This is a genomic window from Streptomyces sp. EDA2-14, assembly GCF_054963755.1.
In genome coordinates this window covers 399,699-457,369 of the sequence record NZ_JBUEGE010000001.1, presented here as the reverse complement: position 1 = coordinate 457,369, position 57,671 = coordinate 399,699, and the positions used below count along the sequence as shown (strand labels likewise).

At 71.5% G+C, this 57,671-nt stretch carries 49 protein-coding genes (2 of these 49 cut by a window edge); 29 read left to right on the top strand and 20 right to left on the bottom strand.

Annotation, left to right across the window (positions count from 1 at the left end):
- Positions 1-52, top strand: partial view of a GNAT family N-acetyltransferase gene (locus ACY34M_RS01985; protein WP_462717269.1) — the final stretch only. The gene continues 1,181 nt to the left of window position 1, outside the view; only the last 52 of its 1,233 coding nucleotides appear in the window; its start codon lies off the left edge, out of view; it ends in the stop codon at positions 50-52.
- Here ACY34M_RS01985 and ACY34M_RS01980 read toward each other — a convergent pair whose 3' ends face one another.
- Entirely contained in the window at positions 53-874 is an 822-nt protein-coding gene (locus ACY34M_RS01980) for an Fpg/Nei family DNA glycosylase (RefSeq protein WP_462717268.1), read from the bottom strand.
- A 190-nt stretch (positions 875-1,064) separates the two neighbouring features.
- Complete coding sequence (locus tag ACY34M_RS01975; protein ID WP_399230799.1) at positions 1,065-1,553, bottom strand: ribose-5-phosphate isomerase; 489 nt, start codon at positions 1,551-1,553, stop codon at positions 1,065-1,067.
- Positions 1,554-1,714: 161 nt separating this feature from the next.
- On the opposite strand from ACY34M_RS01975, the gene ACY34M_RS01970 reads away from it, so the two are divergent.
- A complete protein-coding gene (locus tag ACY34M_RS01970) occupies positions 1,715-3,133 on the top strand; it encodes an amino acid permease (RefSeq protein ID WP_462717267.1) in 1,419 nt (472 codons plus the stop codon).
- A gap of 54 nt (positions 3,134-3,187) precedes the next feature.
- On the opposite strand, the gene ACY34M_RS01965 is transcribed toward ACY34M_RS01970, so the two are convergent.
- Positions 3,188-4,678 (bottom strand): serine/threonine-protein kinase, encoded by a 1,491-nt coding sequence (locus ACY34M_RS01965; protein ID WP_462717266.1) that lies wholly within the window; start codon positions 4,676-4,678, stop codon positions 3,188-3,190.
- 229 nt (positions 4,679-4,907) lie between these two features.
- Here ACY34M_RS01965 and ACY34M_RS01960 point away from each other — a divergent pair, with 229 nt between their 5' ends.
- Positions 4,908-5,675, top strand: a complete 768-nt coding sequence (locus ACY34M_RS01960; RefSeq protein WP_462717265.1) for an LPXTG cell wall anchor domain-containing protein — start codon at positions 4,908-4,910, stop codon at positions 5,673-5,675.
- A 4-nt stretch (positions 5,676-5,679) separates the two neighbouring features.
- Here the strand turns inward: ACY34M_RS01960 and ACY34M_RS01955 are convergent, their stop codons facing one another.
- The gene (locus ACY34M_RS01955; protein ID WP_462717264.1) at positions 5,680-6,261 is read right to left on the bottom strand and encodes a biotin transporter BioY; all 582 of its coding nucleotides are present in this window, start codon (positions 6,259-6,261) and stop codon (positions 5,680-5,682) included.
- A 281-nt stretch (positions 6,262-6,542) separates the two neighbouring features.
- Between ACY34M_RS01955 and ACY34M_RS01950 the strand changes: the two genes are divergently transcribed.
- The 4 genes from ACY34M_RS01950 to ACY34M_RS01935 all read left to right on the top strand — a co-directional run bounded on the left by ACY34M_RS01950 (position 6,543) and on the right by ACY34M_RS01935 (position 10,626).
- Positions 6,543-7,898, top strand: a complete 1,356-nt coding sequence (locus ACY34M_RS01950) for an amino acid permease (RefSeq protein WP_462717263.1) — start codon at positions 6,543-6,545, stop codon at positions 7,896-7,898.
- Between the two features lie 167 nt (positions 7,899-8,065).
- On the top strand, positions 8,066-9,484 hold the full coding sequence (locus ACY34M_RS01945; protein ID WP_462717262.1) for an amino acid permease: 1,419 nt from the start codon (positions 8,066-8,068) through the stop codon (positions 9,482-9,484).
- A gap of 138 nt (positions 9,485-9,622) precedes the next feature.
- Positions 9,623-10,264, top strand: coding sequence for a superoxide dismutase (locus tag ACY34M_RS01940; RefSeq protein ID WP_462717261.1), 642 nt, complete (start codon positions 9,623-9,625; stop codon positions 10,262-10,264).
- Positions 10,265-10,407: 143 nt separating this feature from the next.
- Positions 10,408-10,626 carry a hypothetical protein gene (locus ACY34M_RS01935; RefSeq protein WP_462717260.1) on the top strand — a complete coding sequence of 73 codons (219 nt, stop codon included), beginning with the start codon at positions 10,408-10,410 and terminating at the stop codon, positions 10,624-10,626.
- On the opposite strand, the gene ACY34M_RS01930 is transcribed toward ACY34M_RS01935, so the two are convergent.
- Complete coding sequence (locus tag ACY34M_RS01930; protein WP_462717259.1) at positions 10,623-11,255, bottom strand: mycothiol-dependent nitroreductase Rv2466c family protein; 633 nt, start codon at positions 11,253-11,255, stop codon at positions 10,623-10,625. The genes ACY34M_RS01935 and ACY34M_RS01930 overlap by 4 nt on opposite strands.
- A gap of 138 nt (positions 11,256-11,393) precedes the next feature.
- Here ACY34M_RS01930 and pepN (ACY34M_RS01925) point away from each other — a divergent pair, with 138 nt between their 5' ends.
- Both pepN (ACY34M_RS01925) and ACY34M_RS01920 read left to right on the top strand, forming a co-directional pair.
- Positions 11,394-13,979, top strand: a complete 2,586-nt coding sequence (gene pepN, locus ACY34M_RS01925; protein WP_462717258.1) for an aminopeptidase N — start codon at positions 11,394-11,396, stop codon at positions 13,977-13,979.
- A gap of 367 nt (positions 13,980-14,346) precedes the next feature.
- Entirely contained in the window at positions 14,347-15,417 is a 1,071-nt protein-coding gene (locus ACY34M_RS01920) for a hypothetical protein (protein WP_462717257.1), read from the top strand.
- Between the two features lie 18 nt (positions 15,418-15,435).
- Here the strand turns inward: ACY34M_RS01920 and ACY34M_RS01915 are convergent, their stop codons facing one another.
- Both ACY34M_RS01915 and ACY34M_RS01910 read right to left on the bottom strand, forming a co-directional pair.
- The gene (locus ACY34M_RS01915) at positions 15,436-17,202 is read right to left on the bottom strand and encodes a TIGR03767 family metallophosphoesterase (protein WP_462717256.1); all 1,767 of its coding nucleotides are present in this window, start codon (positions 17,200-17,202) and stop codon (positions 15,436-15,438) included.
- A 287-nt stretch (positions 17,203-17,489) separates the two neighbouring features.
- Positions 17,490-17,939, bottom strand: coding sequence for an NUDIX hydrolase (locus ACY34M_RS01910; RefSeq protein ID WP_462717255.1), 450 nt, complete (start codon positions 17,937-17,939; stop codon positions 17,490-17,492).
- A gap of 214 nt (positions 17,940-18,153) precedes the next feature.
- Between ACY34M_RS01910 and ACY34M_RS01905 the strand changes: the two genes are divergently transcribed.
- Complete coding sequence (locus ACY34M_RS01905) at positions 18,154-21,471, top strand: S8 family serine peptidase (RefSeq protein WP_462717254.1); 3,318 nt, start codon at positions 18,154-18,156, stop codon at positions 21,469-21,471.
- Between the two features lie 206 nt (positions 21,472-21,677).
- Here the strand turns inward: ACY34M_RS01905 and ACY34M_RS01900 are convergent, their stop codons facing one another.
- Together ACY34M_RS01900 and ACY34M_RS01895 are read right to left on the bottom strand one after the other, a co-directional pair.
- On the bottom strand, positions 21,678-22,349 hold the full coding sequence (locus ACY34M_RS01900) for a hypothetical protein (protein ID WP_462717253.1): 672 nt from the start codon (positions 22,347-22,349) through the stop codon (positions 21,678-21,680).
- Between the two features lies 1 nt (position 22,350).
- On the bottom strand, positions 22,351-22,866 hold the full coding sequence (locus tag ACY34M_RS01895; protein ID WP_462717252.1) for a sigma-70 family RNA polymerase sigma factor: 516 nt from the start codon (positions 22,864-22,866) through the stop codon (positions 22,351-22,353).
- A 197-nt stretch (positions 22,867-23,063) separates the two neighbouring features.
- Between ACY34M_RS01895 and ACY34M_RS01890 the strand changes: the two genes are divergently transcribed.
- Positions 23,064-24,083 (top strand): aspartate-semialdehyde dehydrogenase, encoded by a 1,020-nt coding sequence (locus ACY34M_RS01890; protein ID WP_462717251.1) that lies wholly within the window; start codon positions 23,064-23,066, stop codon positions 24,081-24,083.
- A 64-nt stretch (positions 24,084-24,147) separates the two neighbouring features.
- Here the strand turns inward: ACY34M_RS01890 and ACY34M_RS01885 are convergent, their stop codons facing one another.
- On the bottom strand, positions 24,148-24,660 hold the full coding sequence (locus ACY34M_RS01885) for a DUF1203 domain-containing protein (protein WP_462717250.1): 513 nt from the start codon (positions 24,658-24,660) through the stop codon (positions 24,148-24,150).
- A 124-nt stretch (positions 24,661-24,784) separates the two neighbouring features.
- Between ACY34M_RS01885 and pepN (ACY34M_RS01880) the strand changes: the two genes are divergently transcribed.
- Both pepN (ACY34M_RS01880) and ACY34M_RS01875 read left to right on the top strand, forming a co-directional pair.
- Positions 24,785-27,373 carry an aminopeptidase N gene (gene pepN / locus ACY34M_RS01880; protein ID WP_462717249.1) on the top strand — a complete coding sequence of 863 codons (2,589 nt, stop codon included), beginning with the start codon at positions 24,785-24,787 and terminating at the stop codon, positions 27,371-27,373.
- 75 nt (positions 27,374-27,448) lie between these two features.
- Complete coding sequence (locus ACY34M_RS01875) at positions 27,449-27,649, top strand: DUF6332 family protein (protein ID WP_462717248.1); 201 nt, start codon at positions 27,449-27,451, stop codon at positions 27,647-27,649.
- A gap of 22 nt (positions 27,650-27,671) precedes the next feature.
- Here the strand turns inward: ACY34M_RS01875 and alc are convergent, their stop codons facing one another.
- On the bottom strand, positions 27,672-28,802 hold the full coding sequence (gene alc, locus ACY34M_RS01870; RefSeq protein ID WP_462717247.1) for an allantoicase: 1,131 nt from the start codon (positions 28,800-28,802) through the stop codon (positions 27,672-27,674).
- Between the two features lie 103 nt (positions 28,803-28,905).
- A complete protein-coding gene (locus tag ACY34M_RS01865; protein ID WP_462717246.1) occupies positions 28,906-29,820 on the bottom strand; it encodes a LysR family transcriptional regulator in 915 nt (304 codons plus the stop codon).
- Positions 29,821-29,864: 44 nt separating this feature from the next.
- Between ACY34M_RS01865 and ACY34M_RS01860 the strand changes: the two genes are divergently transcribed.
- Positions 29,865-30,344 (top strand): GNAT family N-acetyltransferase, encoded by a 480-nt coding sequence (locus ACY34M_RS01860; protein WP_462717245.1) that lies wholly within the window; start codon positions 29,865-29,867, stop codon positions 30,342-30,344.
- 12 nt (positions 30,345-30,356) lie between these two features.
- Here the strand turns inward: ACY34M_RS01860 and ACY34M_RS01855 are convergent, their stop codons facing one another.
- The 7 genes from ACY34M_RS01855 to ACY34M_RS01825 form a co-directional block, all read right to left on the bottom strand.
- Positions 30,357-31,319: a bile acid:sodium symporter gene (locus ACY34M_RS01855; RefSeq protein WP_462717710.1), complete on the bottom strand. Its 963-nt coding sequence runs from the start codon at positions 31,317-31,319 to the stop codon at positions 30,357-30,359.
- Between the two features lie 31 nt (positions 31,320-31,350).
- Complete coding sequence (locus ACY34M_RS01850; RefSeq protein WP_462717244.1) at positions 31,351-32,331, bottom strand: alpha/beta fold hydrolase; 981 nt, start codon at positions 32,329-32,331, stop codon at positions 31,351-31,353.
- A gap of 48 nt (positions 32,332-32,379) precedes the next feature.
- Positions 32,380-33,366 (bottom strand): DMT family transporter, encoded by a 987-nt coding sequence (locus tag ACY34M_RS01845; protein ID WP_462717243.1) that lies wholly within the window; start codon positions 33,364-33,366, stop codon positions 32,380-32,382.
- A 55-nt stretch (positions 33,367-33,421) separates the two neighbouring features.
- Positions 33,422-34,891: an FAD-dependent monooxygenase gene (locus ACY34M_RS01840; RefSeq protein ID WP_462717242.1), complete on the bottom strand. Its 1,470-nt coding sequence runs from the start codon at positions 34,889-34,891 to the stop codon at positions 33,422-33,424.
- Between the two features lie 128 nt (positions 34,892-35,019).
- Positions 35,020-35,259: a hypothetical protein gene (locus ACY34M_RS01835; protein ID WP_462717241.1), complete on the bottom strand. Its 240-nt coding sequence runs from the start codon at positions 35,257-35,259 to the stop codon at positions 35,020-35,022.
- A 20-nt stretch (positions 35,260-35,279) separates the two neighbouring features.
- Entirely contained in the window at positions 35,280-37,322 is a 2,043-nt protein-coding gene (malQ, locus tag ACY34M_RS01830) for a 4-alpha-glucanotransferase (protein ID WP_462717240.1), read from the bottom strand.
- Between the two features lie 4 nt (positions 37,323-37,326).
- Positions 37,327-37,566 (bottom strand): hypothetical protein, encoded by a 240-nt coding sequence (locus tag ACY34M_RS01825; protein WP_462717239.1) that lies wholly within the window; start codon positions 37,564-37,566, stop codon positions 37,327-37,329.
- 298 nt (positions 37,567-37,864) lie between these two features.
- Between ACY34M_RS01825 and ACY34M_RS01820 the strand changes: the two genes are divergently transcribed.
- The 4 genes from ACY34M_RS01820 (at position 37,865) to ACY34M_RS01805 (ending at position 43,522) form a co-directional block, all read left to right on the top strand.
- Complete coding sequence (locus ACY34M_RS01820) at positions 37,865-40,843, top strand: beta-N-acetylglucosaminidase domain-containing protein (protein ID WP_462717709.1); 2,979 nt, start codon at positions 37,865-37,867, stop codon at positions 40,841-40,843.
- A gap of 98 nt (positions 40,844-40,941) precedes the next feature.
- On the top strand, positions 40,942-41,484 hold the full coding sequence (locus ACY34M_RS01815) for a PadR family transcriptional regulator (protein WP_462717238.1): 543 nt from the start codon (positions 40,942-40,944) through the stop codon (positions 41,482-41,484).
- Entirely contained in the window at positions 41,481-42,173 is a 693-nt protein-coding gene (locus ACY34M_RS01810; protein WP_462717237.1) for an ABC transporter ATP-binding protein, read from the top strand. Before ACY34M_RS01815 ends, ACY34M_RS01810 begins: the two co-directional genes overlap by 4 nt.
- On the top strand, positions 42,170-43,522 hold the full coding sequence (locus ACY34M_RS01805) for an FtsX-like permease family protein (protein ID WP_462717236.1): 1,353 nt from the start codon (positions 42,170-42,172) through the stop codon (positions 43,520-43,522). Before ACY34M_RS01810 ends, ACY34M_RS01805 begins: the two co-directional genes overlap by 4 nt.
- A gap of 67 nt (positions 43,523-43,589) precedes the next feature.
- On the opposite strand, the gene ACY34M_RS01800 is transcribed toward ACY34M_RS01805, so the two are convergent.
- On the bottom strand, positions 43,590-44,666 hold the full coding sequence (locus ACY34M_RS01800) for a mechanosensitive ion channel family protein (protein ID WP_462717235.1): 1,077 nt from the start codon (positions 44,664-44,666) through the stop codon (positions 43,590-43,592).
- Positions 44,667-44,982: 316 nt separating this feature from the next.
- Between ACY34M_RS01800 and ACY34M_RS01795 the strand changes: the two genes are divergently transcribed.
- The 11 genes from ACY34M_RS01795 to ACY34M_RS01745 form a co-directional block, all read left to right on the top strand.
- Positions 44,983-45,519, top strand: a complete 537-nt coding sequence (locus ACY34M_RS01795) for an HNH endonuclease (protein WP_462717234.1) — start codon at positions 44,983-44,985, stop codon at positions 45,517-45,519.
- A 197-nt stretch (positions 45,520-45,716) separates the two neighbouring features.
- Positions 45,717-46,886, top strand: coding sequence for an ROK family transcriptional regulator (locus ACY34M_RS01790; protein WP_462717233.1), 1,170 nt, complete (start codon positions 45,717-45,719; stop codon positions 46,884-46,886).
- A 51-nt stretch (positions 46,887-46,937) separates the two neighbouring features.
- Positions 46,938-48,275: an ABC transporter substrate-binding protein gene (locus ACY34M_RS01785; protein ID WP_462717232.1), complete on the top strand. Its 1,338-nt coding sequence runs from the start codon at positions 46,938-46,940 to the stop codon at positions 48,273-48,275.
- Between the two features lie 10 nt (positions 48,276-48,285).
- A complete protein-coding gene (locus ACY34M_RS01780) occupies positions 48,286-49,221 on the top strand; it encodes a carbohydrate ABC transporter permease (protein WP_462717231.1) in 936 nt (311 codons plus the stop codon).
- 14 nt (positions 49,222-49,235) lie between these two features.
- The gene (locus ACY34M_RS01775; RefSeq protein ID WP_462717708.1) at positions 49,236-50,147 is read left to right on the top strand and encodes a carbohydrate ABC transporter permease; all 912 of its coding nucleotides are present in this window, start codon (positions 49,236-49,238) and stop codon (positions 50,145-50,147) included.
- Positions 50,148-50,156: 9 nt separating this feature from the next.
- Complete coding sequence (locus ACY34M_RS01770) at positions 50,157-51,422, top strand: 6-phospho-beta-glucosidase (protein WP_462717230.1); 1,266 nt, start codon at positions 50,157-50,159, stop codon at positions 51,420-51,422.
- A complete protein-coding gene (locus ACY34M_RS01765) occupies positions 51,419-52,423 on the top strand; it encodes an N-acetylglucosamine kinase (protein ID WP_462717707.1) in 1,005 nt (334 codons plus the stop codon). The genes ACY34M_RS01770 and ACY34M_RS01765 overlap by 4 nt, the downstream gene beginning before the upstream one ends.
- A 191-nt stretch (positions 52,424-52,614) precedes the next feature.
- On the top strand, positions 52,615-54,063 hold the full coding sequence (locus ACY34M_RS01760) for a hypothetical protein (RefSeq protein WP_462717229.1): 1,449 nt from the start codon (positions 52,615-52,617) through the stop codon (positions 54,061-54,063).
- 14 nt (positions 54,064-54,077) lie between these two features.
- Positions 54,078-55,133: a glutamate ABC transporter substrate-binding protein gene (locus ACY34M_RS01755; protein ID WP_462717228.1), complete on the top strand. Its 1,056-nt coding sequence runs from the start codon at positions 54,078-54,080 to the stop codon at positions 55,131-55,133.
- A 42-nt stretch (positions 55,134-55,175) separates the two neighbouring features.
- Positions 55,176-56,492, top strand: a complete 1,317-nt coding sequence (locus tag ACY34M_RS01750) for a coiled-coil domain-containing protein (RefSeq protein ID WP_462717227.1) — start codon at positions 55,176-55,178, stop codon at positions 56,490-56,492.
- 239 nt (positions 56,493-56,731) lie between these two features.
- Positions 56,732-57,671, top strand: the 5' end (the start) of a protein-coding gene (locus ACY34M_RS01745; protein ID WP_462717706.1) for a serine/threonine-protein kinase. Its footprint extends 1,553 nt past the window's final position; the window shows 940 of its 2,493 coding nt (coding positions 1-940); it begins with the start codon at positions 56,732-56,734; its stop codon lies off the right edge, out of view.

Genomic DNA, 57,671 nt, shown 5'->3' with positions numbered 1-57,671 from the left:
GTCCGTGGCGTTCGGTTCGCCGGTCGCGCCGTGGCTGCCGCACGGGTTCTAGTTACGCGTATGTGCCGGTGGGCTGGCAGGTCGGGCACCAGAAGAGGTTGCGGGCCGCCAGCTCCGCCGTGCGGATCTCGGTGCCGCACAGGTGGCACGGCTGGGGCGCGCGCCGGTAGACGTAGACCTCGCCGCCGTGGTCGTCGACGCGCGGCGCGCGGTTCATCGCCTCGGGGGTGTGCTCGGGGCGGACGGTGTTGATGCGGTTGACGCGGACGCCGTCGTGCATGAGCGCCACCAGGTCGTCCCAGACGGCGGTGAGTTGGTCCGCGGTGAGGTGCTTTCCGGGGGTGTACGGGTCGATGCCGTGCCGGAAGAGGACCTCGGCGCGGTAGACGTTGCCGACGCCCGCGATCACCTTCTGGTCCATGAGGAGCGCGGCGATGGTGGTGCGGCTGCGGGAGATCCGCTCGTACGCCCTGGTGGGGTCCTCGCCCTCGCGCAGCGGGTCCGGGCCGAGGCGGTCGTGTATCGCCTGCTTCTCGGCGTCCGTGATCAGGGCGCAGGTGGTGGGGCCGCGGAGGTCCGCATAGTGGGTGTCGTTCGCCAGGCGGAGGCGGACGGTGTCCGTGGGCGGCGGGGCGGGGGTGGGGCCGAAGGTGTACTTGCCGAAGAGGCCGAGGTGGATGTGGACCCAGTGCTCCGCGCCGAACAGGAGGAAGAGGTGCTTGCCGTGGGCCTCGGTCCCGGTGAGTTCCTGGCCGGTGAGGAGGGCCGCGGCGTCGGAGAACTTGCCCTGGGGGCTGGTGACGGTGGCCGTGCGGCCGGCGAACTTCTCGGCGTGGTCCCGGGCGAGCCGGTGAATGGTGTGGCCCTCGGGCACGCCGGGTCCTTTCGGTAACCGTGGTTGACGTCTCGGGGCCCTGCCCCGGACCCCGCGCCTCAATCGCCGGCGGGGCTCGAAAGATCGGGGCTCCGCCCCGGACCCCGCTGCTCAATCGCCGCAGGGGCTTTAAAGGCCTGTCCTCAATCGCCGGCGGGGCTTGAATGGCCAAGCCCCGCCCGGGAGAGGTTCAGTCCTGCTGGGGGTGGTGCGCCGGGATGGCCGGGAGGACGCCGGACGTCTCGTACGCCGACAGCATGTCGATGCGGCGCTGGTGGCGCTCCTCATTGGAGTACGGCGTCGCCAGGAAGATCTCGACGAACTTCGTCGCCTCCTCCTCCGTGTGCATCCGCCCACCGATGGAGATCACGTTCGCGTTGTTGTGCTCGCGACCGAGCGCAGCGGTCTGCTCGCTCCAGGCGAGGGCCGCACGCACGCCCTTGACCTTGTTCGCGGCGATCTGCTCGCCGTTGCCGGAGCCGCCGATCACGATGCCGAGGGCGTCCGGGTCCGCCGCCGTCCGCTCCGCGGCGCGGAGACAGAACGGCGGGTAGTCGTCCTGGGCGTCGTAGATGTGGGGCCCGCAGTCGACGGGCTCGTGGCCGTGGGCCTTGAGCCATTCGACGAGGTGGTTCTTGAGTTCGTAGCCGGCATGATCCGAGCCGAGGTACACGCGCATGGGTCCGAGTGTGGCACGTCGCGCGCCGGGTAGCCGCTTCCGGGTGCCCGCCTGCCGCCCGTCGTGACCTTGACAACGATCCGGACTCAAAGCTTCCGATCGGGTCCCTCGGTGCGTTGAATGCGAACGCACGTTTACCGCAAACGTAAGGACCCGTGCACATGACCACGCAGTCGCCCCCCACCTCCGGGGCCGCATCCGAGACGCCGCCCACCGGCGACGGCGAACTCAAGGCAGGGCTGAAGAACCGGCACCTGTCGATGATCGCCATCGGTGGCGTGATCGGAGCCGGACTGTTCGTCGGCTCCGGCTCCGGCATCGCCGCCGCCGGACCCGCCATCCTCATCTCGTACGCCCTCGTCGGTGCGATGGTCGTCCTCGTGATGCGGATGCTGGGCGAGATGGCCGCCGCGCGGCCGTCCTCCGGCTCCTTCTCCGCCTACGCCGACCAGGCCCTGGGCCGCTGGGCCGGGTTCTCCATCGGCTGGCTCTACTGGTTCTTCTGGGTCGTGGTGCTCGCCGTCGAGGCCACGGCGGGAGCCAAGATCCTCAACGGCTGGATACCCGGCGTACCGCAGTGGGGCTGGGCCCTGATCGTCATGGTCGTGCTCACGGCCGTGAACCTGGCGGCCGTCGGCTCCTACGGCGAGTTCGAGTTCTGGTTCGCCGGGATCAAGGTCGTCGCGATCGCCGCGTTCGTGATCGTCGGTCTGCTCGCCGTGTTCGGCCTGCTGCCGGGCTCGGACAACCCGGGCAGCGGGCTCGGGCATCTGACCGACTCCGGCGGCTTCTTCCCCGAGGGGCCCGGCGCCATCCTCACCGGTGTGCTGATGGTCGTCTTCTCCTTCATGGGGTCCGAGATCGTCACGCTCGCCGCCGGTGAGTCCGAGGACCCGCAGAAGGCCGTCACCAAGGCCACGAACTCCGTGATCTGGCGCATCGGCATCTTCTACCTCGGCTCGATCTTCGTCGTCCTGACGCTGCTGCCGTGGAACGACCCGTCGATCACCAAGGACGGTTCGTACGTCGCCGCGCTGAACTCCATCGGCATCCCGCACGCCGGGCAGGTCATGGACGTCATCGTGCTGACCGCCGTGCTCTCCTGCCTGAACTCGGGCCTCTACACCGCCTCCCGCATGGCCTTCTCGCTCGGGCAGCGGGGCGACGCCCCGAAGGCCTTCGCGAAGACCACCTCGCGCGGTGTGCCGCGGGCCGCGATCCTCGGCTCCGTCGTCTTCGGGTTCCTCGCCGTCTGGTTCAACTACCAGTGGCCGGACACCGTCTTCAACTTCCTGCTGAACTCCTCCGGAGCCGTCGCGCTGTTCGTGTGGCTCGTCATCTGCTTCACGCAGCTGAAGATGCGCGGCATGATCCTGCGGGATCAGCCGGAGAAGCTCGTCGTGAAGATGTGGCTGTTCCCGTACCTGACGTGGGCCACGATCGCGGCGATCTCGTTCGTGCTCGTGTACATGCTGACGGATGACGCGGGGCGTGAGCAGGTCCTTCTGTCGCTGCTCGTCGCGGCGTTCGTGGTCGGGTTCTCGCTTGTTCGTGAGCGGTTGGCTCAGCGCAAGGCGTGAGTGTTTCGCGGGTCCGGGGTCGGCGTCACGGGGCGCTGCCCCGGACCCCACGCCTCAATCGCCGGCGGGGCTCGATGTTGCTGGCGTGAACGTCTGCTTCACCTTCTCGTACATCGCGCGCGCCCGGCCCTCCACCTCCGGCCGGTACCACGTCCCCACCTGGTACGACCTGTTTCCCCGTTCGAAGCCGAGGAGTTCGGCGTGCCAGCGGGCGCCCTTGAGGGTGAAGAGGTACTCCCAGACCACGGCGGGGCGGCCGCGGAACGTGGTACGGGTCAGGCGGAGCTTTCGGTAGTCCTGGCCCTGGTGGGCGGCGCGTTCGGACTTCTGCCATGTCGCCAGGAGGTCGTCCTTCGCGAGGGCCGACTGGGCGACGAGCTCCTGCGTGCCGTCCGGTGCCGTGTAGTGCACCTCGGACGCCGTCTTCACCACCCGCTCCCAGCCCTTCGGCGGCACCCACGCGAACCCCGCCTCCCGCCGCGCCCCGGCCGGAAGGCTCTCGGTCGGCGGCCGTGACGTGCCCTCGACGGTGGGCGGCCGTGACGTCGTGGGGGTCGCGCCGCCCGCGCGCGGGTCGCCGTTCGGCAGCGTGAGGGCGAGGGCCACCGCGAGGCCCGCGGCCAGTACTCCCCCGGCCGCGACGAGCGTGGTCCTGCGGCGGTGGCGGCCCGCAGTCGCGGCCCGCGGTGCCGCGGGTTCCGGCTTCGGTTCCGCGTGCTCCGGCTTCGGTTCCGGGCGGCGCAGGCCGATGTCGAGGGTGCGGGTCGCGGGCGGGGGCGCCTGCGGGGTCTTCGGCGTCTCGGCGGGCGCCAGCGCCAGGGCCACCGCGTCGACGTCGGGGCGGTCCTGCGGCTCCTTCGCGAGCAGGCCGGTCAGGAGCGGGCTCAGCGGACCCGCCTCCGGGGGCAGTCGCGGCTCCTCGTAGAGGACGGCGTGCAGGGTCGCGAGCGTCGTCTCGCGGGCGAACGGCGAGCTGCCGCCGAGCGCCGCGCACAGCGTCGCCCCGAGGGACCAGAGGTCGGACGGCGGCCCCTGCGGGCGGCCCGCGACCCGCTCGGGCGCCATGTAGTCGGGCGAGCCGACCAGCATGCCGACCATGGTGAGCGCCTTGGCGTCCTGGATCGCGGCGATGCCGAAGTCGGTGAGCATCACGCGGCGCCGCCCCACGCGCTCGATCAGTACGTTGCCGGGCTTGATGTCCCGGTGCAGGACGCCGCCCGCGTGCACCTGGCGCAGCGCCCCCGCGAGGCTCAGGCCGATCCGCGCGACCTCGTCCGGGGACAGCGGTCCGTCCTCGACGAGGATCTGGTCCAGGGACCGGCCGTCGACCAGCTCCATGACGATCCACAGCCGTTCGCCCTCGTCGACGACGTCGTAGACGCGCACCACGCCCGGGTGGTCGATGCGGGCGGTGGCGCGGGCCTCGCGCAGCGTGCGCTCGCGGCGGGTGCGGGCGTCCTCGGGGTCGAGCCCATCGATGCGCATTTCCTTGACGGCGACCCGGCGGTCGAGCATTTCGTCCACCGCGCGCCACACGCGTCCCATTCCCCCCTGGCCTATGGATTCGTCCAGGCGGTAGCGGGAAGCCACCACCAGCCCCTGAACGCCTCCGCTCGCGTTTCCAGGCAATCGACTGCACCCCCGAAACACAGAGAAGCACAAAGTCGGCACTTCGCGCCGCCCCAGCATAGTGCGGAGGAATCTTGTGGTACCTCTTCAAGTGCCGTGAATTCGACGGTGGTTGGGGGATCGTGAAACACCAAGGGGGACGAACATGGGGTCACGACGTCGGGTCAAAATTGCCGGGTCGCTGTGCGCGGCCGCGGTGACGGCGGGCATGGTGCTGCCGGGCGCCGCGGCGGCGGACGACACACCTGGTCCGGGCAGCGGTGAGGGCGGCAAGGCGGTGGACGAGGCGCCCGCCGGGGTGAAGCTCACCACGGCGCTGCCGAAGCAGATCTCGGCCGACAACAGGACCGGGGAGACGCAGAATCTGCTCGCGACCGTCGGCAATGAGGGGAGCAAGGGAAGCGGCCGGATCCATCTGGCCGTGGTGGGATTCGACGGGCTCGTGGTGAAGGATGTGCCGGGCTGCACCGCGATACCGGAAAGCAAATTGCCGAAAGGATCCAACAGCGGTTTCTCCTGCCCCATAAACAACCTGAAGGCAGGGAAAACACAGTCGTACAAGGTCGCCGCGACCTTCGATCTCGAAAAGACCGGAAAGATCTGTCTGCCGGTGCAGAGCGGGGACGCGAAGAAGACGTACTGGCAGCAGGGGCCGGTGCCGTTCGGCACGACGAGCCCCTCGCCGAACGCGCCCGTCACGCCGCTGCTGCTCGGCACGGAGAACAAGCCGGCCGCCCCTGCCGGCGACAAAGGCGACAAGGGCGGCGGGGACAGGACGGGCGGCGAGGAGAACCTGCCGTCGACCGGTGTCGGTGACGACGTGCTGCCGCTCGGCGCGGCGGGCGCGGCGCTGCTCGCGGCCGGCGGGGCGGGCCTGTGGTGGACCCGCCGGACCGGACCGGGCGCGCGCTAGGCGGCTACTTGCCGGCGAGCTTCCAGGCGGTGGGCAGCGCGCCCATCGCCAGGGCCGCCTTGAGGACGTCACCGAGCAGGAACGGGGTGAGTCCCGCGGCGATCGCGGCCGTGAGGCTCATCCCGGCCGACAGGGCGAGGTACGGCACGCCCACCGCGTAGATGATGGCCTCGCCGAGCAGGAACGTTCCCGCGGTGCGCAGCATCGAGCGGTCGCCGCCGCGCCGGGCGAGCGCGCCGACCGCGGCCGACGCCAGCAGCAGGCCGACGACGTAGCCGAACGAGGCCATCGCCATGCCCGAGCCGCCCTCCGCGAACCACGGCACCCCGGCCATGCCCGCGAGCGCGTACACGGCGAGCGCGAGGAAGCCGCGGCGGGCGCCGAGCGCGGTGCCGACGAGCAGCGCGGCGAAGGTCTGTCCGGTGACCGGGACCGGCGAACCCGGCACCGGGATCGCGATCTGCGCGGCGATGCCGGTGAGGGCGGCGCCACCGAGGACCAGGGCGATGTCCTTGGTGCGGGAGGCAGGGAGAAGGTCGGCCAGGACCTTGCCCGGACGGGCGGTCGTGACAGCGGCGGTGCTCATGGGGACTCCGCGTTCAGTGAGAGGACCTTGCGGTCGGGGCAGGGTGGGACTTTGTGACGCTATCCCGGGGGTGTTGCGGCGATCACGGTCGCCGGTCGACAAAGGGCCCTGTGCGGTGTTGGTGGGCTCCGAACAAACAACGGCACCTACACCTCGTACAAGGTGATGCTCGTCACGGGGCGAGTCCGTTTTGCACGTCGGGGTGCTCGAACGGGAGACTGTAGGTTCCCGCCAAACCGCGCACCCGCGCGCACCGCACATCCGAGATCGGCTGAAGCCCCATGCAAGACGAACCACTCTCCGCCGGGCTGAAGCAGCGCCACCTCACGATGCTCGGCCTCGGCGGGGTCATCGGCGCCGGACTGTTCGTCGGTTCGGGCGCCGGCATCGCGGTCGCGGGTCCCGGCATCGTCGTCTCGTACCTGATCGCGGGCGCGCTCGCGATGCTGGTGATGCGGATGCTCGGCGAGATGTCCGCCGCGATGCCCGCGTCCGGTTCCTTCTCGGTGCACGCGGAGCGCGCGCTCGGCAAGTGGGCGGGGTTCAGCGTCGGCTGGCTCTACTGGTTCATGCTCGTCGTGGTGCTCGCCGTCGAGGCGACGGGCGCGGCGCAGATCGCGAACGGGTGGGTGCCGGGCGTCCCGCAGTGGGCGTGGGTGCTGCTCTTCATGGTGGTCTTCACGGTCGCCAACCTGACGGCGGTGAAGAACTTCGGCGAGTTCGAGTTCTGGTTCGCGGCCCTCAAGGTCTTCGCGATCGTCGCGTTCCTGGTGCTCGGCGCCCTCGCGATCTTCGGCCTGCTGCCGGACACGGATCCGGTCGGCCTCACCCATCTGACCGGGGACGGCGGCTTCCTGCCGCACGGCTGGTCGGGCGTCATCTCGGGCGTGCTCGCGGTCGTCTTCGCGTTCGGCGGCCTGGAGGTCGTCACGATCGCGGCCGCCGAGTCCGAGGACCCGGCCCGCTCGGTGGCGCGCGCGGTGCGCAGCGCGGTGTACCGGATCCTGTTCTTCTACGTCGGGTCGATGCTGGTCATCGTGACCGTGCTGCCCTGGACGGCGCAGAAGGCGGGGATCAGCCCGTACGTCACCGTCCTCGACTCGATCGGCGTCCCGTCGGCGGCGCAGATCATGAACATCGTGGTGTTCGTGGCGCTGCTCTCGGCGCTGAACGCCAACCTCTACGGCTCCTCCCGCATGATCTTCTCGCTGGCCGAGCGGGCCGAGGCGCCGAAGTCGCTGCTGAAGGTGAGCGGCGGCGGGGTGCCGCGCCGCGCGGTCCTGGCGTCGGTGGCCTTCGGCTTCATCTCGGTGCTGCTCAACCTGGAGTGGCCGGACACGATCTTCCTCTACATGCTCAACTCGGTCGGCGCGGTGCTGCTGTTCGTGTGGGCGCTGATCGCCGTGTCCCAGCTGCGACTGCGGCGGCGCATCGAGCAGGAGGCCCCGGAGCGGCTCGTGTTGAAGATGTGGGCGTTCCCCTGGCTGACCTGGGCGGCGATCGCCGCGATGGCCGTGGTCTTCGGCCTGATGCTGACCGATTCGACGGCGCGGCCGCAGCTGCTGTGGTCGAGCGGGGCGACGCTGCTGGTCCTCGCGGTCGCGGGCGTACGGGAGTTGCGCGCGCGGCGTGCCTGAACGGTGGCCACGCGTTCACCGAACGTCGACATGATCGTCGCGGCGTGTGAGCGTGGTGTCCGTATACCGGAAACCTATTCCCTGTGAGCGGGCCGTGCGCCGAGACTGTGGCAGTTTTACGCACCGTTTACGCCAGGACCGTCACCGCTACTGAACAGGGCACACCCATGTCTGGGAACTCAGCGCAGTCCACAGCAGAGAGTGCGGACGCGCGGCCGGAGGGACAGGAGCCGGCCGAGCCGTCGCTGTCGCACGGCCTCAAGCAGCGCCATCTTTCCATGATCGCGCTCGGCGGCGTGATCGGCGCGGGGCTCTTCGTGGGCTCCGGCACGGCGATCGCCGCCGCGGGCCCGTCGATCATCCTCGCCTACGCGATATCCGGCGCGCTCGTCATGCTCGTGATGCGCATGCTGGGCGAGATGGCGGCCGCGTACCCGGCATCGGGCTCGTTCTCGGTGCACGCCGAGCGGGGCATCGGGCCGTGGGCCGGGTTCACCGCCGGCTGGTCGTTCTGGTTCCTGCTCTGCGTGGCCGTCGGCCTGGAGGGCATCGGCGCCGCCGGGATCGTGCACGGCTGGGTGCCCGGCGTTCCGGAGTGGGCCTGGGTGGCCCTCTTCATGCTGCTGTTCACGGTCACGAACCTGTCGGCCGTGAAGAACTTCGGTGAGTTCGAGTTCTGGTTCGCCGCCCTCAAGGTCGCCGCGATCGTGCTCTTCCTCGTCATCGGCGTCCTGGCGATCCTCGGTGTGCTGCCCGACGTCGACGCCCCCGGCATGTCCAACCTCACCGGCCACGGCGGCTTCATGCCGAACGGCACGGAGGGGCTGATCGTCGGCCTGCTCGCATCGGTCTTCGCGTACGGCGGTCTGGAGACGGTGACGATCGCCGCCGCCGAGTCCGAGCACCCGATCCAGGGCGTCGCGAAGGCGGTCCGCACGGCGATGTGGCGCATCGCCCTCTTCTACGTCGGCTCGATGGCGGTCGTCGTGGTCCTCCTGCCCTGGACGGCGAAGGAGATCCCGACCAAGGGCCCGTACGTCGCCACGCTCGACCACCTGGGCGTCCCCGCGGCCGGTCAGATCATGAACGTGGTCATCCTCGTGGCGCTGCTCTCCGCCATGAACGCCAACATCTACGGCGCCTCCCGCATGGCCAGCTCGCTGGTCGCCCGCGGCATGGGCCCGAAGGTCATCGGCAAGGTCACGAGCGGTGTGCCGCGCGTCGCCGTCCTGATGTCGGCGGTATTCGGCTTCGTCTGCGTGCTGCTCAGCTACTGGCGCCCGGACGACGTCTTCGCCTGGCTGCTCAACACCATCGGCGCGATCATCCTCGTCGTCTGGTTCTTCATCGCCGTCTCCCAGCTGGTGCTGCGCCGCAAGCTGGAGCGCGAGGCGCCGGAGAAGCTGGTCGTGAAGATGTGGGCGTACCCCTACCTGACGATCCTGGCGCTCGTCGGCATGGTCGCCGTCTTCGTCCTGATGGCCCGCGAGCACGACACGCGGATCCAGCTGTACTTCTCGGGCGGCCTCGCGGTCATTCTCGCGGCCGTCGGCTACGCGCGGCAGAAGCTGGCCGAGAAGAAGTAGCCGCACCCGGTTCAACGTTCAACGCGAAGGGCCCCCGGACCACTTGGTCCGGGGGCCCTTTCGTTGTGCCCGACACTCCTGCTGTTAGCCTGCACTTGCAAGAGAGTTGCAATAAGCAGTCGGAGGGCACGGAGAGACATGGCCACGTACACGCTTCCTGAGCTTCCGTACGACTACGCGGCGCTTGAGCCGGTCATCAACCCGCAGATCATCGAGCTGCACCACGACAAGCACCACGCGGCGTACGTGAAGGGCGCGAACGACACCCTGGAGCAGCTGGCCGAGGCCCGCGACAAGGAACAGTGGGGCTCCATCAACGGCCTGGAGAAGAACCTGGCCTTCCACCTCTCCGGCCACATCCTGCACAGCATCTACTGGCACAACATGACCGGCGACGGTGGCGGCGAGCCGCTGGCGGCGGACGGTGTGGGCGAGCTGGCGGACGCGCTCACGGAGTCCTTCGGATCCTTCGCCGGCTTCAAGGCCCAGCTGACGAAGGCCGCGGCGACCACGCAGGGCTCCGGCTGGGGCGTCCTCGCGTACGAGCCGGTGAGCGGGCGGCTCATCGTCGAGCAGATCTACGACCACCAGGGCAACGTCGGCCAGGGCTCGACCCCGATCCTCGTCTTCGACGCCTGGGAGCACGCGTTCTACCTGCAGTACAAGAACCAGAAGGTCGACTTCATCGAGGCGATGTGGCGGGTCGTCAACTGGCAGGACGTGGCCAAGCGGTACGCGGCCGCGAAGGAGCGGGCCAACAACCTGCTGCTGGTGCCGTAGCCGGCACCGCAGCGTGATGCGTCCCGCCTCGTGATCGTCTTCTCACCCTTCACGTGCGGCGGGCGGTGGAAAGGACAGGCCCCCGCGAGGATGTGACTCGCGGGGGTCTGTTGGTATGCCGGGTTCCGGGGGAAATTGGCTGCATGATGAAAGCAGAGCACCACGACTGGGACTGCCGCACCTGCCACGGGATGCGAGGCTTCCGTCAGCTCAAGCCCCACGAAGAGGCGTACCTGGCCTCGGAGGGCCACAGCCCGGGCGACATCAACAAGACCTGGCGCTGCGCCACCCCCGGGTGCCTGACGCTGCGGCGCCACTTGTCACCGTGGCACGGCAGGCTCCCCGACGACATCGACGACTAGTCGAAGATCGGGCCCACCGTACGGGTGCGCTTGAGTTCGTAGAAGCCCGGGACCGAGGCGACGAGCAGCGTGCCGTCCCAGAGCTTGGCCGCCTCCTCGCCCTTGGGGGCCGGGGTGACGACCGGGCCGAAGAAGGCGATCTGCTCGCCGTTGGCGCCCGGCACCGCGATGACCGGCGTGCCGACGTCCTGGCCGACCTTGTCGATGCCCTCCTTGTGGGAGGCGCGCAGCTCGGGCTCGTACTTCGTGCCGTCCCAGTGGTCCAGCAGGGACGCCGGCAGGCCGACCTCCTCAAGGGCGCCCGCGACGGCCTCCTTCGTGGGGCCCTCGCCGCGGTTGTGGATGCGGGTGCCGAGCGCCGTGTACAGGTCGCCGAGGACCTCCGCGCCGTGCTCCTCCTGAGCGGCGATGACGACGCGCACCGGGCCCCAGGCCTGGGTGCGCATCATCTCCTGGTACTCCTCGGGCAGCTCGTCGAGGCGCGGCTCGTTGAGGACCGCGAGGCTCATCAGGTGCCAGCGGACCTTGATGTCGCGGACCTTCTCCACCTCCAGGACCCAACGCGAAGTCATCCAGGCCCAGGGGCACAGGGGGTCGAACCAGAAGTCGACGGGGGTCTTCTCGGACATGGTTCTCCTCAAGGTTCACCGGGTTGTCTCGGCTGCGGCAACACGGTCCGTGCCCGGTCCATTCCCCGATGTCCGGTGTCGGAGCCGCGTGCGAGGATCGTAGGCGGCTGAACAGTTACGTCACGAAGGAGTGCCGCCGTGCCCGGTGAGAATCTGTCCCGCGACGAGGCCCGCGAGCGGGCGGGTCTGCTGTCCGTCGACGGGTACGAGGTGTCTCTCGACCTGCGCTCCGCGGTCGGCGACTTCGCCGGCGAGGGGCCGCGCACCTTCCGGTCCGTGACCACGATCCGGTTCCGGTCGAACGAGGCGGGGGCGAGCACGTTCGTCGACCTGATCGCGCCGACCGTGACCGCCGTGTCGCTGAACGGCGAGGACCTCGACCCGGCGGCCGTCTTCGACGGCAACCGCATCCAGCTGGAGAGCCTGGCGGAGGACAACGAACTGGTGGTCGACGCCCAGTGCGCCTACTCGCGCACCGGCGAGGGCATGCACCGCTTCGTCGACCCCGAGGACGGCGAGGTCTACCTCTACACGCAGTACGAGCCCGCCGACGCGCGCCGCGTCTTCGCCAACTTCGAGCAGCCCGACCTCAAGGCCCCCTACCGGTTCAGCGTGCAGGCGCCCGAGGGCTGGACGGCGTGGTCCAACGGCGCGGGCGAACTGGTCGACGGGGTCTGGCAGTTCGCCGAGACCAAGCCGATCTCGACGTACATCACCGCCGTGGTCGCCGGGCCGTACCACTACGTGACCGACACCTACGAGCGGTCCTTCGACGACGGGTCGAAGCTCGTCGTCCCGCTCGGCGCGATGTGCCGCAAGGGGCTCGCCCCGTACTTCGACGCCGACGACGTCTTCACGGTCACCAAGCAGGGCCTGGACTTCTTCCACGACCACTTCGACTACCCGTACCCCTTCGGGAAGTACGACCAGGCCTTCGTGCCCGAGTACAACCTCGGCGCCATGGAGAACCCGGGGATGGTGACCTTCCGCGAGGAGTTCATCTTCCGCGGCAAGGTCACGCAGGCGTCCTACGAGCGGCGTGCGAACGTGATCCTCCACGAGATGGCCCACATGTGGTTCGGCGACCTCGTCACCATGCGCTGGTGGGACGACCTGTGGCTGAAGGAGTCCTTCGCGGACTTCATGGGCGCGTTCTCGATGGTGGAGGCGACGCGGTTCACGGACGGCTGGATCACCTTCGCCAACAACCGCAAGTCGTGGGCGTACCGGGCGGACCAGCTGCCGAGCACGCACCCGATCACGGCCGACATCCGGGACCTGGAGGACGCGAAGCTCAACTTCGACGGCATCACGTACGCCAAGGGCGCCTCCGTCCTGAAGCAGCTCGTCGCGTACGTCGGCCGGGACGCGTTCCTGGAAGGCGCGCGCCGGTACTTCAAGCGGCACGCGTACGGGAACACCGAGCTGGGCGATCTGCTGTCGGCGCTGGAGGAGACGAGCGGGCGCGACCTCGCGGCCTGGTCCCGGTCCTGGCTGCAGACCGCGGGCGTCAACTCGCTGACGCCGCAGGTCACTTTGAACGCCGAGGGGCGGATCACCGAGCTCGCGGTGGTGCAGGAGGCGGCCGATTCGCACCCCGAACTGCGGCCGCACCGGGTGGCCGTGGGCCTGTACCGGCGCACGGCCGGCGGGTCGGTCGAGCGGTACGCGCGCGCCGAGCTGGACGTCGACGGTCCGCGGACCGTGGTGGACGAGCTGGCCGGGGCCGAGGCTCCCGAGCTCGTGCTGGTCAACGACGACGACCTCACGTACTGCAAGATCCGCTTCGACGAGTGCTCGCTCGTGATGCTCCGGGAGCGGCTCGGGGACGTCTCCGACCCGCTGGCGCGGGCGCTGTGCTGGACGGCGCTGTGGAACGCGACGCGGGACGCGCTGATGCCGGCGCGGGACTTCATCGATCTCGTGCTGCGGTTCGCGGGGCGCGAGTCCGACATCGGCGTGCTCCAGATGCTGCACGCGTGGGCGCGTTCCGCGCTCGTGCACTACGCGGCGCCCGAGTGGCGCGAGGAGGGCGGGCGGCTGCTCGCCGAGGGGGCGCTCAAGGAGCTGCGGATCGCGGAGCCGGGCAGCCAGCACCAGCTGACGTGGGCGCGGTTCTTCGGCTCGGTCGCGTCCAGCGACGCCGATCTGCAGTTCCTGCGAAAGCTGTTGGAGGTCGACGGCGGCGCGAAGATCGACGGTCTTGAGGTCGACCAGGAGCTGCGGTGGGCGTTCCTGGAGACGCTCGCGACGTACGGGGTCGCCGACGAGCGGGTGCTCGCCGACGAGCTGACGCGGGACGACACGGCGTCCGGCAAGCGGCACCAGGTGCGGTGTCTCGCGGCGCGGCCGTCGGAGGCCGTGAAGGCGCAGGCCTGGGCGCAGGTCGTGGAGTCGGACGCGCTCAGCAACGCGCTGGTGGAGGCCACGATTTCGGGGTTCCAGCAGCCGTCGCAGCGGGCGCTCACCGCGGGGTACGCGGAGAAGTACTTCGGCGTGATCGAGCGGGTGTGGGGCGAGCGGTCGATTCAGATCGGGATGGATGTGGTGCGGGGGCTGTTCCCGTCGTTGCAGGACTCCGAGGAGACGTTGGCCGCCACGGATGCGTGGCTCTCCGGGCACGAGCAGGCTGCGCCTGCGTTGCGGCGGCTCGTGCTTGAGGCGCGGGACGATCTGGCGAGGGCGCTGCGTGGGCAGGCCTGCGATGCGGCTGCGGCCGTCTGACCGGTCCGGGCTCGGGCCCCGGTTGCTGTTGCGCGGCACCGGGGCTTCGGGGCTCTGCCCCGGACCCCGCTGCTCAATCGCCGCAGGGGCTTGATTTGGGGCTCTGCCCCAGGTCCCGGTGCTCAAGCGCCGCAGGGGCTTGATTTGGGGCTCTGCCCCAGGTCCCGCTGCTCAAGCGCCGCAGGGGCTTGATTTGGGGCCGTATCCCGCAGTGTTACCGAACGCGGGTAATCGGGGCCGTAACCCCTGGTATCGCCTGGGGTTTTCGGCATGTGGGGGGTTGGGCTTTAGTGCGACGATGTCCTGGGTTGTCTACGGGGGTGTAACAGCGGTTAGCGGGGGTTCCGCGAGCGGGAATGGCGGGGTCATGAACCACAACACCCCCGCTCCGCTGTCCCCCCGCCCGCTGCGCCACCTGCTCGGGAACCAGCCGCGCCTGATGACCGCCGCGCAACTGAAGGCGCACGGCGTGGGCGCCGCCGCCGTCCAGGAGCAGTGCCGGCCCGGCGGACCCTGGCAGCGGTTGCTGCCCGGTGTGTACCTGCTGCACCCGGGCCCGCCCACCGGCGAGGAGCGGCTGCAGGCCGTCCTGCTGTACGCCGGCCGGGCCCCCGAGCGGCGCGGTCGCCCGGACGGCGTGCCCCCGCAGCACACCCCGAACGCCCCCGGCCCCACGTCGTACGGCGACGCCATGGTCACCGGGCTCGCCGGTCTCGCGCTGCACGGTTTCTCCTCCGCTCCCCCGGTGGCCTCGCTCGACCACATCGACGTGCTCGTCCCGCGCACCCGGCGGCTGCGCTCCCCCGCCTTCGCGCGGCTGATCCGGGCGGCCGGGCTGCCGAGTCCCGTACAGCTGACGGGCGTTCCGGTCGCGCCGGTGCCGCGCGCCCTCGCCGACGCGGTGGCCCAGCTGTCGGACGCGGGCGCCGTGCGGCGGCTGCTCACCGAGGCGGTGCGCGGCGGGCACTGCGAACCGGCGGCCGTCGTACGGGAGTTGTCGCAGGCGCGGCTCCTCACCCGGCCGCACGTCGTCGACGCCGTCGACTCGCTGCTCGCCGAGGGGCGGACCATCGCGGAGGACCGGCTGTACGCGATGGTGCGCGAGCACGGGCTGCCCGACCCGGTGTGGAACGTGGATCTGCGGCTGCCCGGCGGCCCGTACCTCGGCGGCGTCGACGCGTTCTGGCCTGACCACTCCGTCGCCGTGGACCTGGACACGCGTGCGCCGCGCCATGGCCTTCAACAGGACGACTCCGCGCTCTGGAGCGAGTACGCGCGTAAGCGCGAGCACCTGGAGCGGCTCGGGATCACGGTCGTGCACATCACGCCGAAGAAGCTGCGCGAGTCGCTGGAGCAGCAGGCCGCCGTCGTACGGACCGCGTTGATGGCGGCCGGGGACCGGGATCCGGCGGCGTACGTCGTGGTCCTGCCGCGGTGACGCCCGGCGGTGCCGGGGTCAGTTCTTGCGCAGGACGAGTTCGGTGTTGCGGTCGCCCGGTGCGCCGGAGAGCGTGGCGCGCGAGCCGGGCGCGTTGAAGGAGAGTTCGCGGTAGAGGGCGGCGAGGCCGGTCTGCGTGAGGTCCGTGAAGTCGGTGCGGTGCGGGGCCGAGGACTCGATGAGCGTGGTGAACACGGACAGGGTGCCGTCGCGGTTGTCGGCGATCTCGATGATGCGGGCGAGCTGCGGGAAGTCGACGTGGGAGGCCGTGGAGATCTCCCAGAAGCCGGTGGCGCCGTCCGCGCCGGAGTGCGGCGTGATGTCGTTCTTGTGGCTGTGGCCGTTCACCCAGGCGAGGACGGGCCGGTGCGCCGCGAGCAGGGCGGCCAGCTCCTCACCGCCGTGCCGCTGCTCGCCGGGGTGGTTCGGGTCCTCGCGGAGGTTGCGCATCGACTTCGAGGTGTGGTGGGAGAAGACGATCACGTGGTCGCCGCGCCGCTCCGCACCCTTCAGTTCATCCTTCAGCCAGTCCAGTTGGGACGTCCCGATCGAGCCCTCGTAGTGGCCCGCCGGGTCGGTGGTGTCGAGGCTGATGCCGAGGACGTCGTCGGAGATCCGGAACGCGTAGTGCTGCGTCGCGGACGCCAGGTTGGCCTGCGTGTAGCCGTGGCCGATCGGTCCCGGGCCCATGTGGGCCGGGTCGAGGTGGGCCGCGAGGTACTCGGTCGGGGTGAACGGGGCGCGGGACTCGTCGGGCGTCACCCGGCGCATCTTGCGCTTGTGCGAGACGAGGAGTTCCTTGAACGCCCTGCCCTTCGGGTCGCCGCCCTGCTGCACGTTGTCCCAGATCGCCTTGCCGGTGGCCGCGTCGAGGTCCATCAGCTTGCGGCCGCCCACCGCGAACTCGGCGAAGTACGGGTCGGCGGGGGCGTAGCAGCCGCCGGGGAGCGAGTCGTGGTTGCCGACCGTGGAGTACCAGGGGAGGTTCAGGCCGGGGCTGCGCAGTTCGGAGATCGCGGCGTCCAGGAAGCCGGGGATGCGGGGGAAGCCGTGGTCCCGCTTGTCGGCGTCCCGGAACCCGTCGTCCGGCTGCCAGTAGAGGGGCAGTCCGCTGTTCTGGACGCCCTCGTAGTGGCGGGGATCGCCGGTGTTGGGGCGGATGCGGCCGCCGCTCATCGCCTTGAGGAACCAGTCGAGTTCGGAGCGGGCGTTGTTGTCGGTGTTGTCGCCCGTCGTCATCACGAAGTGCAGCGGCGAGGCGGTGACGGGTGCGCCGCGCAGGGCGTTCACCCGCTCCACGAGGGCGACGGCCCCGGCCACGCTCAGCGCCTCCTGCGGGCGCCAGGCGCTCGCCGTCTGCGACCTCAGGTACTCGTAGCGCAGGGGGTGCTGTACGTCGACCAGGTGGAGGTCGGTGAATTGGACGAACGCGGCGAGCGGGGTGCGTTTGGCCTCGCGCCCGCCTCCGGCGTCGCCGAGTTCGGTGCGGACGACGCGGGTCCAGGCGGGTCCGTCGCCGAGGCGCCGGTAGCCGGAGCCCGCGGCGCCGGTGGCGACCGCGGCGAGGGTGGTGCCGCGGGTGTAGGGGGCGAGGGGTGCGGCCGGGGCCTTGCGGGACATCGCCCGGACCGGGGCGGCGGCCGGGTGGGCGGCGGCGCGGGTCTCGCCCGCGGGGCCGAGGGCGTATCCGATGCCGGCCGAGAGGGTCACCGCGCCGGTCGCGGTCAGGAGTGCGCGGCGGTCGATCGTTGCGGCGGCTGTGGTGACAGAGCGTGTGCGCGACATGGCGCGGTCTCCCCGAGTACGAACGCGTCGACAGTTCCGTACTGGATCGTTGGCAGCGGGGGTGACCTGTGCGTGAACGGCGACGCAACGCGCAACGCCGATCACGGTACGTGGATCTAGGCCCACTGGGCGGCCCCCGCACCGTCACGCGAGCATGGGCCCCCCGCGCCCACCCGGTCACTCCGAGTTCACCTTCCGTGGGAACCGGGGGCCGTTAAATCAAGCCCCTGCGGCGCTTGAGCAGCGGGGTCCGGGGCGGAGCCCCGTGGCGCAGGGGCGGTCGGGCGTTATGAGGACACGTGGCCCGCCCGGGGGCGGTCGTGCCACAGGTGCATGCCTACGTCGACCAGTTCGACGCGCGGGAGGTCGGGGACCGCCGCGAGGTCGTGCCACGCCGCCATGTCGGTCGACCCGTTCTCCTCGTGCCGCAGCGCCCCACCGGTGATCTCCCCCTCGTAGACGAGCCGCAGCCCGTGGAAGTCGGCGATCTTCCCGAGCTTGCGGGGATAGCGGCGCAGCACGGAGTGGACACCGAGGAGCGCGACCGGGTCGACGACGTAACCGGTCTCCTCGTCGACCTCCCGGATCACCGTGTCGTAGGGATCCTCACCGTGGTCCATGCCCCCACCGGGCAACGTCCACCGCTTGCTTCCGTCCCCCGCGACCCAGCGGGCGAGCAACACCTGCGCCTCCCTGACGCACACGGCGTAGGCCGCCACCCTCAGCTCTTTGTTCATCCCCTGACGCTAGAGGTATCCGGCCCTCCGTGCAGGTGTTACGCGCCTTGCCCGACCCGTCCCGTTTTGGACGGGATGACGCATGGCGGAAGTACGCCATGGCGGCCTCCCGGCTCGGGCAACTCTCCCCAAAACGTGGTCCCTTGCATCAAGCTGAGCGGTCATCCGGCACCGAAATCCGGATCCCTTTCACCTTTTACGTACAGGGATGCTGATGACCACCGATCCCCAACGCGCCCCCATATCGGGCGCGAGACGCGCGGCCCGGCTCGCGACGGCGGCAGGACTCGTGGCCGCGCTCGCCGCGACCGGGCCGATCCCCCTGGCCTTCGCCGCGGACGCGGACCCGGCCACGCCGACGCCGACCGTCAAGTCCGCGAGCGACAAGCTCGGCGCGCAGGACGCCGAACTGCTCGCCGACGCCAAGGCGGACGGCGCGAAGAACGTGACCATGATGCTCGCGACGGCCCCCGGAAAGACCGAAGAGGTCGCGGGCCGGCTCGACGCCGTCAAGGGCGGCTCCGTGGGCCGCACCTACGACAAGCTCGGCTACGTACGGGCGACCGTGCCGACGGCCCGCGCCGAGGCCGCCATCAAGGCAGCCGAGAAGCTCGACTCCGTGCACGGCATCGACCTGCGCCAGGAGATCGCGCTCGACGATCCGACCCCGGCGGCCGACACGACCAAGGGCGCGGCCAAGAAGGCCACCGGTTCGTACAGCGGGCCCGGCAAGAGCACGCCCGCCAAGAACCCGTACAACCCGTCCTTCGAGACGGGCGCCGTCGACTTCGTGAAGAAGAACCCGAAGGCGGACGGCCGCGGCACCACCATCGGCATCCTCGACTCGGGTGTCGACCTCGGGCACCCGGCGCTGCAGAAGACCACCACCGGCGAGCGCAAGATCGTCGACTGGGTCACGGCGACCGACCCGATCGTGGACGGCGACGCGACGTGGCGGCCGATGGTCAGCCAGGTGAGCGGACCCACGTTCACGTACGGCGGCCGGACCTGGAAGGCCGCCCAGGGGTCGTACGGGATCAGCACCTTCGCGGAGTCCGTCACCGCCGGCGGCGACGCCAAGGGCGACGCGAACCGGGACGGCGACACCACCGACAAGTGGGGCGTCCTGTACGACGCCGCCAAGGGCACGGTGACCGTCGACCTCAACGACAACGGCGACTTCACCGACGACACCCCGATGAAGCCGTACAAGGACGGCCACCAGGTCGGCTACTTCGGCAAGGACGACCCGTCCACCGACGTCGTCGAGCGCCAGCCGTTCGTCGTGCAGATCCGCAAGGACGTCCCGATGGACCCCTACGGCGGCGACTGGGTCGGCAAGAAGGCCGACTTCGTCAACATCGGCGTCATCGAGTCCGAGCACGGCACGCACGTCGCGGGCATCACGGCCGCCAACTCCCTGTTCGGCAACAAGAACATGAACGGCGCGGCGCCCGGCGCCAAGCTGGTCTCCTCGCGGGCCTGCACCTGGACCGGCGGCTGCACCAACGTCGCGCTCACCGAGGGCATGATCGACCTCGTGGCGAACCGCGGCGTCGACATCGTCAACATGTCGATCGGCGGCCTGCCCGCGCTGAACGACGGCGCCAACGCGCGCGCCGAGCTCTACACGCGTCTCATCGACCAGTACGGCGTGCAGCTGGTGATCTCGGCGGGCAACTCCGGTCCCGGCGCGAACACGATCGGCGACCCGGGCCTCGCCGACAAGGTGCTGTCCGTCGGCGCGTCCATCTCCAAGGAGACGTGGGCCGCCAACTACGGCTCCGCCGTCGAGAAGAGTTACGCGATGATGCCGTTCTCCTCGCGCGGTCCGCGTGAGGACGGCGGCTTCGCGCCGCTCATCTCGGCCCCCGGCGCCGCCATCAACTCCACCCAGACCTGGCTGCCCGGCAGCCCGACGCCCGAGTCCGGCTACTCGCTTCCCGCCGGCTACTCGATGCTCCAGGGCACGTCGATGGCCTCGCCGCAGGCGGCGGGCGCGAGCGCGCTGCTGATCTCGGCGGCCAAGCAGAAGAAGGTGTCGCTGACCCCGGCGAAGCTGCGCACCGCGCTCACCTCGACCGCGAAGCACATCCCGGGCGAGCAGTCGTACGCGGAGGGCTCCGGCCTCATCGACATCGTCGACGCCTGGGACTCCATCAAGGACGGGGCGAGCGCCCACACGTACACCGTGAAGGCGCCCGTCGACACCGCGCTCGACCAGGAGCTGAAGACTCCGGGCTCCGGCACCGGGATCTACGACCGCGAGGGCGGCCTGAAGGCCGGGCAGAAGAAGACCTACGACGTCACGGTCACCCGGACCTCGGGCTCGTCGAAGTCCGTGGCGCACCGGCTGTCGCTGAAGAACAACTCGGGTGACACGTTCTCGATCGTCGGGTCGAGCGTCGTCCACCTGCCGCTGAACAAGCCGGTCACCGTGAAGGTGCAGGCGAAGCCCTCCTCGGCCGGTCTGCGCAGCGCGATCCTGCGCGTCGACGACCCGAAGACCGAGGGCGTCGACCAGCAGATCATGACGACGGCCGTCGTCTCCTCGCCGGTCAAGTACACGTACCAGGCGAAGAGTTCGGTGCAGCGCAACAGCGTGAAGTCGTACTTCGTGACGGTGCCCGAGGGCGCCAAGTCGCTCGAGGTGCGGATGGGCGGGCTCGCCGCGAAGAGCCAGACCCGCTTCATCTCCATCCACCCGTACGGCGTCCCGGTCGACCCGACGTCGACGCCAAACTGCTACCCGAACTACGGGGACGGCACGGGTGCGGGCTGCCGCCCCGACCTGCGCTCGTACGACGCGCCGCAGGCGGGTGTCTGGGAGATCGAGGTCGAGGCGCGCCGCACGTCGCCGCTGCTCGACAACCCGTACACGCTGGACGTCGCCGTGTTCGGCACGGCCTTCGACCCGGCGGTGCGGACGCTGCCCGAGGCGAAGGTCGGCACGCCGGCCGACGTCGACTGGAAGGTCACGAACAACTTCGCGGCCATCACGGGCGGCAAGCTCCAGGGCGGCGCGCTCGGCTCCTCCAAGTCGGAGCGGCCGACGATCGCCAACGGGGCGACGCAGACGTCGACCGTCGAGGTCCCCGAGGGTGCCGACAAGCTCGACGTCACCATCGGCAAGGTCTCCGACTCGGCCGCCGACCTCGACCTCACGGTCTACGACAAGGCGGGCAACGTCGTCGGGCAGTCCGCCGACGGCGACTCCGAGGAGTCCGTGAGCATCGCGAAGCCGGCCGCCGGTACGTACACGGTGAAGGTGGACGGTTACTCGGTGCCGTCCGGTTCGACCGAGTACGACTACGTCGACGTCTTCTTCGCGCCGTCGCTCGGCACGGTGAAGGTCGACGGGTCGAAGGCCGTCTCGCTGGCGAACGGGGCGTCGGCCTCCGTCTCCGCGCAGGTTGTCGCGGGGGCCGCGGCGCCCGAGGGGCGGGAGTTCTTCGGGCAGGTGCGGTTGCTGAACGAGCGCGGGGTCGCCGCGGGTGTCGGCAGCGTGCAGATCGAAAAGGTCACGCCCTAGCCTTCGGCGGAACGTGATCGGGGGGGGCGGTCACCCACGGGTGACCGCCCCTTCCGTCGTGGACGCCCCGGGGCTCCGCCCCGGCCCCCGCGCCTCAATCGCCGGCGGGGCTGCAAAAGATCGGGGCTCCGCCCCGGACCCCGCTGCTCAATCGCCGCAGGGGCTTGATAGGAGCGGCTCCGCCCGGCGCGGCCGGAGGGCGAGCGTTACGAGGGGCCGGGGCATGTCAGGTCTCGGGCTTGGGGGAGTGCGCGGAGGATGTCCGCGCGGGCCGTCGTCACGGCGCGGCCCGTCTTCCAGTCCTGGCGGTCGGCCGGACGCACCGGCACTCGGATCAACGTGTACGTCCCCGGACGGAGATCGTGTTCGGCCGCGCCGTCGAGCGTCACCGTCGTCGTGCGCACCGACCGTTCCGGGCGGTAGGAGCGCTCGACGTCGAGGACGACCCGGACGTCTCCGTCCGCGCGCGGCGTGACACTGGTCACCCGGCCCTCCACCAGGACCCGCGAACAAGCGACCTCCATCGCGGCCGAGGAGGCGTCGGGCGCGACCGCCTTGCTGTCGGCCGCATCACCGCCCCCGTCCGGCTCGCTCACCCCGAGCCACACGAGCCCGCCCAGGAGCGAGGCGGCGCACGCCGCGACGAGCCCGCCGAACGCGAGCCGCAGCGGACGGCGGCGACGTACCGGCGAAGGCACCGGCACCGGCACCGGCACCGGCTCCCGGCGGGACGCCAGCGCGTCGCCGAGGCCCCGCACCTGATCGCGCAGCACCGCGACATCCGCCGCGACCGCCGCGGCGTCGGGGTCGTCGGCCGGCAGCGGCTCACCCGTCGCGGCAAGCATCAGCAGCCGGTCCTCGTGCGCGAAGTCGTTCACGTCACACCACCTCCCCTTCGCGCAGCCGCACCCGCAGCATCCGCACCGCCGTGTGCAGGCGGCTCTTGACGGTGCCCTCGGGCACGCCCAGTTCCGCCGCGATGTCCCGCACGGGCAGATCCGCGTAGAAGCGCAGCACCACCACCTGCCGCTGCTCGTCCGGCAGCTGGTCGAGGCCCTGGGCCACCGCCATCGACAGCACGCGCGTGTCGGCGGCGTCCCGCGCGTCCTCCTGGCGCAGCGCGGCGAGCCGCTCGCCGAGGCGTTCCTGGCGGCGCCGCGCCCGGTGCCAGTCCATCGCGAGGTTGGACGCGACGACCGCCGCCCAGGCGGAGACGTCGCGGGGCGCGTCCTGCCCCTTCGCGGCCCGCTCCAGGAGCCGCAGGCGCACCTGCTGCACGCCGTCCGGCAGGTCCGCGTACGGCACGCCGCCCAGCGAAAGGACGGCCCGCACCCGGTCCTCGACGGCCGCGTCCAGGGGGTCGTCCGGCCGCCCCCTCGGTTTTCTGCGCAGCACTGCGCCTCCCCTCCCCGCGTACGCCCTACGACGCCGGGAGCGCCGGAAACGTTCACCGAGGGGCCCTGAAACTGTGGCCAGCGCCATACCGTCCCGGAACCCGGACAATGGATTGGACAAGGCGGGCCTGGACAGACGCATCATGGACACACCCGCCAGGCCGGATGGCCGCTTGCACGAAAATCACGGAGGACCCTGTGAAGGTCGGAATCGTCGGAGCCACCGGTCAGGTCGGCACGGTCATGCGCAAGATCCTCGTCGAGCGGGACTTCCCGGTCGACGAGCTGCGCCTGTTCGCCTCGGCCCGCAGCGCCGGCAAGGTGCTGGACGGCGTGACGATCGAGGACGCCTCGACGGCCGACTACAGCGGACTCGACATCGTGCTGTTCTCCGCCGGTGGCGCCACCTCCAAGGCCCTCGCCGAGAAGGTCGCCGCCCAGGGCCCCGTCGTGATCGACAACTCCTCGGCATGGCGCAAGCACCCCGAGGTGCCGCTGGTCGTCTCCGAGGTCAACCCGCACGCGATCGCGAACCGCCCCAAGGGCATCATCGCGAACCCGAACTGCACGACGATGGCCGCGATGCCGGTGCTGCGTCCGCTGCACGACGAGGCGGGCCTGGAGGCCCTGACCGTCGCCACGTACCAGGCGGTGTCCGGTTCCGGTCTCGCGGGCGTGGCGGAGCTGCACGGCCAGGCACAGAAGGTGATCGCGGAGGCCGACAAGCTGACGCACGACGGCGAGGCCGTCGACTTCCCCGAGCCGAACGTCTACAAGCGCCCCATCGCGTTCAACGTGCTGCCGATGGCCGGCTCGATCGTCGACGACGGTCTGAACGAGACGGACGAGGAGCAGAAGCTCCGCAACGAGTCCCGCAAGATCCTGGAGATCCCGGAGCTGAAGGTCTCGGGCACCTGCGTGCGCGTCCCGGTCTTCTCGGGCCACTCCCTCCAGGTCAACGCCCGGTTCGCCCGCCCGATCAGCCCGGAGCGCGCCACCGAGATCCTCGGCTCCGCCCCCGGCGTCGAGCTCTCCGACATCCCGACGCCGCTGCAGGCGGCCGGCAAGGACGCGTCGTACGTGGGCCGCATCCGGGGCGACGAGACGCTGGAGAACGGCCTGGCGCTGTTCATCTCCAACGACAACCTCCGCAAGGGCGCCGCGCTGAACGCGGTGCAGATCGCGGAGCTGGTCGCGCAGGAGCTGTCGGCCAAGTAAGCCGCTTTACGTCGCCGTAGGGGCGGTCACCGGTGTCCGGTGGCCGCCCCTCGCGCGTTCGGGGTCAGGGGCGCGCCACCGCGAAGTGCAGGCAGCCGTACTCGACGGCCCTGACGTGCACGAGCACCACGTCCGGGTCGGCGAACGCCTCGTCGAGGGCCGCGTCGATGCCGGCCGTCGGTCCGTCCGCCGGGATCTCCAGGAGTCGGCCGCCCGCGATGCGGCCGCGGGCGTCGTAGCGGCGCAGGGCGCGCAGCGCGCCGGGGCGGGCGAAGGGGTAGCCGGTCGGGTCCGGGGACGGGCCGCCGCAGTCCTCGGCGTGGATGAAGACCGGGCCCTGCTCGTCGTACGCGCCGGGGTCCGCGCCCGTCTCGGCGGCCCAGCGGCGCAGGGGCGCGTACGAGACGAGGGCGATGCGCTCGCCCTCGGCGGCGGGCCGCAGACAGCAGCGCAGCGGCGAGCCGGCCGAGGCGTCGCCGGTCACGGTGTACGGACGTGGGGCGTGGCCCGCGTCGTCCGTCGTGCGGAGTTCCTTGAGGGCGGTCGGGCCGATGGGAAGCGCGGTGTACCTGGTCATGGCTCCACCGTCGCTCCGGTCACGCGTGTTCACCGGCGGGAAACGGACATCGCCTTCGCGTACCCCGCGTGGAAGGATGACCGGAAACGTCACAAACGTAGACCGCTTAATAGGAGATGACCGCGTGCCTGGCACCAATCTGACCCGTGAAGAGGCGCAGCAGCGGGCGAAGCTGCTCACCGTTGACTCGTACGAGATCGATCTCGACCTCTCCGGCGCGCAGGAAGGCGGCACGTTCCGGTCCGCGACCACCGTGCGCTTCGACAGCGCGGAGGCGGGCGCCGAGTCCTTCATCGATCTCATCGCCGACGCCGTGCACGAGGTCGTGCTCAACGGCCGGTCGTTGGACGTCGCCGCCGTTTTCCGGGACTCGCGGATCGCCCTGCCGCATCTGGAGTCGGGGCCGAACGAGCTGAAGGTCGTCGCCGACTGCGCGTACACGAACACGGGTGAGGGTCTGCACCGGTTCGTCGATCCCGTCGACCAACAGGCCTACCTGTACACGCAGTTCGAGGTGCCCGACGCCCGTCGCGTGTTCGCCTCGTTCGAGCAGCCGGACCTCAAGGGGACCTTCCGGTTCACGGTGAAGGCGCCGAGCGGCTGGACCGTGATCTCCAACTCGCCGACGCCGGAGCCCAAGGACGACGTCTGGGCCTTCGAGCCGACGCCGCGCATCTCGTCGTACATCACGGCGCTGATCGTCGGCCCGTACCACTCGGTGCACTCCAGTTACGAGAACGCGGAGACCGGGCAGAGCGTGCCGCTGGGCATCTACTGCCGGCCCTCGCTCGCCGAGTACCTCGACTCCGACGCGATCTTCGAGGTCACGCGGCAGGGCTTCGACTGGTTCCAGGAGAAGTTCGACTACGCGTACCCGTTCGCCAAGTACGACCAGCTCTTCGTGCCGGAGTTCAACGCGGGCGCGATGGAGAACGCGGGCGCGGTGACCATCCGCGACCAGTACGTGTTCCGCTCGAAGGTGACCGACGCCGCCTACGAGGGCCGGGCCGCGACGATCCTGCACGAGCTGGCCCACATGTGGTTCGGCGACCTGGTCACCATGGAGTGGTGGAACGACCTGTGGCTGAACGAGTCGTTCGCCACGTTCGCCGAGGCCGCCTGCCAGGCGTACGCGCCGGGCTCGAAGTGGCCGCACTCGTGGACGACGTTCGCCAACCAGATGAAGACGTGGGCGTACCGGCAGGACCAGCTGCCGTCCACGCACCCGATCATGGCGGACATCAGCGACCTCGACGACGTGCTGGTGAACTTCGACGGCATCACGTACGCGAAGGGCGCGAGCGTCCTGAAGCAGCTCGTCGCGTACGTCGGCATGGACGAGTTCTTCCAGGGCGTGCAGGCGTACTTCAAGCGGCACGCGTTCGGCAACACGCGGCTGAGCGATCTGCTGGGCGCCCTTGAGGAGACCAGCGGGCGGGACCTGAAGTCCTGGTCGAAGGCGTGGCTGGAGACGGCCGGCATCAACGTCCTGCGCCCGGAGATCGAGACCGACGCGAACGGCGTGATCACCGCCTTCGCCGTCCGCCAGGAGGCCCCGGCCCTTCCCGAGGGCGCCAAGGGCGAGGCGACGCTGCGGCCGCACCGCATCGCGATCGGCTTCTACGACCTGTCCGCTCCGGACACAGGCACCGCGAGCGGCAAGCTGCTGCGCGGCGAGCGCATCGAACTCGACGTCACGGCCACGGAGTCGACGCAGGTGCCGCAGCTGGTCGGCAAGCGCCGCCCCGCGGTGATCCTGCTCAACGACGACGACCTGTCGTACGCGAAGGTCCGTCTCGACGAGGAGTCCCTGTCCTTCGTCACGGAGCACCTCGGCGACTTCGAGGCCTCGCTGCCGCGCGCCCTGTGCTGGGCCTCGGCCTGGGACATGACGCGGGACGCGGAGCTGTCGACGAGCGCGTACCTCGACCTCGTCCTGTCGGGCGTGGCCAAGGAGTCCGACATCGGCGTCGTGCAGTCGCTGCACCGCCAGGTGAAGCTCGCGCTTGAGCTGTACTCGGCGCCCGCCCACCGGGACGCGCTGCTCGCCCGCTGGACCGAGGCGGCCCTCACCCACCTGCGGACGGCCGAGCCGGGCAGCGACCACCAGCTGGCGTGGGCCCGCGCGTTCGCCGCCGCGGCCCGCACGCCGGAGCAGCTCGACCTGCTCGACGCCCTGCTGGAGGGCCGCGAGTCGATCGAGGGGCTCGCCGTCGACACGGAGCTGCGCTGGGCGTTCGTCCAGCGGCTCGCGGCGGTCGGGCGCTACGACGAGGCGGAGATCGGCGCGGAGTACGAGCGGGACAGGACGGCGGCCGGTGAGCGGCACGCCGCCAGCGCCCGCGCCGCGCGGCCGACCGCCGAGGCCAAGGCGGAGGCGTGGGCCTCGGTCGTCGAGACCGACAAGCTGCCGAACGCGGTGCAGGAAGCGGTGATCGGCGGCTTCGTCCAGACCGACCAGCGCGAACTGCTCGCTCCGTACACGGAGAAGTACTTCCAGGCGCTCAAGGGCGTGTGGGACTCCCGCTCCCACGAGATGGCGCAGCAGATCGCGATCGGCCTCTACCCGGCGATCCAGGTGTCGCGGGAGACGCTGGCCGCGACGGACGAGTGGCTGGCCTCGGCGCAGCCGAGCGCGGCGCTGCGGCGCCTCGTCTCGGAGTCGCGGGCCGGTGTGGAGCGGGCGCTGAAGGCGCAGAGCGCGGACGCGTAACCGCTCCCGAACCTGATCCGGCCCCCGTGCACGCGTGCGAACATTGCGTGCATGGGGGCCGGTCGGGAGTCACGGGTGGAGAAGGACGCGATGACGGTGGAAATCGTCTACGCGTTGGTGAGCGGTGCGGTGATCGCCGTCGCGGTGACCGTGGTCGCCGTTGCGATGACGGTGCCTCTCACGCCGTACGGGCTGACGCTCGGCGGTCTGGTCGGCGCGGCACACATCGTGCGTGTGCTGCGCCGTTTCGACCGGGAGCGCCGCCTCGGGCGGTGAAGTCCCGTACGGACCCGGTTGGTTACTGCGTGAAGCGGTCGCGGAGCGCCTTGCGGCCCGTCTCCGTCAGGCTGCCGTGCACGCGCATCCGGGCCACGCCCCCGTCGGGGAACGCGTCGAGGCGTACGTGGGTGGCGACGGCCTCGGTCGGGAGCGCGAAGCGGTGCAGCGTGTCGGGCTGCAGCTTCGTACGGGGGATGATCTCGAACCACTCGCCCGTCTCGCCGTCCCGGCCGCTCAGGGCTATCCAGCCGGCCGAGTTGCCCTTCAGGTACGCCGTGTCGATCTCGACGGCGCGGATGGTGCCCTGCGCGGCGAGCCGGAAGCGGACCCAGTCGTTCGTGCCGTGCACGCGGCGGCGGCGGTTCTCCCAGCCGTCGTCCATCTTGCGGGACGTGCCGGGCAGGATGATCTGCGTCGGCGACGAGTAGAACTTGTCGGACGCGTCCTCGTAGGTGCCGCCGTTGAGCACCGACGCCAGGTCGAACGTGCCGAGCAGGTCGAGCCACTCGGGGTCCGGGACGACCTCGCCGTGCACGCGCAGGCGGGCGATGCCGCCGTCGGGGTGCTGGCAGACGCGGATGTGCGTGTAGCGGCGCTCCGACGTCACGGTGAAGGCGTTCGCCGCGTGGCCCTTGACCTGGCTCTTCGGGACGACCTCCTCCCACTTCACGTCGGCGGCGAGCAGCTCGTCGGGGCCGGGGCTGCCGGCCACGTTCGTCGCCTGGATGCTCACCTTCTGCGGGTAGTTGCCGCGGAAGTGGGCGGTGTCGACGATCACGCCGCGGATCACGCCGGGCGCGCCGAGCCGGACGATCGCCCAGTCGTGGTCCTCGGGCGCCGGGAACGGGGAGTCCGCAGTCCCCCTCCGCCTGCGGGTCTCCCAGCCGTCCATGACCTTGCCCTTGTGCCCGAAGTGCTCCGGGTCGAAGACGGCGCGCTCGCGCAGCAGCAGGTTCTCGCGCATCGCGAAGAACTCGTCGTTCGCGGCGATGACACCGCCGCCGAGCCGCCGGTCGGCGAGGTCGACGAGCTCGGTGAAGGCGTCGGCGTCCCCGAAGGTGCGGTAGTCGGCGTACGGGTCGCCGCCTCCGTAAGGGGCGGCGTCGTTGGCGTGCGGGTCCTGGTCCTGGGCGGGTGTCGTCTGGGTCATGGGCTCACTGTCGCGCGCGACAGGCCACAGGTCCATCGAAAGTTTTCGAGGTGGTATTTCAGTTTTACTGAACGATTCCGCTGAACGGTTCCACTGCTCGGTTCTACTGAACGGTCAGCGCCTCCAGGACCCGCCGTACCGCCGTCCCCTCCTCCGAGCCCTTCCGTACGGCCGCCACCACATGCCGTACGGGACGGTCCGCGCCGAGCGGGCACATCACGACGCCGTCCCGGCGCGCCGCCGCCATCCGCGGCACCAGCGCGACGCCCATCCCGGCCTCGACCATGGCGAGGATCGCGGTCCACCCGGCCGCGCTGTGCGCCTGCTCCGGCACGAAACCGGCGGCCTCGCACGCGTTCGTCGTGATCTCCGACCAGGGCCCCGACCCGCCGAAGATCCACGGCTCTCCGGCGAGATCGGCGAGCCGCAGCCCCGGCTCGGCGGCCAGCGGGTGCCCCACCGGCAGCGCGACGTCCAGCGGATCGGCGAGCAGCGGCACCCGGGTGAACTTGGGGTCGCGGGCGGTCGGCGCGTGCGCGGCCAGCGACAGCGCGAGGTCCACGTCACCGGTGGCGAGCAGCTCGTACGCCTGCCCGGCCTCCGCCTCCCGCACCCGGACGGTGACGCCGGGGTGGGCGGTGCGCAACTGCCGCACGGCGGGCACGACGAGCGCGGGCACGGCGGTGGAGAACGCGGCGACCCGCACGGTCCCGGTCTCGCCGTGCACCCACTGCGCCAACTCGGCGTCCGCCCGCTCCAGCTGGGCGAAGACGGCCTCCGCGTGCCGCAGCACGAGCTGCGCGGCGTCGGTCAGCCGCACCCGCCGCCCCTGCGCCTCCAGGAGCGGCACGCCGAGCTGCTTGGCGAGGTTGGTGAGCTGCTGCGAGACGGCGGACGGCGTCATGAGCAGCGTCCGCGCGGTGGCGGTGACGGTGCCGCACTCCCGCAGGGTGCGCAGGATCACCAGCTTCTTCACGTCCCACCGGTCGGGCCCCGGCACTCGTTTCTCGCTGCTCATACGCCACAACGTAGCCGCTCCCCCGCCCGTCCTACGCTGACCCCATGGCTCGTACCGAACACTTCCCGCGCCTGCGCCCGGCCCGCCCCGACGAGGCGGCGCCGCTCTCCGCGCTCGCCCTGCGGTCCAAGGCGCACTGGGGCTACGACGAGGCGTTCATGAAGGCGTGCGTGGAGGAGCTGACGCTGCGCCCCGCCGACGTCACGCGCCGCCGCACGACCGTCGCTGAGGACGCGGACGGCCGGGTCCTCGGCCTGGTGACGCTCGAAGGGGCGCCGCCGGTCGGCGAGCTGGGCCTGATGTTCGTGGACCCCGGCGCGATGGGCTTCGGGGTCGGCAGGCTGCTCTTCGAGCACGTGCGGGACACGGCGCGCGAGGCCCGGTTCAGGAAGGTCGGCTGGGCCGCGGACCCCAACGCCGTGCCGTTCTACGAGGCGATGGGCGCGCGGCACGCGGGCGCGATCGCCTCGGGCTCGATCCCGGGCCGCACGCTCCCCCTGATGGAGATCTCCACCAGCCCCTAGCGCCTCTCGGCCTCAGGCGAGCAGCCGCGGCACCGCCCGTACGCAGACCACCATGCCGACGACCTCGACGAGGGTCTGGGCGACGACGACCACGGCCGCGACGGCCAGCGGGTCCGGCAGGGACAGGGCGAGGGGCAGGACGACGAGGGAGTTGCGGGTGGCGCCGGTGAAGACGACGGCCCGACCGGACGGCACGTCGAGCCGGTACAGGCGGGCCACGGCGCGCCCCGCGAACACCATCACCAGCAGGAACAGGGCGTAGAACGGCACGACGCGCGCGACGTCCCCGAGGTTGTCGTCCAGCTTGGGGAGCTGGGAGGCGACGACCGTGAGCAGGGTGGCCGCCATGAGCGGCACCATGGCCGTGCCCATGGCGTCGGAGACCCGCTGCCCGGCCGGGCGGCGGGCGGCCCACGCCTGGGTGAGCCAGGCGAGCGCGAGCGGCACGACGATCAGGGTGAGGAACGCCTCGACGAACGGCCCCGCCGCCACGACATCGCTCAGCTCCGAGCCCATGAACAGGAACAGGAACCCGGGCAGCAGCACCATCTGCGCGAGCAGCAGCAGCGGGGTCGCCGCGAGCAGCCGCTGACCGGCACCGCCCGCGAGTCCGCTGAAGACGATCACGTAGTCGACGCACGGGCAGAGCAGCACGAGCAGCACGCCGAGGCGGACCGCCCGGTCGTCGGGCAGGAACGCGAACAGGGCCGCGACGACGAGCGGCACGACGACGAAGTTGACGGTGAGGGCGGCGGCGAGGAAGCGGCCCGCGCGCAGCGAGCGGACCAGTTCGGCGGCCGGGACCTGGAGGAAGGTCACGTACAGCAGGGCGGCGAGGACGGGGTTGATGGCGTGTTCGAGACCGGGCCCCGCGCCGGGGGCGGCCAGGCCGACGAGGCCGCCGACCACCAGCGCGCCCAGATAGACGGGGACCTGGTGCCGCTCCATGACCTCGGCCGCCCGGGCCCCGCGCATCGTGCTCACGCCCCGACCGTAACCGGCGCGGCTACGGCCGCCGCAGCTCCCCCAGCCACTCCACCAGCAGCCGGTTGACCTCGTCCGGTCGCTCCTGCTGGAGCCAGTGGCCGGCCCCGTCGAGGACGTGGGAGCCGACAAGGCCCGGCAGGGTCTTCGGATACGCGTCGATCGCCTCGGAGAGCCACACCGTGGAGGCGTCCCTGCCGCCGCCGAGGAACAGGGACGGCTGGGTGATCGGGGCGCCGTCGTACGCCGCGAGGTCCTCCCAGTCGCGGTCCATGTTCCGGTAGCGGGCGAGCGCGCCACTCATCCCCGTACGCTCGAACTCCCCTGCGTAGACATCGAGTTCGTCCTCCGTCAGCCAGCCGGGGCGCGTCGCGGGGAACCGGTCGCGCAGCAGGCCGCCGCGCGTGAGGAAGTGCGGGTCGGGCGCCTCGGCCCCCGGCATCGTGTCGGCGGAGAGCGCGGCGTAGATGCCCCGCAGCCAGCCCCGTACGTCCGGTTCGATCTCGGCCTCCGCGCGGCCCGGCTCCTGGAAGTACGAGACGTAGAACTCCTCTTCGCCGCCTCCCATCCCGGCGAAGACGTCGCTGGGCCGTGGGCCGCCGCGCGGCGCGTACGGAACGCTCAGCAGGCCGACCGCGCGGAAGACGTCGGGGTGGACCAGCGCGGACGTGGCGGCGATGTTCGCGCCCCAGTCGTGGCCGATCACGATCGCCGACTCCTCGCCGAGGGCGCGCACCACGGCGGCGTTGTCCTCGACGAGCTCCAGCATCCGGTAGGCGGCGATGTCGTCCGGCCACGACGAACGCCCGTACCCGCGCACGTCGATCGCGACGGCCCGGAATCCGGCGGCGGCGATCGCCGGGAGCTGGCGGCGCCACGAGTACCAGGACTCCGGGAAGCCGTGCAGCAGCAGGACCAGCGGGCCCGACCCCTGTTCCACGAGGTGGGTGCGGCCGGCCGGTGAGGGCACGAGGCGGTGGATCGGTTCGGGCAGCTCGGGCATCGTTTCCTCCAGCTCAGGGGAGTTTCGCGGCACCCTTCGATCCTGCCGTCACGACCCGTCGGTCTCCCGCTTTGTTGCCGTTCCGGCAAATCGCGGCGAGGCGACCGAGGCCAGCACCACCCCGCCCAGGATCAGCGCCATGCATCCCACCTGCGCCCACCCCATCGACTCGCCGAGGACGAGGTACGACAGCACCGCCACGCACACCGGCTGCAGGTAGTACACGACGCCCGCACGCGCCGCGCCGACCAGCGCGATCGCCTTGTTCCACGCGAAGAAGGCGACCGCCGACGACACCACGCCCACGTACAGCAGCGGCAGGGCCGTGCCCGCCCGCACCTCGAAGCCGCCCTGCACCACCACGCTCGTCACGTACACGGGCAGCAGCATCAGCGCGCCGAGCACGAACGTCGCGAACAGGAAGGCGACGCCGCCGAGCCCGCTCGGCCTGCGGCGCAGCAGGGCGCTGTACGAGCCGAAGCAGACGGCCGCCGCGACCACCCACAGGTCGCCGGGAGCGAAGTCGGGCGTGAGGGAGCCCTTGCTGACGAGGAGGACGACGCCCGCGCAGGCGATCAGGGTGCCGGTCACGCGGCGCGGCCCCAGCCGCGCCCCGCCGAGGCGTTCGTAGACCGCCATCAGCACCGGCGACGCGGCCATGATCATGCCCATGTTGCCCGCGGAGGTCGTCATCCCCGCCTGGTTGACGAGGGTGTTGTAGGTCGCGATGCCGAGCAGCGAGGCCAGCGCCACGAACTTGAAGTGCCGCCGCAGCGCCGCCCGTTCGCGCCACACCGCCCGCACGCCGAACGGCGCCACGGCCACGATCGCCACCACCCAGCGCCAGAACGCGTGCTGGATCGGCGGCACGCTGTCGTGCAGTCCGCGCGCCGTGACGAAGCTGCCGGACCAGACGACCGTGGCGAGCAGGGCGAGCGCGAGCCCGGCCCCGATGCCACCGCCAACCCCCTTGCGCATGGCGGGCGTTGACGTGGCAGGCGTGGACGTGGTGCGCGTGCGGTCGAGCAGGGCCATCTGTGTCCTTCTGGGAGGAGGGTTCGACGGCCCTACCGTCACATCCCGCTATTCATTACGTCCATCGAAAGTTTTGCACAATACCTTTCGACAGTTCCGAATGGTCGAGGGCCTTTCCCGCCCACGCCGCATAGCCGTCCGGGCGCACCAGGAGCGTCAGGTCCCGGTCGCTCGCCCAGTGCGTCACGACGGCCGCCTCCTTGGGCAGGAGTTCGGCCCCCGCCCCGTTCGCCCCCTTCGGCAGGACGAGCACGAACTTGCCCTCGCGCAGCGCCACGTAGAGCCGGGTGCCGTCGGCGAGCCGCACGTCGGGGACCCGCCTGCCGACGAGCCGGTGCGCGCCCCGCGGTCCCCCGTACGCGAAGCCGATGCCGGTCAGCCGGCCGACCGCGCGGGTGCGGGCGGGCCGGGACCTGTGCACGGTCGTGGTGACCGCCGAGCGGGCCACGCGCGTCCAGGGACGCTTGGCCATCGCGAGGCGGACCAGGCCGCCGCTGCTGCGCAGCACCGCCTTGCCGACCGGACGGCGTTCCGCCTCGTACGTGTCCAGCAGGTCCTCGCGTGCGCGGCCGTCGACGACCGCCGCCAGCTTCCAGCCGAGGTTCGCGGCGTCCTGCATGCCCGTGTTCATGCCCTGGCCGCCCGCCGGGGTGTGCACGTGGGCGGCGTCCCCGGCCAGCAGCACCCGGCCGACGCGGTACTTCGGCGCCTGCCGTTCGTCGCTGTGGAAGCGGGACATCCAGCGGGCGTCGTGCATGCCGTAGTCCCGGCCGAGGGCGAGCCGGGCGGTCTCCCTGACCTCGTCGAGGTCGAGCGGCGCGTCGTCCGACACGTCGTGCGCGCGGTTCCAGGCGATCACCCGGTAGTAGCCGTCGCCGAACGGGGCGATGAAGGCGAAGGCGTCGCCGACCGTGTTCACGGTGAGCACGTCGTCCGGCTGCTCGGCGAGCCGCACGTCGGCGAGGACCACCGAGCGGATGACGGACCTGCCGGGGAACGGCAGTCCCACGACCGAGCGCACGATGCTGCGCATTCCGTCGGCGCCGACGACGTACGCCGCGCGCAGGTCCCTCGACTCCCCGTCCGCGCGTACGTGGAGCGTGACACCGTCCGCGTCCTGCGCGAGGCCTACCACCTCGGTGTCGTAGAGGAAGCCGACCCCGGCGTCGACGGCCCGCCGTTCGAGAAGCTTCTCGACCTCGTACTGGGGGACGACGAGGAGATGGTTGAAACGCGAGGGCAGTTCGGCCAGTTCGAGGGAGAGGCTGCCGAACAGGCGCAGCCGCTGGAGCTGTTGGCCCTTCGCCTCCAGCTCGTCGGCAAGGCCCCGCGCGTCGAGCAGTTCCAGCGTGCGGGCGTGCACGGCGAACGCGCGGGAAAGGTTGCTGATCTGGTGGGGGCGCCGTTCGACGAGGGTGACGGGGACGCCCGCCGCGGCGAGGTCCCCCGCGAGCAGCAGGCCGGTCGGGCCCGCGCCGACCACGATCACTGAACCGGTGCTGTGCGGTGAGCCGGTGCTGTCCATGAGGCCTCCAGAAGCGGTGACGCCCGGATCGACCCGCCCATCCTGCCCGCGCAGACGCGTCGAGGGCACCCGCCGCGACCGAACGCGGCGGGTGCCCTCGACGGGGAAACCTTGGGGAGGCCGGGGCCTCAGCCCTGCTTCTGCTGCTTGCGGGACTTGTCGCCGAGCGCGACCAGACCGGCGATCACCAGGAACAGGACGATCGGCGTCACGACGTACAGGCCGAGCGTCTCGATCACGCTCAGGCCGGTACCCGGGTCGTCGCCGTCGTCGCGCGTGAGCGCGAGCGCGGGGGACGACATGAGCAGCATCATCAGCGTCGTACCGGAGGCCAGGGCGCCGGCGCGCAGGGCGTTCTTCTTGTCCACGAGCCCAACGTAGCGAACGCCTAAACGGCGCGCGCGTCCGGGGGGCCTGTAAGGGGCACTTCGGCCGTCGCGGGCGGCTCCGTGAACACGGCCAGCAGGGCGTGCGCGCGGGGAGATGCGGCCAGTTCCTCCAGGGTGACGGGGTGGCCCGCGGCGTCGGCGACGGGCAGCCGCCAGTTCGGGTACTCGGTCCAGGTGCCCGGCAGGTTCTGCGGGCGCCGGTCGCCCACCAGGTCGGGCAGCCACACCCCGGTCATCCGGGCGGGCGTGCGCCACAGGAACCGGTGGACCGCCCGCACCGCCTCCTCCTCGTCGTGCGTGCCGCGCGGCAGCAGGCGCATCCGGGCGAACAGGGCGAGCCACTCCGCCACCTCCGCCGCCGCCTCGGCCCCGCTCGCCGTCGACAGGCCGAGCCGCTCGCGCAGCCGTACGTCGTCGCCGCTCAGGCGGGCGGCGGTGGACGGCAGGTCGTGGGTGGTGGCGGTGGCGACGCAGTCCGTGCGCCAGGCCTCGGCGGGGACCGGCCGCCCGTCGCCCGCCCAGTCCCGCTCGAACCAGAGCACGGACGTGCCGAGCACCCCGCGCTCGTGCAGCGTCTCGCGCACGCCCGGCTCGACGGTGCCGAGGTCCTCCCCGATGACGTACGTGCCCGCGCGCGACGCCTCCAGGAGCAGCACGGCGAGCATGGCCTCGGCGTCGTAGTGGACGTAGGTGCCCTCGGTCGGAGGCGCGCCCTCCGGGATCCACCAGAGCCGGAAGAGGCCCATGACGTGGTCGATGCGGACGGCGCCCGCGTTGCGCATCACGCCGCGCAGCAGGTCGCGGAAGGCGGCGTAGCCGGTCTCGGCGAGGCGGTCGGGGCGCCACGGCGGCAGGCCCCAGTCCTGGCCGCGGGCGTTGAACGCGTCCGGGGGCGCGCCCACCCGCATGCCCTGCGCGAAGACGTCGCGCTGCGCCCACGCGTCGGCGCCGCCGGGGTGCACGCCGACCGCGAGGTCGTGCACGAGCCCGATCGGCATGCCCGCCTCGCGCGCGGCGCGCTGCGCGGCGGCGAGCTGTCCCTCGGTGAGCCAGGCGAGGCGGCAGTGGAAGTCGACGCGGTCCATCAGCTCCCGGCGGGCGTGCCCGGTCTCGGCCGAGCGCGGGTCCTGGAGGGCGGCCGGCCAGTCGTGCCAGTCGGGGCCGTGCACCTCGGCGAGCGCGCAGTACGTGGCGTGGTCCTCCAGCGCCGCTCCCTGGGCCGCGAGGAAGTCCCAGTAGGAGGCGCGGCGGCCCGGCGTGAGCGGCACCTCGTGGATCGCTTCGAGCGCCGTCCGCTTCAGCGCCCACACCGCGTCCCGGTCGATCAGCTGACCTCCGGAGAGCACCGCCTCCCGCAGCCGGGCGGCCTCCTTGGCGTGCTGGGGGACGTACGCGTACTCGGGTATGTCCTCGATCCGCAGGTGCACGGGGTCGGGGAAGCGCCGTGAGGAGGGGCGATACGGCGACGGGTCCGTGCCGCCGTCGGGCCCGCGGGGGACGGCCGCGTGCAAGGGGTTGACCTGGAGGAACCCGGTGCCGTGGGTGCGGGCCGACCAGGACGCCAGATCGGCGAGGTCCGCGAGGTCGCCCATGCCCCAGGAGCGGCGGGACAGCAGGGAGTACAGCTGGACCAGCAGGCCGTGGGCGCGCCGGGGCGGGGCCGGGGCGGTGGGCGGCGCGGCGATCAGATGGGCCTCGGCGCCGCGTCCGCCGGGCACGGCGACGCGCAGCCGGTGCGTGCCGGGCGGGGTCGCGGCGCCCGGCTCCCAGGGCTCGAAGCGGTCGCCGCCCTCCGGCCGGAGCAGCAGCTCGGCGCCTGCGGGCAGACCAGCCGCCCACCGGGGGACGCCGCCGTCGGCCCACACGACGACCGTCGGCGGCACCAGCCGCACGGGCGGCTCGACGGGGGCCGCGGTCGCGTCGACACCCAGCGCGGCAAGGGCCGCCGTCACGGCCGCGTCGGACGCGCGGACGGTACGGCCCGGCGCCGGAGAGTAGGAAGTGGCCACTCCGTGCAGCGCGGCGAGCCGGGCCAGAGTCACTGGCTCAGCCTGCGGCGATCCAGCCGGGGGTGGGCTCGGAGGTGAGCGGCGCCTCGTCGGTCATGGGCGGCTCGGAAGTCAGGGGGGCGTAGTCCGCGAAGGGCGGCTCGCTGGTGAGGGGGGCTTCGAAGGAGCAGGTGCTGGTGTCGGCCTCGTCGAGGCTGCTCAGGTCCGTGTCGTCGATCGGGCTGAGTTCCGCCTGTTTGGAGAGGGCCGAGAGCAGGAGCTGTGCTGATGCGGCCACGGGGGCCTCCTTCGTCGTAAGGCGTCGGGAGTCGGGAGCCCTACCCAGAAGGCGCGGGCGCAGACCTTTTCCGGGGAACAACGTGTTGCTGGTCACATTGTGTACGACGAAAGGAACTTTCCCACAGGGCCGCGTGAACCGGAAAAACTACGGTCTCACCAGGGAACTCGCCGGTGCGTCCGGTTCCCGCCCACGGACGGTTCTATTCTTGGGGCACCTTTCATCCCAGGTGCCTCGCGAGCCCGGATCGACCACCCCGGCCCGACCACCGACCGGATCGACCACCAAGGAGTACGTCGTGCAGCTCCGGCGCAGGAAGAGGGCGGCCGCCCTCGCGGTCGCCGTCATCGCCGGGACGCTGGGCGGGGCCACGGGGGCCGTCGCCGCTCCTCCCGTGCCGGGGACGTCCACGGGGGACCTGAAGCCGGACGCGAAGCTGCCCGCGGTGTGGCCCAGGCCGCAGTCCCTCAAGGCCTCGGACGAGGCGGACGGGGTCGCGGTCCCGGACGAGGTGACGCTCGTGGCGCCGCCCGGCTCCGACCCGTACGCCGTGGACGCGCTGCGCACGACGCTGCGCGACGCGGGCGCCCGGCACATCGGGCAGGTCGACACCGAGGCCGACGTCCCGCGCGGCGCGCGGCTCGTGGTGCGGCTCGGCACCGAGTCGCCGAAGGCCCGGTCCGGCGCGGGCGACTACCGCCACGCCTCCCCCGGCGGGAAGGCGAGCGCGCTCGACGCGACCCTGCGCGGGCTCGGCGCGAGCGCCCGCGGCGACCTGCCGTCCGGCGGCTACCGGCTCGCCGTGGGCCGCGTGTCGGGGACACCGACAGTCGCCGTCGAGGGCATCGGCGCCGACGGCCTGTTCCACGCGGCGCAGACGTTCCGGCAGCTGCTCGACGGGCGGACCGTCGCCGGAGTCGTCGTACGGGACTGGCCGGGCACGGCGGTCCGCGGGCTGACCGAGGGTTTCTACGGCACCCCGTGGACGACGCAGCAGCGCCTGGAGCAGCTCGACTTCATGGGCCGCACCAAGCAGAACCGCTACCTGTACGCGCCCGGCGACGACCTGTACCGCCAGGCGCGCTGGCGCGAGCCGTACCCGGCGGCCCAGCGCGCCGACTTCCGCAGGCTCGCCGAGCGGGCCCGTGCCAACCACGTGACGCTCGGCTGGGCGGTCGCGCCGGGTCAGGCCATGTGCATGTCGTCGCCGGACGACATCAAGACGCTCACCCGCAAGGTCGACTCGATGTGGGCGCTCGGGGCCCGCGCCTTCCAGCTGCAGTTCCAGGACGTGTCGTACAGCGAGTGGCACTGCGAGTCGGACGCGCGGGAGTTCGGCTCGGGGCCCGACGCGGCGGCGAAGGCGCAGGCGAAGGTCGCGAACGCGGTGGCCAAGCACCTGGCGGGCCGCCACCCGGACGCGGAGCCGCTGTCCCTGATGCCGACCGAGTACTACCAGGACGGCGCGACGGAGTACCGCACGGCGCTCTCCCGCGACCTGGACGACGCGGTGCAGGTCGCGTGGACGGGCGTCGGTGTGGTGCCGCGCACCATCACCGGCGGTGAACTGGCGGGCGTGCAGAGCGCGTTCGGCGGCGGCCACAAGCTGCTCACGATGGACAACTACCCGGTCAACGACTACGCGCAGGACCGGATATTCCTCGGCCCGTACATGGGCAGGGAGCCCGCGGTGGCGTCCGGTTCCGCGGCGGTCCTCGCCACGGCGATGGAGCAGCCGGCGGCCTCCCGCATCCCGCTGTTCACGACGGCGGACTACGCCTGGAACCCGCGCGACTACCGGGCGCAGGAGTCCTGGCGGGCGGCGATCGAGGATCTGGCGGACGGCGACAAGGAGACCGGGAAGGCGATCGCGGCGCTCGCGGGCAACGACGCGTCGTCGGTGCTCGGTTCGGACGAGTCGGCGTACCTGAAGCCCCTGCTCTCGGCGTTCTGGAAGGCGCGTACGACGACGGACGCGGACCGCAACAAGAAGGCGGCGAAGGCGCTGCGCGACGCGTTCACCGAGATGCGCCGCACGCCGTCGGCGCTGGACGGCACGGACCTCGACTCCGAGGTCCGCCCCTGGGCCGAGAAGCTGGGCCGCTTCGGGCAGGCGGGCGAGGCCGCGGTCGACATGCTGGAGGCGGCGGGCCGTGACGACAAGGCGGCGGCCTGGCAGGCGGCGCGCCGTCTGGGGGCCCTGCGCGAGGGCCTGAAGAAGTCGGGGATCACGGTCGGCAAGGGTGTGCTGGAGCCGTTCGTCGCGCGCGCCGAGAAGGAGTTCGCGTCCTGGTCGGGCACGGACCGCGCGGACGCGTCGAAGGGCGCGCGGACCGAACTCCCCCGCCCCCGCACGCTGTCCACGGTCACCGTCCTCGCCGACCCCGGCGCCTCGGGCGCGGTCGAGGCGCACGTACCCGGCGAGGGCTGGAAGCGCGTCGGCACGCTCGCCGGCAGCGGCTTCACGGAACTGAAGGCGAAGAACACGCGGGCGGACGCGGTACGGGTCACGGGCGCCGCGGACGACGCGGTGTCCCACATCGTGCCCTGGTACGCGGACGCCCCCGAGGCCTCCGTCTCCCTCGCCCGCACCGAGACCGACGCGGAGATCGGCGGCAGGCCCCAGCGGATCACGGCCCATCTGACGGCGCAGCGCCCGGCCGACGTCCGCGGCCGCCTCACGGCGAAGGCCCCGCACGGCATCAAGGTCGAACTGCCGCACCGGTCCGAACTCCCGCGCGGCACAAAGGTGGACGTGCCGGTGCAGGTCACGGTCCCCGAGGACACCCCGGCGGGCACGTACGAGATCACGTTGCGCTTCGGCGACGAGACCCGCACGCTCTCGGTCCGCGCCTACCCGCGCACGGCGGGCCCCGACCTGGCCCGCTCCGGCAAGGCCTCCTCCTCGGCGGACGAGACCCCGGACTTCCCGGCGAAGGACGCCAATGACGGCCGGTCCGACACCCGTTGGTCGTCCCCCGTCAAGGACGGCGAATGGTGGCAGGTCGAACTCGCCAAGCCGACCCGCCTCGGCCTGGTGACCCTCCACTGGCAGGACGCCTACGCCAAGCACTACCGCGTCCAGACGTCCTCCGACGGCCGCACCTGGCGCACGGCGGCGACCGTCCGCGACGGCCAGGGCGGCCACGAGTCGGTCCGCATGGACGCGAAGGACACCCGCTTCGTCCGCGTCGTGGGCGACAAGAGGGCGACGCAGTACGGGTTCTCGTTGTGGTCGGTGGGGGCGTACGGGGTGGCCACGGACCACCGGGACTGACCCTCAGGGCTCAGCGGCAAACGGAGTGGGGACTGCTACTTGTCCCGGCTCGCGTCTCACTATGTACTCGGTACATATACGCCGTACATACTGCCTCCATGAGCACCCGCCACGTCCTGCTGGGGCTGCTCGCCGACGGTCCACGCCACGGCTACGACCTCAAGCGACGGCACGACGAACGATTCCCGCAGGCCCGCCCTCTCGCCTACGCGCAGGTCTACACGACCCTGCAGCGACTGGTCCGCGACGGACTGGTGAAGGTCGACGGCACCGACTCCGACGGCGGACCCGAGCGCACGCTGTACCGGTCGACGCCCGAAGGCAGCAGCGAACTCCTCGACTGGGCAGGGGAGATCACCCCGCCCGCGCCGCACGTCGCCAACGAGATCTTCGCCAAGGTCGTCGTCTCCATCCTGGTCGCCGACCAGGGCGCCGACCCCGCCGCCCACCTGCTGGCCCAGCGGGCCGCGCACATGGCACGGATGCGTGAACTCACCGCCGTGAAGAGCGATCCGGGCGCCGATCTGACCACCGTTCTCTCCGCCGACTACGCCCTCGTCCACCTCGACGCCGACCTGCGCTGGATGACCACCACCGCCGCCCGGCTCACCACCCTGACCGCGGAGGTCACCGCAGCATGAGCACACTCCTGACAGCCGTGGGACTCACGAAGTCCTACGGCAGAACACCCGCGCTCCGCGGCGCCGGTGTCGAGATCCGCCCCGGCGAGATCCTCGCCGTCTCGGGCGCCAGTGGCAGCGGCAAGTCGACGCTGCTGCACTGCCTGGCCGGCATCGTGCACCCCGACCAGGGGTCGGTGACGTACAACGGCGAGCGGCTCGACCGGCTCGACGAGGAGCGGCTGAGCGAGCTGCGCCGCACCGAGTTCGGGATCGTCTTCCAATTCGGCCAGCTGATACCGGAGTTGAACGCCCTCGACAACGTCGCCCTGCCGCTGCTGCTCGCCGGCCGGCCGCGTGCGGCGGCGCAGGCGGAGGCCGACGCGTGGCTGGAGCGGTTCGGCGTGCGCGGGCAGCGCGACGCACGGCTCGGCGAGATGAGCGGCGGACAGAGCCAACGGGTCGCGCTCGCACGGGCGTTGGTGACCGGCCCGAAGGTCGTCTTCGCCGACGAGCCGACCGGGGCCCTCGACTCGCTCGCCACCGAACAGGTACTCATGTCCCTGGTCCACGCGTCCCGCGAGACGCACACGGCCGTGGTCCTGGTGACGCACGAGGCGCAGGTGGCGGCCTACGCGGACCGGGAGGTGTGCCTGCAGGACGGGGTGGTGCAGGAGAGCTCCGTGCCCACGGTGGCGGTGGCCGAATGAGCGTCTCCTCCGATCTGCGCCTCGCCTGGCTGCTGACCCGCGGCGCGGACCGCCTGGAGCGGCGGCGGGCGGCGCTCACGGTACTCGGCGCGGCCGTGGCGACCGGGTTCGCGTGCGCGGCCGTTGCCCTGGCGAGCGTGCGGGGCCAGGTCTGGTTCCCGTACGGGAACGGCCTGTTGGACCAGCCGGGCACTCGGCACGGCGTCGTGGCCGGGCTGCTCCTGCTCCTCGTCCCGGTACTCGGCTTCCTCGGGCAGTGCGCCCGGATCGGCGCGGTCCACCGCGACCGGCGGCTCGCCGGGCTGCGGCTCGGCGGGGCGGGCCCGAAGCAGGTGCGGCGGATCGCGGCCCTGGAAGCCGGGCTCGCCTGCCTGGCGGGATCGCTCGTCGGATGCGCGGTGTTCGCGACGGCGGCACTGAGCTCGGGCCGGGCGGTCGACCCCCTCGCGTGGCTGGGCGCCGTCGGCGTGGCGCTCGCCATGCCCGTGCTCGGCGTCCTGGTGAGCACGCTGGCGCTGCGCCGGGTCATCACCTCGCCGCTGGGGCACGTGCGGCGGGAGCGGGCGGGGCGGGGGCCGCGACCGGTCGTCGGTCTGCTGGTGCCCGCCGTCCTCGTCGCGCTCGGCACGGGAATCGTCCTGGCGCGCGGCACCTCCGGCACGCTCGCGTCCCTGCCGCTGTTCGTCGTCGGCGCCGTCGTACTGAGCGGGGCGGGTGCCATCTGGGTCGCGGGGACGGCCGCCCGGCTCGTCGGACAGCGGCTGGCCCCGCGCACCGAACGCCCCGAAGTGCTGCTCGCCGCACACCGGCTGCGGGAGGACGCGTGGGCGGCGGCCCGCAGCCACGCGGCCGTCATCCTGGTCACCGTCGTCGGGGTCGGCCTGGCCGGGATCCGGGAGATCCTGCTCGACCAGCTGGCGACGAACGCGGCCGAGACCGGTGTGCCGCAGGACGTCGGCTACTACACGTACGGCCTGAACCTCACGGCCGCCGCCGTCCTGATCGCCCTCCTGATCAGCCTGGCGGCGCTCGCCGTGGGCACCGGCGAGTCGCTGTCCTCGAGGCGCCGGGCGCTCGCCTCGCAGGTCGCGGCCGGGGTGCCGCGCCGGATCCTGACCCGGTCCCTGCTCCTGGAGACGGGGCTGCCGCTGGCCCCGGCCCTCGTCCTGGCGACCGTCGGCGGTACGGCGATCCACGCGGCGTACGCGATGCTCGCCCGGCAACCGGTCCCCTGGGCGCTGCCGCTCCTCGTCCCGGTCGGCGTCTACGCGTCCTGCCTGCTGGCCACGGCCGTGGCCCTGCCGCTGCTGCGCCGCTCGACACACCCCTCGCAGCTCCGGGCGGTGTGAAGGGTTCTGATACGAGGGCGGGGCGCGGGAGAAGAACTCCCGCGCCCCGCGCTCGTCGTACGGACGGCTACTTCGAAAGGTTCGGCTGCTGGATCGGGGACGCCGCCAGGGACTGCGGGGACGTCGCCGACGCGTAGGCCGACGGGGCCGACACGCCTGCCGAGGGGTCGGCCGCGGCCTCGCCCTCCGGCTGGACCGGGACGCCGCCGACGATGCGGATGCCCGCCTCGTCGAAGGCCCGCTTGATGCGCCAGCGCAGCTCGCGCGAGATGGTCAGGGCCTTGCCCGGCATGGTCTTGGCGGAGACACCGACCACCATGGAGTCGAGCAGCACGCTGTCCAGGCCGAGCACCTCGACCGGGCCCCACAGCATCTCGTTCCACGGCTCGGCCTTGCTCATGGCCTCGGCGACCTCGGTCAGCGTCGCCTTGACCTTGTCGAGGTCCTCGTCGGCGCGGACGGTGACGTCGACGGCCGCGGTGGACCAGCCCTGGGAGAGGTTGCCGATCCGCTTGACCTCGCCGTTGCGGACGTACCAGATCTCGCCCTCGGCGCCCCGCAGCTTCGTCACGCGCAGGCCGACCTCGATGACCTCACCGGAGGCGACGCCCGCGTCGATCGTGTCCCCGACGCCGTACTGGTCCTCAAGGATCATGAAGACGCCGGAGAGGAAGTCGGTGACCAGGTTGCGCGCGCCGAAACCGATCGCGACACCGGCCACACCGGCGGAGGCGAGCAGCGGCGCGAGGTTGATCTTGAAGGCGCCGAGCACCATGAGGGCGGCGGTGCCCAGGATGAGGAACGAGGCCACGGAGCGCAGCACGCTGCCGATCGCCTCCGAACGCTGGCGGCGTCGCTCGACGTTCACAAGAAGTCCACCGAGCGCGGTGCTGGCACCGCTCTCGCCCCTGCGGTTCATCCGCTCGACGAACTTGGTGATGGTCCTGCGTATCACCGCACGCAGCACGAACGCGATGACGACGATCAGCAGAATCCGCAGGCCCACGCTCAGCCAGGTGGACCAGTTCTGCTCGACCCAGCCGGCGGCCTGACCGGCCTGCTCCTGGGCGTCCTTGAGGGTGTGTCGATCGGGGTCGGCCGAGGCATCGCTCGCCCCCGCGGCAGACAGGACGGACAAGATCACGGCAGGTACCTCCAGGCTTAGCCATCTGCCCGCCTCGGGACAACGCTCTGGGAACAGGAGCGGGCAGACCCACCACACTAACGGGGCATTGTGTGTGGATCGTCGTCATGTTCAAGGGAGAGACGGTGATCACCGGGTGACCCGTGCCGCACCAAGGGTCTCCACGGGGTTCGCGCCGGGAATGAAGGGCGTGTGGTCGAAAACACTCCCAGCCCGTTACGTGGACATGGTGGCGCCATGACCAGCCGTGAGGGGAGACTGGCTAGGAGATCGTCCCGGCGCGAGCCACGCGCCGCCGGCGTACAAGGAGGCATCCGTGCCGCATGTCCTGGTCCTCAACGCGTCGTACGAGCCCCTCGGCGTCGTACCGCTCCGCCGCGCGCTCGTACTCGTACTCGAGAACAAGGCCACGTGCCTCGAGGAGTCCGGCGCCTTCATGCACAGCGCCACACGAACCGTCGCCGCCCCCAGCGTGGTCCGGCTCAAAAGGTTTGTCCGGGTGCCCTACCGGGGGCCCGTTCCTCTGACCCGACGCGCACTGTTCGCCCGTGACGGCGGCCGGTGCATGTACTGCGGTGGCGTCGCAACCAGCGTCGACCACGTGATTCCGCGCAGTCGCGGGGGTCAGCACGCCTGGGAGAACGTGGTGGCGTCGTGCCGCCGCTGCAACCATGTCAAGGCCGACCGCCACCTCGTGGAGATCGGCTGGCGTCTGCGCCACAAGCCCGCACCGCCGACGGGCCTCGCGTGGCGCATCATCGGGACCGGACATAGGGACCCGCGCTGGTTGCCGTATCTGCAACCGTTCGGCGCGGACGAGGCCCTGGCCCGGATCGAAGGCATTTCAGCCTGACCTTCGATCCGGGTTCTTGCGTTTCGGGGGCGCAGGCCGCACACCGCGGCCTGCGCCTCACGCGTTCCCGCACGCGGACGCTGTTCACACTCCCCGATTGACTCGCACTCCCCTATTGACGGCACCTTCCCGGGCGACTTACGTTCCTCGCAACCAGATAGGAAACCTTCCTAACAGAACGAGGAGGCCGGACCCCGATGGCTGCCACCCCCGGCACCCCCAGCGTGCTGCGCGCCATGAACGACCGCGCCGCGCTCGACCTCCTCGTCGCCCACGGCCCGCTCACCCGCACCCGGATCGGTGAGCTGACCGGCCTCTCCAAGCCGACGACCTCGCAGCTGCTCGGCCGCCTCGAAACCGCCGGCCTCGTCCGCACCACCGGCAGCCAGACCGGCCGCCCGGGCCCCAACGCCCTGCTGTACGAGATCGACCCCGGCGCCGCGCACGTCGCCGCCCTGTCCGCCGACCCGACCGGCATCACCGCCGTCGTCGCCGACATCACCGGCGCCGAGCGCGGCCGCCGCCGCATCGAGGCCAGGGCCGTCAGCGAGGACGTGCGGCACCGCACCGCGCAGCTCGTCGCCGAGGCCACCGACGGGGCGCTGCGCCAGGCGGGGCTCGGCCGCGCCGACCTGACCGCCACCGTCATCGGCACCCCCGGCGCCATCGACCCGCACACCGGCCAGCTCCGCTACGCCCCGCACCTGCCGGGCTGGCACTCGCGCACACTGCGCGACGACCTCGCCGAGGTGCTCGGCACCCCCGTCTCCATCGAGAACGACGTCAACCTCGCCGCGATCGCCGAGCAGTACGAGGGCGCCGCACAGGACCACGACGACTTCGTGCTCGCCTACGTCGACGAGGGCGTCGGCGCCGCGATCGTGCTCGGCGGGACGCTGCTGCGCGGGGCGACCGGCGGGGCGGGCGAGATCGGCTACATGCCGCTGCCGGGGGCCCCGCTGGCCCGCGGCGGCTCCGACACCGTCGCCCGCTCGGACGGGGGCGGCGGGCTGCAGAGCCTCGTCGCCGCCGCCGCGGTGCGCGAACTCGCGGGTGGCGCGAAGGACTTGGCCGAGGCGATGCGCGACGACCGGGTCCTCGACGAGGTGGCCGTGCGGCTCGCGGCCGGACTCGCCTCCGTCGTCGCCGTCGTCGACCCCGAACTCGTCGTCCTGTCCGGCCAGGTGGCCAGGGCCGGGGGCGACGCCCTGCGCGACCGCGTGGAGGAACAGCTCAGCGGGCTCGCCCTCCCCCGCCCCCAGCTGCGCCTCAGCGACCTCACCGGCGACCCCATCCTCACGGGCGCCCTGCGCACCGCCCTCACCCGGGCCCGCGCCACGGTCTTCGACACCAGCACCCCCGCGTAACCCCTCACTCGCAGAAGATCCCCACCCCCGTACACGCAAAGGACGTTCGCCATGCCGCGATGGCGCATACCCCCGCACGTGCCCCTTGGGCTCGCCGCGGCCGGACTGCTGCTCGCCGGCTGCGCCAATCCGAGTACCGGCAGCGCCGCCGACGACCCGACGAAGCCCGTGACGCTGAAGTTCTGGCACGGTTGGTCGGCGCCCGGCGAAGTGAAGGCGATCAACGACTCGATCGCCCGCTTCGAGAAGCTGCACCCGAACATCAAGGTGCAGGCGACCGGCAACGTCTCGGACGCCACCACCAACCAGGCCCTGCGGGCCGGCGGCGACGAGGCCCCCGACGTCGTCTCCTCGTTCACCACCAACAACGTCGGCCAGTACTGCGACTCCGGCATGTGGGTCGACCTCGACCCGTTCATGAAGAAGACCGGGCTCAAGATGGACAAGGTCTTTCCCAAGTCGTTGCTCGACTACACGAGTTACCGCGGCAATCAGTGCGCCCTGCCGCTCCTCGCGGACGCCTTCGGCATGTACTACAACAAGGACGCCTTCAAGGAGGCGGGCATCGAGCGGCCGCCGCGGACCATGTCCGAATTCGTCGCCGACTCGAAGAAGCTCACCGTCAGGAACGGGTCCTCGTACAAGCGCGTCGGTTTCATGCCGGACTTCCGGCTCTACCAGAACAGCCCGGACCGGCTGTTCGCCCAGTGGGGCCCCACGTACTTCGACGCCAAGGGGAAGGCGCGGCTCGCCAAGGAGCCGGCTTCGTACGAATTCTTCAAGACGGCCCGCCAACTCAGGAACGCGCAGGGCGGATACAAGGCGCTGGAGCGGTTCCGGACCTCGTTCGGCGACGAGATGTCGAACCAGAACGCCTTTCTGAGCGGAAAGCTCGCCATGCACATGGACGGCGAGTGGCGCGGGCTCATGCTGAACGAGGCGAAGGCGAAGTTCGACTGGGGCGTCGCGCCGCTGCCCGTCCCCGACGACCAGGCCGAGACGTACGGGCGCGGCTATCTGACCGGCACCGTCGCCGGTATCGCGCACAGCAGCAAGCACCAGAACGCGGCCTGGGAACTGGTGAAGTTCCTGACCTCGGACACCGATCAGGTCGTGAAGTTCGCCAACGCCATTCACAACGTGCCGTCGACCTTCGCCGCGCTCAAGTCACCGAAGCTGGACGCCGATCCGACGTTCCGCACGTTCCTCGAAATCGCGAAGAACAAGTACAGCCAGGTGATGCCGCCCTCGACCAACGGCGGCATGTACATCACGCAATTGCAGGACTTCAGTTACGGCGAGGAGGCCGGCGAGGTCCACGACCTGAAGGGCGGCCTGCGGCGCCTCGACAGACTCATCGACGCCGACACCCTGCAGTCGCAGAACTGAGGAGCGCGCCATGGCACTCACCCTTTCCAACCCCGCGCGCCGCAGACTGCGCACGCTGGGCTTCCTCTCCCCCTGGCTGATCGGATTCAGCGCCTTCTTCGCCTATCCGCTGCTCGCCACCGTCTATTTCTCGTTCATGCACTACAACCAGATCAAGGCGCCCACCTTTGTGGGGCTGCGGAACTGGGTGTACGTGTTCCGGGACATGCCGCTGTTCGGGCCCGCGCTGTGGAACACGCTGTGGCTCGTCGTGGTGATGGTGGCGCTGCGCGTGGTGTTCGGGCTCTCGCTCGGGCTGCTCGTCACGAAGATCAAGAGCGGTGTCGGCTTCTTCCGGACCGCCTTCTATCTGCCGTACCTGGCGCCACCGGTCGCCGCGACCGTCGCCTTCGTCTTCCTGCTCAACCCCGGCTCCGGGCCGGTCAACGAGATCCTCGCGAAGGTCGGCATCGACGGGCCCAACTGGTTCAACGACCCGGCCTGGGCCAAGCCCTCGCTCGTCGTGCTCTCGCTGTGGGGCATCGGCGACCTCATGGTCATCTTCATGGCCGCGCTGCTCGACGTACCGAAGGAGCAGTACGAGGCCGCCGAGCTGGACGGCGCGGGACCGCTGACCAAGTTCCGCTACGTGACCTGGCCCTCGATCACCCCGATCGTCATGTTCGCCGTGGTGACGGGCGTCGTGCAGACCATGCAGTACTACACGCAGGCCCTCGTCGCCGGAAAGATCGCCTCGGGCGTCTCGATCGGTCCCGGCACCGTCATCCAGCCGGGATACCCCGACCACTCGACGCTCACCGTCCCGCAGCTCGTCTACTCGATGGGCTTCCAGAACTTCAACACCGGCGCGGCGTGCGTGCTCTCGCTCGTCCTGTTCGCCATTGCCATGGCCGTGACCTCGCTGCTCATGCGCAAGCGCTCGGGTCTGCTCGCGGCGGAGGACTGATCGACATGCCCGCACTGACAACCACCTCGCCATTGAGGCCGAGCCCCGCCGTCACCGCCGGGCCCGCTCCCGAGCGCGGTCCCGCCGCGCGCCGCGCCCGCAGGCAGCGGGTCCTCAACTGGATCGCCGTGCACAGCATCGCGATCGCCGTGGCGCTGCTCTTCGTCCTCCCCTTCGTGTTCGTCTTCCTGACGTCCGTGATGAGCGACGGGCAGGCGATGAGCGGCGACCTGTGGCCGGACTCCTGGCACTGGGAGAACTACAAGGCGGTCCTCCAGACCGACGGCTTCCTCGACTGGTGGAAGAACTCGCTGCTGTACGCGGGGCTCGGCACGCTGTTCACCGTGTGCTCGGCGATCCCCGTCGCGTACGCGCTCGCCAAGTTCCGCTTCCGGGGGCGGCGCACCGCGATGATGCTCGTCATCTCGACGATGATGCTGCCGCCCCAGGTCATCGTGATCCCGATGTATCTGGTGTGGGCGCAGCAGTTCCACCTCGCCGGGACGCTGTGGCCGCTGATCATCCCGATGGCGTTCGGCGACGCGTACTCGATCTTCCTCCTCCGTCAGTTCCTCCTGACGATCCCGAAGGAGTACATCGAGTCGGCGAAGGTCGACGGCTGCGGCGAACTGCGCACGCTGCTGAAGATCGTGGTGCCGATGGCCAAGCCGGGTATCGCCGCCGTCGCCCTCTTCCAGTTCTTCTACTGCTGGAACGACTACTTCGGGCCGCAGATCTACGCGGCCCAGAACCCGGCCTCCTGGACGCTGAGCTACGGCCTGGAGTCCTTCAAGTCGGCGCACAGCGTCAACTGGAACCTGACGATGGCGGCCACCCTGCTGGTGATGGCGCCGGTCTGCCTCGTCTTCTTCTTCGCACAGAAGGCCTTCGTCGAAGGCGTCACCCTCACCGGAGTAAAGGGCTAAGGGATTTTCATGAAGCTCGCCGTGGTCGGCGGAGGATCGACCTACACACCCGAACTCATCGACGGATTCGCGCGGCTGAGGGACACGCTGCCGATCGAGGAGCTGGTGCTCGTCGACCCGGCCGCCGAACGCCTCGAACTGGTCGGCGGACTCGCCCGCCGCATCTTCGCCAAGCAGGGCCACCCGGGCGTCATCCGCACCACGTCCGACGTGGACGCGGGCGTCGCCGACGCCGACGCGGTCCTCCTCCAGCTCCGCGTCGGCGGGCAGGCCGCCCGCAACCAGGACGAGACGTGGCCGCTGGACTGCGGCTGCGTCGGCCAGGAGACGACCGGCGCGGGCGGCCTCGCGAAGGCCCTGCGCACGGTCCCCGTCGTCCTCGACATCGCCGAGCGCGTGCGCCGCGCCAACCCGGACGCCTGGATCATCGACTTCACCAACCCGGTCGGCATCGTCACCCGCGCGCTGCTCCAGGCCGGGCACAAGGCCGTCGGCCTGTGCAACGTCGCGATCGGCTTCCAGCGGAAGTTCGCCCGGCTCCTCGACGTGGCGCCGCAGGAGGTGCACCTGGACCACGTGGGGCTCAACCACCTCACGTGGGAGCTGGGCGTGCGCCTCGGCGGCCCCGACGGCGAGAACGTGCTGCCGCGTCTGCTCGCCGAGCACGGCGACGCCGTCGCCGACGACCTGCACATGCCGCGCACGCTCGTCGACCGCCTCGGCGTCGTCCCGTCCTACTACCTGCGCTACTACTACCAGCACGACGCGGTCGTCCGGGAGCTGCGCACGAAGCCGTCCCGCGCCGCGCAAGTGGCGGAGATGGAGCGGGAGTTGCTGGCCATGTACGGCGACCCGAACCTCGACGAGAAGCCGGAGCTGCTCGCCAAGCGGGGCGGCGCCTTCTACAGCGAGGCGGCCGTCGACCTGGCCGCGTCACTGCTCGGTGGCGGTGGCTCGCCGCACCAGGTGGTGAACACGTACAACAACGGCACGCTCCCCTTCCTCCCCGACGACGCCGTGATCGAGGTGCAGGCGGCGGTCGACGCGAAGGGCGCGAAGCCGCTGCCCGTACCGGCGCTCGACCCCCTGTACGCGGGCCTGATCGCCAACGTCACCGCCTACGAGGACCTGGCCCTGGAGGCGGCCCTGAAGGGCGGCAGGGACCGCGTCTTCAAGGCGCTGCTCGCGCACCCGCTCATCGGCCAGATCGAGTACGCCGAGCAGCTCACGGACCAGTTGATCGCGCACAACCGGGAGCACCTCGCGTGGGCATGACGGTCCTCGCCATCGACGCGGGGAACAGCAAGACCGACGTCGCGGTGGTCGCGGCCGACGGCACCGTCCTCGGCGCGGCCCGCGGCGGCGGCTTCCAGCCGCAGCGGGGGAACGCGGAACCGGCCGTGGACGTCCTGGCGGAGGCGGTCGACCGGGCGTTCGCGCAGGCGGGCGTCAGCACGGTCGACCACGTGTCGGCGTGCCTGGCCAACGCCGATCTGCCGGTGGAGGAACGCGAGTTGGCCCGCGCCCTCACGGCGCGCCGCTGGGGATCGCGGGTCGACGTCCGCAACGACACCTTCGCGGTGCTGCGCGCCGGCCTCCTGGAGGACGCCGAACCGCGCGGCGTCGCCGTGGTGTGCGGGGCGGGCGTCAACTGCGCGGGCATGCTGCCCGACGGCCGCACGGCCCGCTTCCCCGCGATCGGCCGGCTCTCCGGCGACTGGGGCGGCGGGGGCGGCCTCGCGGAGGAGGCCATCTGGTTCGCCGCGCGCGCGGCGGACGGCCGCGGCGAGGAGACGGCCCTGATGCACTCGCTGCCCGCCCACTTCGGCCTCGACTCCATGTACGCCCTGATCGAGGCGCTGCACCTGGGCCGCATCCCGTCCACCCGCCGCCACGAACTCACCCCGGTCCTCTTCACCACGGCGGCGACCGGCGACCCGGTGGCCCGCTCCCTGGTCGACCGCATGGCCGACGAGGTGGTGGCGATGGCCACGGTGGCCCTGCGCCGCCTGGACCTCCTGGACTCGGAGGTCCCGGTCCTCCTGGGCGGCGGCGTCCTGGCCGCCCGCCACCCCCAACTCAACGACCGCGTCGGCATGTTGCTGGCGAACGAGGCACCGAGAGCGGTACCCCGGGTCGTGGCGGAACCCCCGGTACTGGGGGCGGCCCTCCTGGGCCTGGACGCGACAGGAGCACCCCCCGAGGTCCACGCCCGAGTAAGAAAGCACTACACATCAAGCGCCACCGGACGACAGTCAAGCCCCTGCGGCGATTGAGCAGCGGGGTCCGGGGCAGCGCCCCGCGACCGCACCCCCGCCCCAGCGCAACACCGAACGGGAACCGAACCCCCGCCCCCCACGTGTTCCCCAGCGGAGCGCTTCCGCACAAGATCCAGTGAATGCCCGTGCGGATGTCAGTCGCCCAAGCGATACTTGCGACCGACGTACGACCATGGGGGAGGGTCGAAGTGACATACCCGTCGAACGGGAGCGTGGCGCCGCCGGAGCGCCCCGCCGACCCGCCGTCGATGCCGGGCGTGCCACCACAGGCACAGCGGGGCGGGGCGCCGGGCGCGCCCGCGCCCCGGCGGCGTACCGCCTGGGCGGAGGGTGTGGACCGGCTGAAGGCGGGGGCCACGACCGAGCCGGGGCGGCTGCGCATCATCGGGGCCGTACTGGCCCTGCTCGTCGTGGCGTTCGGCGCGACGACGGCCTGGCAGATGACGGACCGGGCGGCGGCCGCGGACGACGTGCTGCACTCCAGCCAGCCGCTGAGCGCCGACGCCGCCGACATCTACCGCTCGCTCGCGGACGCCAACACGGCGGCGTCGAGCGGCTTCCTGGCGGGGGGCCAGGAACCGGTGGCGGCGCGCGAGCGGTACGAGAAGGACATCAGGACCGCGGCGGACAAGCTGGTGACCGCGGCGACCAGCACCGACCCCGGCACCCGTTCGGCGAAGACGATCGCGGAGCTGAACAAGCTGCTGCCGCAGTACAAGGGCCTCATCGAGCGGGCCCGGGCCAACAACCGGCAGGGCTACCCGCTGGGCGGCGCGTATCTGCGGTACGCGAACGAGAAGATGCAGACCGAGATGCTCCCGGCCGCCGAGGACCTCTACAAGACGGAGAACCAGCGGCTGCGGGACGACTACGACTCGGCGACGCCCTACCCGTGGATCGCGATCGCCTTCGGGGTGCTGGCACTCGCCGCCCTCGCGTGGACGCAGCGGCGCAACTACCGCCTCACGAACCGGGTGTTCAACCAGGGGCTGCTCGCCGCGACGGCGGCGTCGACGGTGGTGCTGCTGTGGCTCGTCGTCGGACACACCGTCGCCCGGAGCGGACTGAGTTCTTCCTACGATCATGGCGTACGGTCCCTGAACGTGTTGCACGACGCGAGCATCGCGTCCCTGAAGGCGCGGGGCAGCGAGAACCTGACACTGGTCAGCCGGGGCGCGGAGACGGTGTCCGTGAACGGGGAGACCAAGGACAAGTACGACGTCGACTTCCAGCAGGAGATGACCGCGCTCGCGGGGAAGCTGAAGGCGGCGTACGCACTCGCGGACGGCGAGGGCGACGACGACGGCCGCGCGCCCGTGACCAAGGCGAACGCCAGCATGAAGGCGTGGCTGGGCCGCCACCGGGAAGCGCGCGAGCAGGACGACGCGGGCAACTACCAGGGCGCACTCGACAAGATCATCGGTTCGAAGAAGGACAAGCCGACGGGTGAGTGCTTCGATCTGGTGGACAAGAATCTGGACACGGCCCTCGTGCACGAGCAGCGTCAGTTCAGTGACAACGCGAGCGGGGGGCGCAACGCGATGACCGGACTGCCCGTGGGCGCCGCCGTGTTGGCGGTGCTGGCCGCGAGCGGCGCGGTGGTCGGTATCGGGCGCAGGCTTTCGGAGTACCGGTGAGAGGGGGTGCGGCGATGGTTGAGCGAAGGAACGCGCGGAAGGTGACTCTGCGCGGCTGGGGCGGCGTGGCGGCCATGGCGGTCGCCTGCGCCCTGACGGCGGTGTTCGCGCTGCTGCTCCCGGTGACGCAGACGCGCCCTTCGGGCGACGACGGCAGCACGACGAGCTACGCCTCGGGCGGTGTCGCCGACGGCCGGCAGGTGCGGGCGTCGGACTGCGACCCCGATGTGCAGGGCAAGGAGCCCGAGCGGAGCCTGCGCCCGTCGAGCACCGAGAGCGGCAGCGCGGTGGCGGCCATCAAGGAGCGCGGCTATCTCTCGGTCGGCGTCGACCAGAACAGCTACCGCTGGGGCTACCGCGATCCGAACAGCACGGCGAAGAGCAGCGAGCTGGAGGGCTTCGACATCGATCTCGCGCACGAGATCGCGGGCGACATCCTCGGCGACCGCGACGCGGTCCGGTTCCGCGCCATCCCCACCAATGAGCGCATCCCGGCGATCAAGCGCGGCGACGTCGACATGGTGGTCCGCACGATGACCATAAGCTGCGACCGCCTCGAGGACGTCGCGTTCTCCACCGGGTACTTCCAGACCGGTCAGCAGGTGCTCGCCCCGAAGACCTCGCACATCAAGGGGTACGGGCCCTCGCTCGCGGGCAAGCGGATCTGTACGGCTGCGGGTTCGACGGCCGAGCAGTCGCTGAAGGACGGCAAGAAGAAGCCGGTCGACGAGGGCGGTCTGCCGCAGAGCGCCGACATCTCGACAACGGTGCCGAACCAGCTGGACTGCCTGGTGCGGCTGCAGCTCGGCGAGGTCGACGCGGTGGTCACCGACGGCGCGCTCGCGGCGAGCCAGGCGGCGCAGGACCCGACGGTGGAGCTCAAGGGCGAGCCGTACACCAAGGAGTTCTACGGCGTCGCCATGAAGAAGGGCGCGGACGACCTGGTCCGCCGGGTCAACCAGGTGCTGGTGGACTACCGCAAGTCGGACGGCTGGCAGAAGTCCTACGACCACTGGCTGAAGCCGGCGCTCGGCCCCTCCTCGGGACCGCCCGCACCGAAGTACAAGTGACACGCAGCGCGGCAGGGACACGACGGAAGCGAGAGGTGATCGATGGGCGTCGCGGGACCCGCTGGTCCAGTACTGGACCGGGACGAGGTGGACCGTGCCCTGGCCCGGCTCGGCGCGGAGCACGAAGCGATCGAGACGTCCTTGCTCGCCCTCCAGGACCACGCGGGGCGCAGACTCCTGGAGGGCGCCCGGCTGACCGGGACGACGCAGGAGCGCTGGGCCTCGGCCGAGCAGGAGATCACGCTGCTGTGGGCGTACTTCGACGCGTACGCGGACGCGCTGCGCACGGCGCGGGAGATCCGCTCGCGGCGCAGGATGCCCAGCCGCGGCGATCTGGTGGAGCTGACGGAGCTGCTGCGCGGCGAGTCCGTCACGATCGCGCCGGGGCCGGCGATGGAGGGCGCGGGCGGCGCCTCGCCGTCGATCACCGGACCCGCGAAGCTGTCCGAGCAGTTCACGCTGGTGGCGCTGGTCGACCGGATGAACACGCTGTACGCGTCGTCGCTCGACATGGTGGTGGCCGCCGACGCGGTGTGGTCGGCGCTGCCCGCCCGGATAGACCTGCTCGCCGCCGAGCTGGCCCGCACCCGGCAGCTCGCGCACTCCGTGGGGGTGCGCCCCGGTGAGCACCCGGCGGGCGACGACCTGGAGCGGATCACCGCGACGCTGACCCGGCTGCGCGAGGAAGTGGTGTCGGACCCGCTCGCGTACTGGCAGCACGCGGCGGGGAGTTCGGCGCCCGGCGGCGGCCGCCCCGACACCACCGCGTACGACCGTGAGGCGCGCGCCCTGGAGGACGTACGCCGGGAGATCGAGGCCGTGCTGACCGTGCGGCAGGACGCGGAGGTGCGGCTCGGCCGGCTGCGGGACGTGCTGTCGCGCGCGGACCGCACGCTCGCCGAGGCGCGCTCGGCGCGCGGCGAGGTGCTCGCGAAGATCGCGGGTTCGGACGTGCCCGCGGTGTCGGGTCCGCCGACGGTGCTGCAGGAGCAGCTGGCGACGGCGGCCGAGTACCGCAGGCACGGCCAGTGGAACCGGCTCTCGCCGCTCCTGGAGTCGCTGGAGACGAAGGCGGAGGACGAACTGCTGCGGGCCCGCGAGTCGTTGACGGCGGTGACGGCCCCGCTGGCGGTCCGCGCGGAGCTGCGCGGCAGGCTGGACGCGTACAAGGCGAAGGTGGCGCGGCTCGGTTTCGCGGAGGATCCGTTCCTGGTGGAGCGGTACGACGCGGCGCGGCGCATGCTGTGGAGTGCGCCCTGCAATCTGCGGGCCGCGGAGGCGGCAGTGCTGAGGTATCAGAGAGCGGCGGCGGACGCGCTGGCCGCACCCGCCGACAGAACGACCAGGGGGGAGTCGTGAGCGTGGCGGACCAGAAGTGCACCAGAGCGGGTTGCACGGGCTCGTACGAGGACATGGGCGGGGAGCTTTACTGCGACACGTGCGGCCTGAAGCCGCAGCCGGCCGGCCGCGCCTACGGAGGCAGCGCCCCCACCCACCGGCCCGTCCCCCGCCCGCAGGCACCGCAGGCCGCTCCCCCGTCCGCGCCCGCCGCGGCGTCCTCCTGCCAGCGGCCCGGCTGCGGCGGTTCGTACGAGGACATGGGCGGCGGAGAGCTGTACTGCGACATGTGCGGGCTCGCCCCCGTCGTGTCGCCGAGCGGCATGGTGGCGTCGCCGCCGACCGGCATCGCGGGCCAGCGGAACGGGCAGCGCGGTTCGCAGAGTTCCCGCTCCAGCTCGCGGGCCTCGGCCCGGTCCTCCTCGCGTTCCTCGCAGTCGCGCCGGTCGGTGTCGGGGCGGCTCTCCCGTTCCCTTTCGGGGAGTTCGACGTCGCGTTCGGTGTCGGTGCGCAGCTCCGGGGCGGGCGGTAGCGGTTCGGGGCGGGCGCGGCTCGGCGTCGGCCTCGTCGATGTGCCGGACGTGCCGCGTCCCGACCCGCGCGCGATGGTGCAGGAGCACCCGGAGGTGCCGGAGCGCAAGCGGTTCTGCTCGCGGTCGGACTGCGGCGCCCCGGTGGGCCGTTCGCGCGGCGACCGGCCGGGCCGCACGGAGGGCTTCTGCACCAAGTGCGGCCACCCGTACTCGTTCGTCCCGAAGCTGGCGACGGGCGACGTCGTGCACGGTCAGTACGAGGTGGTGGGCTGTCTGGCGCACGGCGGGCTCGGCTGGGTGTATCTCGCCGTGGACCGCGCCGTGTCCGACCGCTGGGTGGTCCTCAAGGGCCTGCTCGACACGGGCGACCAGGACGCGATGGCCGCCGCGATCTCGGAGCGCCGCTTCCTTGCGGAGATCGAGCACTCCAACATCGTCCGCATCTACAACTTCGTCGAGCATCTCGACCAGCGCACCGGCTCCCTGGACGGCTACATCGTCATGGAGTACGTGGGCGGCAAGTCCCTCAAGGAGATCGCCAACGAGCGGCGCACTCCTGAGGGCAGGCGGGATCCGCTGCCGGTGGAGCAGGCGTGCGCGTACGGCATCGAGGCACTTGAGGCGCTCGGCCATCTGCACAGCCGCAATCTCCTCTACTGCGACTTCA

What these genes read in the sequence shown, in the direction of transcription:
- ACY34M_RS01885 (WP_462717250.1), bottom strand. Translation starts at nt 24,660, where the DNA reads ATGACCAGGTACACCGCGCTTCCCATCGGCCCGACCGCCCTCAAGGAA.
- ACY34M_RS01970 (WP_462717267.1), top strand. Translation starts at nt 1,715, where the DNA reads ATGACCACGCAGTCGCCCCCCACCTCCGGGGCCGCATCCGAGACGCCG.
- ACY34M_RS01815 (WP_462717238.1), top strand. Translation starts at nt 40,942, where the DNA reads ATGAGCACCCGCCACGTCCTGCTGGGGCTGCTCGCCGACGGTCCACGC.
- ACY34M_RS01840 (WP_462717242.1), bottom strand. Translation starts at nt 34,891, where the DNA reads ATGGACAGCACCGGCTCACCGCACAGCACCGGTTCAGTGATCGTGGTC.
- ACY34M_RS01765 (WP_462717707.1), top strand. Translation starts at nt 51,419, where the DNA reads ATGACGGTCCTCGCCATCGACGCGGGGAACAGCAAGACCGACGTCGCG.
- ACY34M_RS01915 (WP_462717256.1), bottom strand. Translation starts at nt 17,202, where the DNA reads ATGTCGCGCACACGCTCTGTCACCACAGCCGCCGCAACGATCGACCGC.
- ACY34M_RS01930 (WP_462717259.1), bottom strand. Translation starts at nt 11,255, where the DNA reads ATGTCCGAGAAGACCCCCGTCGACTTCTGGTTCGACCCCCTGTGCCCC.
- ACY34M_RS01855 (WP_462717710.1), bottom strand. Translation starts at nt 31,319, where the DNA reads ATGCGCGGGGCCCGGGCGGCCGAGGTCATGGAGCGGCACCAGGTCCCC.
- ACY34M_RS01920 (WP_462717257.1), top strand. Translation starts at nt 14,347, where the DNA reads ATGAACCACAACACCCCCGCTCCGCTGTCCCCCCGCCCGCTGCGCCAC.
- ACY34M_RS01750 (WP_462717227.1), top strand. Translation starts at nt 55,176, where the DNA reads ATGGGCGTCGCGGGACCCGCTGGTCCAGTACTGGACCGGGACGAGGTG.
- ACY34M_RS01960 (WP_462717265.1), top strand. Translation starts at nt 4,908, where the DNA reads ATGGGGTCACGACGTCGGGTCAAAATTGCCGGGTCGCTGTGCGCGGCC.
- ACY34M_RS01935 (WP_462717260.1), top strand. Translation starts at nt 10,408, where the DNA reads ATGATGAAAGCAGAGCACCACGACTGGGACTGCCGCACCTGCCACGGG.
- ACY34M_RS01975 (WP_399230799.1), bottom strand. Translation starts at nt 1,553, where the DNA reads ATGCGCGTGTACCTCGGCTCGGATCATGCCGGCTACGAACTCAAGAAC.
- ACY34M_RS01780 (WP_462717231.1), top strand. Translation starts at nt 48,286, where the DNA reads ATGGCACTCACCCTTTCCAACCCCGCGCGCCGCAGACTGCGCACGCTG.
- ACY34M_RS01965 (WP_462717266.1), bottom strand. Translation starts at nt 4,678, where the DNA reads ATGGGACGCGTGTGGCGCGCGGTGGACGAAATGCTCGACCGCCGGGTC.
- ACY34M_RS01940 (WP_462717261.1), top strand. Translation starts at nt 9,623, where the DNA reads ATGGCCACGTACACGCTTCCTGAGCTTCCGTACGACTACGCGGCGCTT.
- alc (WP_462717247.1), bottom strand. Translation starts at nt 28,802, where the DNA reads ATGACCCAGACGACACCCGCCCAGGACCAGGACCCGCACGCCAACGAC.
- ACY34M_RS01910 (WP_462717255.1), bottom strand. Translation starts at nt 17,939, where the DNA reads ATGAACAAAGAGCTGAGGGTGGCGGCCTACGCCGTGTGCGTCAGGGAG.
- ACY34M_RS01955 (WP_462717264.1), bottom strand. Translation starts at nt 6,261, where the DNA reads ATGAGCACCGCCGCTGTCACGACCGCCCGTCCGGGCAAGGTCCTGGCC.
- ACY34M_RS01850 (WP_462717244.1), bottom strand. Translation starts at nt 32,331, where the DNA reads ATGCCCGAGCTGCCCGAACCGATCCACCGCCTCGTGCCCTCACCGGCC.
- ACY34M_RS01945 (WP_462717262.1), top strand. Translation starts at nt 8,066, where the DNA reads ATGTCTGGGAACTCAGCGCAGTCCACAGCAGAGAGTGCGGACGCGCGG.
- ACY34M_RS01845 (WP_462717243.1), bottom strand. Translation starts at nt 33,366, where the DNA reads ATGGCCCTGCTCGACCGCACGCGCACCACGTCCACGCCTGCCACGTCA.
- ACY34M_RS01790 (WP_462717233.1), top strand. Translation starts at nt 45,717, where the DNA reads ATGGCTGCCACCCCCGGCACCCCCAGCGTGCTGCGCGCCATGAACGAC.
- ACY34M_RS01950 (WP_462717263.1), top strand. Translation starts at nt 6,543, where the DNA reads ATGCAAGACGAACCACTCTCCGCCGGGCTGAAGCAGCGCCACCTCACG.
- ACY34M_RS01785 (WP_462717232.1), top strand. Translation starts at nt 46,938, where the DNA reads ATGCCGCGATGGCGCATACCCCCGCACGTGCCCCTTGGGCTCGCCGCG.
- ACY34M_RS01905 (WP_462717254.1), top strand. Translation starts at nt 18,154, where the DNA reads ATGACCACCGATCCCCAACGCGCCCCCATATCGGGCGCGAGACGCGCG.
- ACY34M_RS01810 (WP_462717237.1), top strand. Translation starts at nt 41,481, where the DNA reads ATGAGCACACTCCTGACAGCCGTGGGACTCACGAAGTCCTACGGCAGA.
- ACY34M_RS01865 (WP_462717246.1), bottom strand. Translation starts at nt 29,820, where the DNA reads ATGAGCAGCGAGAAACGAGTGCCGGGGCCCGACCGGTGGGACGTGAAG.
- ACY34M_RS01755 (WP_462717228.1), top strand. Translation starts at nt 54,078, where the DNA reads ATGGTTGAGCGAAGGAACGCGCGGAAGGTGACTCTGCGCGGCTGGGGC.
- ACY34M_RS01860 (WP_462717245.1), top strand. Translation starts at nt 29,865, where the DNA reads ATGGCTCGTACCGAACACTTCCCGCGCCTGCGCCCGGCCCGCCCCGAC.
- ACY34M_RS01805 (WP_462717236.1), top strand. Translation starts at nt 42,170, where the DNA reads ATGAGCGTCTCCTCCGATCTGCGCCTCGCCTGGCTGCTGACCCGCGGC.
- ACY34M_RS01770 (WP_462717230.1), top strand. Translation starts at nt 50,157, where the DNA reads ATGAAGCTCGCCGTGGTCGGCGGAGGATCGACCTACACACCCGAACTC.